This is a genomic window from Streptomyces sp. NPDC099050 (assembly GCF_044759865.1).
In the GTDB taxonomy this organism is placed as follows: domain Bacteria; phylum Actinomycetota; class Actinomycetes; order Streptomycetales; family Streptomycetaceae; genus Streptomyces.
This window is the reverse complement of the sequence record NZ_JBIWAE010000024.1, coordinates 56241-111171: the sequence shown is the minus strand read 5'-3', so window position 1 is coordinate 111171 and position 54931 is coordinate 56241. Positions and strand designations below refer to the sequence as shown.

Here is a 54931-nt window from a genome sequence, read left to right as displayed (position 1 = left end):
CCCGCGGTCGCGTCATAGCCGTGGGCCGCCGCGAACTCCGCGTCGGCCGCACCGAAGAGCGCCCGGTGCCGGCCCTCGGGCCCCTGGGCGCCGGCCGAACCGGCCGCACCGGAGGGCCTGACCTCCTCGTACGGGAATCCGTACCGGGCCATGCACCGGGAGAGCAGCCTCTGTTGCACCTGCCCCATGCGGGCCGTCTCGGCGTCGGTGTCCGTGTACGCGTCCAGGGGCAGCGAGATCGAGGCGGTGGCCGGGGCGACCGCCACCTCTCCGAGCTTCGGCTCCCCCTGCGCGCTGCCGCCGCTGGCGTCGGGATCAGAACAGCCGGCCAGGACGAGCGCCAGCAGGACGGCGGCCGGGAGGGCGGGGCGGGGGGCGGCGCGGAACGCGGGGCGGGGCGCGGTGCGGCCGAGCGGACGCGGGCGTATGCCGGAAGACCTGTTCACTCTGGGGAATTGAACAGTCCGGCCGGTACCGGGGACAAGGCCTTCTCACCTGCTGGTCAGCCAAACTTCTTGCCTGGAAACCGACTTGCCGCTCCGCCCCGTCCGGCGGGCATCCGGTGCCGAACCGGCCGGCCCTGCGAAGATGGCCGGGGCGAGCACGCGCGAGTCGCCCCAGGAAGTGGTGATCCGTGACGACCAGCCCATCTGGCGAAGCCCCCGGTTCCGGTCCGGGCAGCACCCCGGCCGCCGCCGGGCTCGGCATGCTGTCCCTCGGCGGCTGGCTGCTGACCACCACCCGCCCCTGGCAGAAGCCCGGCTCCCCCCTCGCCCTCACCCTCGAGTGGACGGCCTCGGGAACCCTGATGCTCTGCGGCCTGCTCCTGCTGGCCCGCTGCGTCCGCCAGATCCACGGCGCGCCCGGGCCCGAGCGGGAGGCCCCGCGCGAAGGTCCGTACGAGGCCCCGTACGAGGTCCCGTACGAGGCCCCGTACGAGGTCCCGCGCCAGGCGCGCCCGGTCGGGCTCAGGGACAGGGTCAGGCCTTGGGTGCGACCTTGGTTTCGCTGAGGTATCCATCGGGCGGGAAAATTCCTACCGGCGGTGTTACGTTCTAGGTATGAGCAGTCACGTGGCACCCCAGGCCGTCGAGCGGGCGGGCAAGAGATCCGTGTCGCTCGCCCAGTCATTGATCAAGGAAGTCGAGGAACGCGCCGGCAAGAGCGGGTTCTCCTCCGTCGTGGCGGAAGCTCTGGAGGAATGGCTTGCCGCGCAGAAGCTCCGCGAGGTCGTGACCGCCGACCGCAAGGAGTTCGGCCCCGTCTCCGCCGAAGCGCGGCGGCAGGCGGAGCAGGAGTGGTAAGCAAGCGCCTCAAGATCAAGGCGAAGAACGAGGGCACGCTCGTCCTGGACGCCCAAGGGCTTTCCCTGCACGTCGACGGCGACGAGGGGATGCGCGCGCGCATCGAGGTCGCTCAGCAGAACGGCCGGCGCGTGGCGCTGTCCGCGCTGACGCCCTTGGAGGTGCGCCGAACCGGCGAGGCCGCCAAGCGCCTCCAGTTCCTGCTCTCCCGGTTCGATGTGAAACCGGTCAACGCCGCGGTGACAGAAACCGCGGCGAAGCTGCTGGACGCCTCGGGCCTTGACGGGCACGAATGCCTCGTGGACGCACTCGTGGTGGCCACGGCCGCACTCTGCACTCCCCCGGTACTGCTCGCCACCTCTGACAAGTCGCACATCCCGGCGCTGTGCAAGGCAGCCGAGGAACTTCCGGGCTCGCCGAAGGTGAAGATCGTGAACGTCTGAAGGCCGAATGCGGAGAGCCTGGCCGCTCAGCTCTCCACCGAGCGGCCGGGCCTTGAACGATCAGGCTTTTGGAGCGACCTTCGAAAGGCCGTTGATGACGCGGTCCATCGCGTCGCCGCCCGTCGGGTCGGTCAGGTTGGCCAGCATCTTCAGGGTGAACTTCATCAGCACCGGGTGGCTCAGCCCGCGCTGGGCGGCGATCTTCATGATCTTCGGGTTGCCGATGAGCTTCACGAAGGCGCGGCCCAGGGTGTAATAGCCGCCGTAGGTCTCCTTCAGGACCTTCGGGTAGCTGTGCAGGGTGAGTTCGCGCAGGGCCGGGGTGGCGCGGGAGTGGGCCTGGACGATGACGTCGGCGGCGATCTGGCCCGACTCCATCGCGTAGGCGATGCCCTCGCCGTTGAACGGGTTGACGAGCCCGCCCGCGTCACCGACGAGCAGCAGCCCCTTGGTGTAGTGCGGCTGGCGGTTGAAGGCCATTGGCAGGGCCGCGCCCCGGATGGGCTGCGTCATGTTCTCGGGGGTGTAGCCCCAGTCCTCCGGCATCGAGGCGCACCAGGCCTTGAGGACCTCGCGCCAGTCCAGCTCCTTGAAGGCGGAGGAGGAGTTGAGGATGCCGAGGCCGACGTTGGAGGTGCCGTCGCCCATGCCGAAGATCCAGCCGTAGCCGGGCAGCAGCCGGTCCTCGGCACCGCGCCGGTCCCAGAGCTCCAGCCAGGACTCCAGGTAGTCGTCGTCGTGGCGCGGCGAGGTGAAGTACGTCCGCACGGCCACGCCCATCGGACGGTCCTCGCGCCGGTGCAGGCCCATGGCCAGGGAGAGCCGGGAGGAGTTGCCGTCGGCCGCGACCACCAGCGGGGCGCTGAAGGTGACCGGGGTCTTCTCCTCGCCGAGCTTCGCCGTCACGCCGGTGATGTGGCCGGTCCGGGGATCGCGTACGGGCTCGCCCACGTTGCAGCGCTCGTACAGCCGGGCGCCGGCCTTCTGCGCCTGGCGGGCCAGGGTCTCGTCGAAGTCGTCGCGCTTGCGGACGAGCCCGTAATCGGGGAAGGAGGCCAGCTCCGGCCAGTCCAGCTGGAGCCGCTGGCCGCCGCCGATGATGCGCAGGCCCTTGTTGCGCAGCCAGCCGGCCTCTTCGGAGATGTCGATGCCCATCGACACGAGCTGCTTCGTGGCGCGCGGCGTCAGGCCGTCGCCGCAGACCTTCTCGCGCGGGAACGCGGTCTTCTCCAGGAGCAGGACGTCGAGTCCGGCCTTGGCCAGGTAATAAGCAGTGGTCGAGCCGGCGGGCCCGGCCCCGACGACGATCACGTCCGCGGAGTGCTCGGAGAGGGGCTCGGTCACGGCGGGTCTCCCGAAGGCTCGATAAAGGGTGCCCATTGGCACAAGACCTGTGCAGTCTATGCAGCGAGAGAGATCGCGATCCGAAGGGCTGCCCTGTGACCACCTCGCCGACCCGGCCGCTCCCCGCCGTCCAGCTCCGTGTGCCCACGGACGAGGACGCGCACGCCTGGCACCGAATCTTCCGCGACCCCGACGTCATGGAGTTCCTCGGCGGCCCCGCCGAGCTCTCCTTCTACGAGGAGTTCACCGCCCGGCAGCGGCTGCACGACGCCCGGCTCGGCTTCTGCCTGTGGACCCTGCTCGACGGGGACGGGGAGGTCATCGGATTCACCGGGGCGCAGCCGTGGCCGGAGTCGAAGGGGTGGGGGCCCGTCGGGGAGATCGAGATCGGGTGGCGGCTCGGGCGGTCCGCGTGGGGGCGGGGGTACGCGTACGCGGCTGCGCTGGCGACGCTCGAGCGGGTGCGGGGGGCCGGGGTGCCGGAGGTGGTGGCGATGATCGACGATGTCAACGTCCGCTCGATCGCGGTGGCGGAGCGGCTGGGCATGACCCTGGCGGACCGCTCCCCGGTCCCGGGCGGCGCCCGCGTCGCCCGCCGCTACGCGCTCACCCTCCAGCCCACCTGACCCCGCTGCGCGGAGCCGCCCCCTCCGCCGTTGCCCGGCCGCGGGTGGTCCGCTGCGCGGGGCGAGGCCCGCGTCAAAAAACGCTCAGGCCCGTCAGGGTCGTGAAGCGGTCCAGGGCGGCGACCGCGGCAACGGAGTTGCCCTGGGTGTCCAGGCCGGGGCTCCACGCGGCCAGCGTGCACGCGCCGGGCACGACCGCGACGATGCCGCCGCCGACACCGCTCTTGCCGGGCAGGCCGACCCGGTAGGCGAACTCCCCCGCCGCGTCGTAGGTCCCACAGGTCAGCATCACCGCGTTGACCTGCTTCGCCTCGCTGCGCGTGAGGAGCCGCGAGCCGTCCGCGCGCAGCCCGTGCCGGGCCAGGAAGCGGCCGGCCCGGGCCAGGTCGGCGCAGCTCATCGTGATGGAGCACTGCCAGAAGTAGTGCTCCAGCAGCATCGGCACCGGGTTGTCGATGTTCCCGTAGGCGGCCATGAAGTGGGCGAGGGCGGCGTTGCGGTCCCCGTGTGCCTGTTCGGAGGCGGCGACCTCCGCGTCGAAGGTGACGTCCGGGTTCTGGCTCTCCTCCCGGAGGAAGCGCAGCAGTTCGCTGCTCGCGTCGCCCGTCAGCGTCTGGAGCCGGTCGGTGACGACGAGCGCGCCCGCGTTGATGAAGGGGTTGCGCGGGATGCCGTTCTCGTACTCCAGCTGCACCAGGGAGTTGAAGGGGTTGCCGGAGGGTTCCCGGCCGACCCGCTCCCAGAGGCTGTCGCCGCCTTCGGCGAGCGCGAGGGCCAGCGCGAAGACCTTGGTGATGGACTGTGCGGAGAAGGGGGTCTCGCAGTCCCCCACTCCGAACACGTTGCCGTCGAGGTCGGCGATGGCCATCCCGAACTGCCGGGGGTCCACGGACGCCAGCGCCGGGATGTACTCGGCGGTGGTGCCGCTGCCGATCAGCGGGGCGATGTCGGTGGCGACCTGCTCCAGCAGGGCCTGATAGTCCATCTCCGGTGCCTCGTACTACGCGTGCTTGGTGCCGCGGTGCAGGGCCACGATGCCGCCGCTCAGGTTGCGCCAGGCCACCTTGGACCAGCCGGCCTTCTGCAGCAGGCCGGCCAGCGCCGGCTGGTCGGGCCAGGCGCGGATGGAGTCGGCGAGGTAGACGTACGCGTCGGGGTTGGAGGAGACCGCGCGGGCCACGGGCGGCATCGCGCGCATCAGGTACTCGGTGTACACGGTCCGGAAGGGCGCCCAGGTGGGCTGCGAGAACTCGCAGATCACGACCTGGCCGCCGGGCTTCGTGACCCGGTACAGCTCGCGCAGGGCGGCATCGGTGTCCTGGACGTTGCGCAGGCCGAAGGAGATGGTGACGGTGTCGAAGACGTCGTCCTTGAAGGGGAGCTTCGTCGCGTCGCCGGCCGTCAGCGGGAGCCAGGGGTTGCGCTTCTTGCCCTCGCGGAGCATGCCGAGGGAGAAGTCGCAGGGCACGACGTACGCGCCGGTCGCCGCGAAGGGGAGCGAGGAGGTGGCCGTGCCGGCGGCCAGGTCGAGGACCAGCTGCCCGGGGCGCGCGCCGACCGCCTTGGCGACCTCCTTGCGCCACAGGCGGGCCTGCCCGAGGGAGAGGACGTCGTTGGTGAGGTCGTAGTTCGCCGCCACGCCGTCGAACATGGAGGCGACTTCGTGCGGCTGCTTGTCCAGGGAAGCGGATGTCACTGGCGTGGGCCCCTCGGGTGCGGTGCGGATGGTGCCTGCGAATGGTGCCTGCGAATGGTGCGTGCGCATGGTCCGGCAGCGGTTCGGCAGGGTCCTGCGGACCGCCCCGCCATTCTCGCAGGCCCCTCGTCCCCCGCATCCGGTCGTCCCCCGCGTCCGGCGGCTCAGCGGCGGCGGTGGAGCAGCCTGCCGCCGATGACCGTGGCCACACAGCTCGTCGGGCCCTCCACCAGCAGCTCCGTCGGACCGGGCACCGCGAAGACCGCGAACCGCGCGGGAGCGCCCGGCTCCAGGACCCCGTGGAAGGCCTCCTCGGCGGCGGTCCGGCCGGCCAGCGGGTCCAGGGAGGCGGGCCCCTCGTAGGGGGCGGGCGGGACGACGGTGAGTCCGGAGCGGACCACGGCCGTCCGGACGGCCGGGCTGGTGAACCGGCCGGCCACCGCGACCACCCCGCGGGCGAGGAGCTTCTGCGTGCCGCGCCGCGCGCTGTTGCCGCGGCGCGGCTCGGTCATCTTCAGGTCCGCCAACGCCTCGGCGCCGCTGATCGGTTCGGTCCCGAGCTCGGTGATCTCGTAGGGGTCGTCCGGGTAGTACGTGCGCTCCAGCAGCTCGTCGCCGCCGCGCACCAGCAGCCCCGGGGTCAGCACCCCGGGCCAGCTGCGGGCGCGCGCGTGCGGATAGGCCGCGGCGAGCTGCTCGTACGGGCCCACCCGGGCGATGCGGTCGCCCTCGACCAGGACCGCGCCGCCGGGCATCGGGGCGGGTCCCTGGCCGGAGGGCCCGGTCACGAGGAGTTCGGCGGTGTGGATCGTCAGCACGGGCGCGTCAGTTCGTGCTGATGAGCTTCAGCTCGGGGTGGGCCGTGCCGCCCTCGATGGCGGTGGAGGAGATGTGCGAGACGACGCGGTCGTCGACCGGGTCGTTGGCCGGGTCGTCGTGCACGAGGAGGTGCTCGTACGTCGTGGCGCGCTGCGCCGGGACGCGGCCCGCCTTGCGGATCAGGTCGATGATCTCCATGCGGTTGGAGCGGTGCTTGGCACCGGCCGAGGAGACGACGTTCTCCTCCAGCATGATCGAACCGAGGTCGTCGGCGCCGTAGTGCAGGGAGAGCTGGCCCGCCTCCTTGCCCACGGTGAGCCAGGAGCCCTGGATGTGGGCGACGTTGTCGAGGAAGAGCCGCGCGATGGCGATCATGCGCAGGTACTCGAAGACGGTCGCCTGGGTCCGGCCCTTGAGGTGGTTGTTCTCGGGCTGGTAGGTGTACGGGATGAAGGCGCGGAAGCCGCCCGTACGGTCCTGCGTGTCCCGGATCATCGCGATGTGCTCGATGCGCTCGGCGTTGGTCTCGCCGGTGCCCATCAGCATGGTGGAGGTGGATTCCACGCCCAGCCCGTGAGCGATCTCCATGATCTCCAGCCAGCGCTCGCCGGACTCCTTGAGCGGGGCGATCGCCTTGCGCGGCCGCGCCGGGAGCAGCTCGGCGCCGGCGCCCGCGAAGGAGTCGAGACCGGCGGCGTGGATGCGCTGGATCGCTTCCTCGGCCGACACCTTGGAGATCCGGGCCATGTGCTCGACCTCGGACGCGCCGAGGGAGTGGATGACCAGCTGCGGGTAGGCCTGCTTGATGGCGGAGAAGTGGTGCTCGTAGTACTCGACGCCGTAGTCCGGGTGGTGGCCGCCCTGGAACATGATCTGCGTGCCGCCCAGCTCGACGGTCTCCGCGCAGCGGCGCAGGATGTCCTCGAGGTCGCGGGACCAGCCCTTCTTGGTGTCCTTGGGGGCCGCGTAGAAGGCGCAGAACTTGCACGCCGTGACGCACACGTTGGTGTAGTTGATGTTGCGCTCGATGATGTACGTCGCGATGTGCTCGGTACCGGCGTAGCGCAGCCGGCGGGCCGCGTCGGCGGCCTGGCCCAGTGCGTGCAGGGGCGCGTGGCGGTAGAGGTCGAGCGCCTCTTCCTGGGTGATCCGGCCCCCAGTGGCGGCTCGGTCGAGGACTGACTGGAGAGCGGCCTGGTCGGTCACCGGTGCGTCACCTTTCGGCTGTGTCGTTCGGCTGGCGCCCGGCTGCGGTCGAGATTCCCGGACCGATCCAGCCTACGCCAGCACCCGCGGCTCCCGGCCTGGCCCCCTGCGGGATGTCCCGAAGGGCCCGGATCGCGGAGCGGGATCGCGGCCCGCCTCACGGCACCGGATCGCGGCCCCGCCTCACGGCGCCGGGTCGCGGCCCCGCCTCACGGCGCCGGGTCGCGGCCCCGCCTCACGGCACCGGTCCCGCGCCCAGGACGGGGCCGGACCCGAGGTCGAGCCCTAGTCCCAGGCCCAGGCCCGCGTAGATCACGCCCGCGAGGGCGCCGCCGGCCATGAACGGCCCGAAGGCGAGCGAGGCCCCGCGCTCCACCCGGCGCAGGGCGACCAGGGCGTACCCGTGCACGGCCGCCGCGACGAAGGCGGCGAGGCTACCCGCGAACAGCACGAACCACCCGTACCAGCCCAGGACCTGCCCCACGGTCAGGGCCAGGGTGACGTCGCCGAAGCCCATGCCGGGCGGGTGGATCAGGTGGAGGACGAGGTACACGGACCCGAGGGTGAGCCCCCCGAGCAGCGCGCGGGTCCAGGATCCGCCGGTACCGGTGAACAGGGCGGCCACGCCGAGTGCGACCGCGGTGGTGGCGGCCAGCGGCAGGGTCAGTACGTCGGGCAGCCGGTGCACGGCCCGGTCGACGAAGCAGAGCAGGACGGTGAACGGCGCCAGCAGCAGCCAGGCGACCAGCTCGGGCCGCGCCCCGACCCCGGCCCCGAGCGCGAGACACACCAGGACGGTCGCGAGAGCGGCCCCTCCGACGGGCGCGTAGCCACCCCGCCGGCGGGGCCGGTGGCGTGGTTCGCCGTCCGGTGCCGGTGGCGGTGCCGGGACCAGTGCCGGGACCGGTGCTGGTGCCGGGACCGGTGCCGGGTCCGAAGCCGGGGCAGCGTCTGAAGCAACGTCCGGGGCCGCGCCCGGGGCCGCGTCCGAAGCCCGATCGCACCGGGGGCAGACCGGCAGGCCCAGCCAGCCTCCGGCCGGGCCGGTCAGCGGGTGGCCGGCCGGGCAGGCCGAGCGCCAGGGCAGGCCCACCTCGACGGAGAGCCGGTAGGCGGCCCGGGGCAGGAGGAGGCCTGCCAGCGCGCCCCAGAGCATGACCCCGACCACGAATCCTGCGATGCCCATGTCAGCTCTCGCCCCCGCCCCGCCCCACCGCATCTTGGCGATGGACGGTAGCAGGGGCGGTCGTCCCCCACAGGGCCCGTCGGGCCTCCGCACTCGCGGGCAGCGACGGCGGCAGCGGCGGCAGCGCTCGGTCCGAAGCCGGCCGGCATCTGCTCCGGGGCCTGCTGGGCCGGGCCCACGAGGGGGTCGAGGACCGGGGCGGTGGGGCGGGGTGGTGAAAGGGGAACGCATTCGCGGTAAACGGCGGCGGGGCCGGCATTCACCTTTTGCTCCATTCCACTCCGCGGAATGGAGCAAAAGGTGAATGCCCTCATAAGCCGCGCTAATGGCCCGGAACGCCCACCGGGAGGAGCTCCACCTTCACATCGGGCGCATAGCCCGTCGTGAGTCCCGTCCGCCGCGCGAATTCACGTACGCCCGCCAGTTGGTCGGCGCCGAAGCGGAAGTCGAGCGTCGTGAAGTAACGCTCCAGGAGTTCCGCGTCGAAGGCCTCCCAGCGGGCCGCCTGCTCGGCGACCTTGGCGACCTCCTCCAGAGATACGTCCCGGGAGGCGAGGAAGGCCTCGTGGACCTTCCGCACGACCTCCGGCTCCCGCTCCAGGTAGTCCTTGCGGGCGGCCCAGACGGCGAAGACGAACGGCAGGCCCGTCCACTCCTTCCACATCGCCCCCAGGTCGTGGACGGCGAGCCCGAGCCGGGGCGCGTCGTGCAGCGAGGCCCGCAGCGCGGCGTCGCCGATCAGCACCGCCGCGTCCGCCTCCTGCATCATCACGCCCAGGTCGGGCGGGCAGGTGTAGTAGTCGGGCCGCACCTCGTACTTCTCCGCGAGCAGCAGCTGTGCCAGGCGTACGGACGTTCGCGAGGTGGATCCCAGAGCGACGCGGGCGCCGTCCAGCTGGTCCAAGGGGACCTGCGAGACGATCACGCAGGACATGACGGGACCGTCGCAGCCGACCGCGAGGTCGGGGAAGGCGACGAGGTCGTCCGCGTTGCGGAGGAACTCCACGAGGGTGATGGGACCGATGTCCAGGCCGCCCTGGACGAGGCTCGCGCTGAGCTTCTCCGGGGTGTCCTTGGTCAGCTCCAGGTCCAGCAGCGTGCCGGTTCTGGCCAGCCCCCAGTAGAGGGGCAGGCAGTTCAGGAACTGAATGTGGCCGACACGGGGCCGGCTGCGATAGACGTCCACATCGCGAGACTAGCCCCCGCGTCTCCGTCAGCCGTCTGGCGGGTCTCAAACGTCCGAGTGACGTGATCTTTCCCTCTGGTCTCGGCCGGGAGGTGCGTGCTAGGCTCGACGCAAGTTGCAGTTTGGTTTCCCTTGCAGTACGAGGCCTGCGGAGAATGTGACCCGCGGGCTTTTGTAGTTTTCAGACTTCTTAGCAGGTTCTGGAGCAGGGCGACCCTTTGGCCCATAGGAGGGCTCATGGCTACCGGAACCGTCAAGTGGTTCAACGCTGAAAAGGGCTTCGGCTTCATCGCCCAGGACGGCGGCGGCCCGGATGTCTTCGTCCACTACTCCGCGATCAACGCCGCCGGCTTCCGCTCCCTTGAGGAGAACCAGCTGGTGAACTTCGACGTCACCCAGGGTCCGAAGGGCCCGCAGGCGGAGAACGTCACCCCGGCCTAGTCGCCTGGGCCAACCAATCGCGGTTGGATATGCAGTACCCAAGGAGCCCTGTCTTCTCTGCGCGAGCAGAGTCGACGGGGCTCCTGCCTTTTCCCGTGCGCACGCACGGGCACGCGCCCTAAGACGGGCTCACGCCCGCTCCCCGGTGGTGAAGAAGCCGGACAGGACCGGGGCGAGGAGTTCGGGGGCGATGGTGTGCTCCTCTCCGGGGAAGACGTGGAGGGCGAAGTTCCCGCCCAGGGCCGCCAGCTCGCGCGCGCCCGCCAGCATGTGCGGTGCGCCCGCGTCCCCGCTGCCGACCAGGACGGGTACGGTCACGGACTTCCAGCGGTCGGCGGGCAGCGGCCGGCCGGACATGGTGTCGCCCATGACCTGTCCGTCGTAGGCCAGGGTGCCGGCGCCGGCCTCCATGCCGGCCCAGAAGGGCGCCTGGCGCATGCCGGCGACGACTTCGGCGGGCATGCCCACGGCCGCGGTCATGAAGTAGGCCGCGGCATCGCCGTACGCCCCGCGCTCCACGAGTTCCGTCAGGTGGGCGACGTAGTCGGCGGGCAGCGGCGGGCGGCTGTCGTCGGTGATGAAGGGCGGCTCGTACAGGGCCAGCCGGGAGACGGCGCTGCCCCGGGCCACGGCCTCCAGGGCCAGTACGGCGCCGGAGGACATTCCGAACAGCATGGCCTCGCCGCCCGCGCGCCCGATCAGCGCGTCCAGGTCCTCGACCTCGCGCTGGACCTCGTACGCCGCGCCGTCCCCGCTGTCTCCGCGGCCCCGGCGGTCGTAGGTGATCACGGTGCAGTGCTCGGCGAGCAGGGCGGCGAGGGCCGCGGAATCACCGCGCGCCATGAAGGCACCGCCGACGAGCACCACGACGGGGCCCGAGCCCTGCTGCTCGTAGGCGATGGCCGTGCCGTCTGCGGAGAACACCTTGTCCATGGGAAGCCACTCCAGAAGTCTGCGCGGTACGCCGGACCGGGAAGCCCTGCGCTTCGGAACTAGACCGTACAGTACTCACATGAGTACTGGTCAGTCCAGTACTGTTTCCGGAACGGACGAACGAGACGGATGGAGAGGTGTCGGTGATGGACAGCCGTTCAGCGCGCAAGCACGAGGCGATCCTGGAGGCCGCGACCGGCGCCTTCCTGGACAAGGGGTACTCGGGGGCGAGCATGGACGACATCGCGAAGCTGGCCGCGGTGTCCAAGCAGACCGTCTACAAGCACTTCGCAGACAAGGAGAAGCTCTTCGCCGAGATCGTGCTCGCGACCACCGACCGGCTCGACACCACGATCGACCTGCTGGCCGACATCCCGACCGACGCGGCCAACCTGGAGGAGAGCCTGACCCGGCTCGCCCGCCAGTTCCTGACCACCCTCACCCACCCCCGGGTCATCCAGCTGCGGCGCCTGATCATCGCCAACGCCGACGTCTTCCCCGACCTGGGCACCGAGTGGTATGAACGTGGCTTCGAACGCGGGCTCGCCACGCTGGCGGCGACCTTCCGGCGCCTGGCGGACGAGGGGTTGCTCCGCGTCGACGACCCCGTGCTGGCCGCCAACCACTTCTCCGGCCTGCTGCTGTGGATCCCGGTGAACAAGGCCATGTTCACCGGCCGGTCCCAGTACACCGATGCCGACCTCGACCGGCACGCCGCCGCCGGCACCCGCGTCTTCCTCGCCGCCTATCGCGATCGAGGCCGGAACTAGGGCTCCTAGGCTTGCGCCTAATGATCCGAGTTGTAGCCTAGGGGCCTTAGGGACAACGGGGAGGATGGCATCGTGGGCGTACGAATGGGGCTGACGGCCGAGAAGGTGACCGCCGTGGGGGCCGAGGTGGCGGACGACGTCGGGCTGCACCGGTTGACCATGGCGCAGGTCGCGCGACGGCTCGGGGTGCAGGACGCGAGCCTCTACGCGCACGTCCGCGGCCTGGAGGACCTCCGCGGGCGGATCGCGCTGCTGGCGACGGACGAGAAGACGCTGCTCATCGCGGAGGCGACGGCGGGGCTCGCCGGAAAGGACGCGCTCCTCGCGTACGCCAACGCCTGGCGGGAGTACGCCCACAAGTTCCCCGGCCGGTACGCGGCGACCCAGGCCCAGGCCCCGGCCAAGATCGATCCCGAGCTGGCCGCGAAGGCCGCCGGGCCGCGCCGCGCGATCGCGCTGACGTACGGCATGCTGCGCGGCTACGGACTCGCGGAGCCCGATCTGACCGACGCGGCCCGGCTGCTGCGCAGCACGATCCACGGGTTCGTGGCCCTGGAGTCCTCGGGCGGTTTCGCCCACGCGCGGGAACCGCAGGCCTCCTGGCTCTGGTCCCTCAACGCCCTTGACCACCTGCTGAGGCAGCGCAGCGCCGTCCGCAGGGCGAACTGCGCGTGAGGCCACGCACCCCGCCGAGTTCGGCGGGGTGCTCCGGCAGGCCTCCCGGGACCGGACCTTCGGGTCCTAGGCCTTGCGGGTCCTAGGCCTTGCGGGTCCGCTGCTCGGTCGCCGGCGGGTCGGTCGGGTCGGTCGGGTCGGTCGGGTCGGTCGGGTCGGTCGGGTCGGTGACCGGGGGCTCCGGCGCGGTGACGGTGATCTCCAGGAAGAGCACCACCTGGTCCGAGATCCGCACGCGGAGCGTGTACGGGCCCGCGGCGACACCCGTGGTGGACAGCTCCGGCAGGGCGATCCTGCCGTCCGCGCCGGTCGCCGGGAGCGCCAGCTCCGTCAGCTTCTTGCCGTCCTTGTCCAGGAAGTACGGGGTCTCCCCCGCCGTGGCCGGGTCCGCCGGGACCCACTTCCCGTCCTTGTCCCTGGTGCCGATCACGGCCGTGGCCTTGGCCCCGGCGACCGGCTTGTCCTTCGCCGTCGCCAGGAACTGCACGCCCTTGATCCCGGTGCCGGCCACCGCGGTCAGCGGCTTGCCCGCGTTCTCGTCGCTGCGGATCAGCTGGTCCGCCTCGGGGACGGGGACCGGCTTGGCCGGGGTGACCTTGCCCTCGATCTTCACGGAGACCTCGGCCGAAGCCGCGTAGCCCGAGGCGCGCAGGGTGAACTCGCCCGCCTTGCGGCCCGCCTTCAGCTTCGGGACCCGGACCAGGCCCTTTTCGTTGGTGCGCAGGACCGCGAAGTCCTTGCCGTCGGCCGCGAACACGGTGTGGCCGGTGCTGTCTTCGTCGACCGAGACCACGATCACCTGGTCGACGGCCGGCATGCCGTCGGTCAGCACCGCCTTGATGAGCGGGGTGCGCGGGAACTCGGTCCCGGCCTCGGCCGTGAGCTCCCGCGTGCCGATCCTGACCAGCTTGTCCAGGATCGGGGTGGGCTTCGGGGGCTTCGGCGGCGTGGGGGTCGGCGTCGGCGTCGGGGTCGGCGTGGGAGTCGGCGTGGGGGTGGGAGTCGGCGTGGGCGTCGGCGTGGGGGTCGGCGTCGGGTTGTTGCCGGCCGGCGGGTTCGCGACCGGGGTCGTGCCCTGGCCCGCCTGGTACTGCCGCATGTAGCCCAGCACGGAGTTCACGTACGCGCGCGACCTGTTGTAGCTGAGGATCGCCTCGTCGAGGTCGCCCGCCTTGGTGAGGTTGCGCTGACCCGCGCAGAGGTAGAGGCCGGCGCCCAGCGCCGCGTCGTAGATGTTGTTCGGGTCGCGCTTGCCGTCGGCGTTGCCGTCGGCGCCCCAGGTGGACCAGGTGGAGGGGATGAACTGCATCGGGCCGACCGCGCGGTCGTACTCCGAGTCCGCGTCCCACTCGCCCTTGTCGGTGTCCCTGATCTCGGCGAAGCCGTTGCCGTCCAGGCGCGGCCCGCGGATCGGCTTCTCGGTGTACCCGTCCGCCTTGAGCCCGTAGCCGGAGGCGTGCACGGACTCCACCCGGCCTATGCCCGCGAGCAGTTGCCAGGGCAGGTGGCAGCCGGGGAGGGCCGCGGCCACCGAGATCCCGGCACGCTTGTAGGCGTCGAGGGCGGTCGCGGGTATGCCCGCGGTGGCCCCGTCGGGGCTGGCGGCGCCGGGAATCGCCGGCGGCGGGTCGGCGACCAGGTCCGGGAGCTCCAGCCGGGCGTCACCGCGATCGGTCGCCTGGGGGCTGTCGGGGGTCGGCTCGGCCTCCCCCGCGCCCGCGATCGGCGTGTTGGTCACGACGGCGGCGGTGGTCAGGGTGGCCGCGAGGGCGGCCGTGCACACGACTTTGCGCGAGGTGTTGACGAGGTGACGGTGAAGCGGCTTCACAGTGCGGCGATCCCCCCAGATCGGTGGCCGGTCCGGGCCCCCGTAAAACGTAAATAACTCACATGTCGCTCCGCGCGCCCCGTACTGCTCGGCGCGGACGGCCGCGATCAGGCCGTGGAGGTTAACTGTCTATCAGTTCTTCGCCCGAGACTCACCGGCGCCCCGGGAGATGTGGCCCACCATTCGCCTTCCCTTCACAGGACCTTGCCCGGATGCCGACGAGGGACTTAGGCCCCTGCCCGATTCGCACCAATGGCACCTACTTGAGCGCTCTACGATCTTTATCCTTGGGGAATGGCAACCAGCAAGAAGGACCAGCGGCCCGAGGCCCGGACACGGATGCGCGAGGAGCGCGAGGCCCGGGCCCGGCGCGAGAAGCTGCGCGGGCGCGTGCTGATCGGCGGCGCGCTGGTCGCCGTACTGGCCCTGGCCGTCGGCATCGGCCTGTACGCGGCGAACTCCTCGGACTCCGGCGACGAGGCGGCCGGCAAGCCCTTCGTCCAGCCGGCCAACACCACCGGCAAGGACGGGATCGTGATCCCGTACGGCAAGGCGGACGCGAAGAACGTCCTCTCCGTGTGGCTCGACCCGCGCTGCCCCTACTGCGCGGGCGTCGAGATCGGCCTCGGCAAGACCATCAAGGAGCAGGCCGACGCGGGCACCTACCGCGTCGAGTACCACTTCGCCACGTTCCTGGACAAGGCGCTGGGCGGCGGCAAGGGCTCCAAGCGGGCGGTGAACGCGCTGGGCGCGGCGGCGAACGAGAGCCCGGAGAAGTTCATGGCGTACCTCCAGGTGCTCTACAAGAACCACCCGGAGAAGGAAGCGGACGACAAGTTCGGCTCCACGGCCACCCTGCTGGAGCTCGCGGACCAGGTCCCGGGGCTGCGCACGCCCGCCTTCAACAAGGCGGTCAAGGAACTCACCTACATGCCGTGGGTGGAGAAGGTCGGCCAGGCCTTCTACGACCAGGACATGCAGGGCACGCCGGACGTCTCCATCAACGGCAAGAAGCTCACCGTGAACTCGGGCCAGGGCATCGACTCGATCACCCCGGACGCGTTCGAGAAGCTGATCACCGAGAACCTGAGGTAGCACCGCGCATCCGGTAAGACAGCCTGGAACCAACGGCCTTGGCCCGGCGTTTCCCTGGACGTACGGGATCCGGGAACCGGGGGTGGTGCGAGGTGCTGGCCGAATCACTGGCGGCGTTGGCCGCGGCGGGAGGCGCCGCGGTCGTGCAGGCCGCGACGACGGACGCCTGGACGGAGCTGCGCGACCGGGTCGCGCGGTGGTTCGGGCGGGGCGACGGCGAGCTGGAGCGGGTCCAGCTGGAACGGCTGGACCGCAGCGCGGCGGAACTCGTGGCGGGGGCCGGGTCGGAGCAGGAACGGGCCCTCCAGGCGACGGTGTGGCGGACCCGCATCGAAGACCTCCTGGAAAGCCTGCCCGACGACGCGGAGCGGGAGCGCGCGGCCGCAGGGCTACGGGCCCTGCTGGAGGACACCGCGGCGGCCGGCGCGATCTCGGCCGGAGCCGGCGGCGTGGCCGCCGGGCGGGACGTCAGCGTGAAGGCCGAGGGCGGATCGATCGCGGCGGCCGTGCTGCACGGGGGCGCGCACATCGGCCCCCCTCCGGTGCCGGATCCGGCCCAGGGCTGACCGGACCGGCGTTCCCAGGCCTCCCCACCACAGCGCCACCGGCCGGTGGCGTACACGTCCACGCCGGTCAGGGCAGCCTGGCGGCGCACCACATCGGCCAGGTCACCTACCAGGCCGCTCCCCGGCATGCCGTCTCCTGGCCGCACCAGGTCGGGGTGATCCCCCGCCGGGCCGGTTCGTTCCAGGACCGGGCCGAGGTCCGGCAGCTGCGCTCCGCCGCCGAGGGTGGCGGAACGACGGTCCCGTGCCAGGTCCTGGCCGGCATGGGCGGGGTGGGCAAGACCCAGCTCGCGGCCGACCACGCCCGCCGCGCCTGGGCCGACGGGCAGGTCGACCTGCTCGTCTGGATCACCGCCGCCACCCGCCAGGCCGTCATCGACGCCTACTCCCGGGCCGCCGCCGACATCCTCCACACGGACCCCGCCGACCCGGAGCGGGCCGCGCAGGCGTTCCTCGCCTGGCTCGAGCCCGCGCCCGGCCGTCCCCGCTGGCTGATCGTCCTGGACGACGTGGCCGACCCGGGCGACCTGCGCGACCTGTGGCCACCGGCCCATCCACGGGGCCGGACCCTGGTCACCACCCGCCGCCGCGACGCCGCCCTCGCCACCCACGGCCGGCTGGTCCCGGTGGGCCTGTTCACTCCCGCCGAGGCCACGGCCCACCTCCACCAGGCCCTGGCCGCCCAGGGGCGCGACGAACCCGAACCGAACCTCGCCGCCCTCGCCGAGGACCTCGGCCACCTCCCCCTCGCCCTGTCCCAGGCCGCCGCCTACCTCATCGACACCCACATCACGGTCGCCCGCTACCGTGCCCGCCTCGCCGACCGCGCACGCCACCTGGCCGACCTGCTCCCCGAGCCCGGCGCCCTGCCCGACGACCAGGCGACCGCCGCGGCCGTCGCCTGGTCCCTGTCCGTGGACCGCGCGGACGAACTCCGCCCGGCCGGCCTGGCCCGCCCCCTGCTCCAGCTCGCCGCGATGCTCGACCCGAACGGGATCCCCGACGAGGTGCTGACCGGTGAACCGGCCCTCATGTACCTCACAGCCCTCCGAGCCTTCCCATACAGAGACAGCCCCACCGCAGCACCCCCCAAGGTCACCGAGGAGGAGGCAACCGGCGCGCTGCGGGCACTCCAGCGGCTGAGCCTGATCGACCACTCCCCCGCAGAAGCCCACCAAGCCGTACGCGTCCACCAGATCGTCCAACGGGCCATCCTCGACCCTTTCTCCCCCGCCCGTCGAGACCTGCTAACACGCATTGCAGCCAACGCTCTGACGGCCGCGTGGCCCGACACCGAACGTGACACCGGCCTGGCTAGCGCCCTGCGCGCCAACACCACCGCTCTGATTGCCCACGCCGAAGGCGCGCTGTACCGGCCCGATGCCCACGCGGTGTTGCACCGCCTCGGCCAGAGCCTCGGGTACGCGGGCCAAGTAGCAGCCGCGGTCCAGCACCTCCAGCAGGTCACGAACACCGCCAACCACTGCTTGGGCCCGGACCACCCCGATACGCTCGCCAGCCGGTCCAACCTCGCTCTCTGGCGTGGGGAGGCGGGGGACACGGCCGGGGCAGCAGACGAGGGAGCCGCTCTGCTGGCGGACCGGCTGAAGGTGTTGGGGCCCGACCACCCCGACACACTCACCACCCGGTCCTTCCTCGCCCGATTGCGAGCGCGGGCAGGAGATCCGGCCGGGGCCGCAGAGGAGGGCGTCGCCCTGCTGGAGGACTACCTGCGCGTGCTGGGCCGCGACCACCCTCACACCCTTACCACCCGGAACAACCTCGCCATCTGGCTCGGCGAGGCGGGGGACCCCGCTGGCGCCGCTGCCGCTCTCGCTGCCCTGGTGGAGGATCACCTACGGGTGCTGGGCCCCGACCACCCCAACACCCTCAGCACACGGAACAACCTGGCGGGCTGGCGCGGGAGCTCAGGCGATCCGGCCGGGGCCGCCGCAGAGTTCACCGCCCTGCTGAAGGACCACCTGCGGGTACTGGGCCCCGACCACCCGATCACCCTCGCCACCCGGTTCAACCTCTCCCACTTGCGCGGCAAGACAGGAGATCCCGCCGGAGCGGCAGATGAGACCGCCGACCTGCTGGAAGACCGACTGCGCGTGCTCGGAGCGGACCATCCCGACACTCTCGACACCCGGGCCGTCCTCGCCCGCTGGCAGGGAGAGGCAGGCAACCCCGCGAAGGCCGCGTCCGCACTTGCCGCGCTGCTGGATGATCAGTTGCGGGTACTGGGACCGCACCACCCGGCCACCCTCGTCAGCCGGTCCAACCTCGCCTTCTGGCGCGGGGCATCGGGGAACGCGACCGGAGCTGCTGCCGAACTGACCGTCCTGCTGCAGGACTACCTGCGGGCGTTGGGACCGCACCACCGCGCCACCCTCACCACCCGGGCCAACCTCGCCCACTGGCGCCGAGAGGCGGGGGAGCGATGACGCCCGCCGCTCCCCACACTCACAGGCAGGCCCACACCGTCTTCCCCGGCCCGCCCGACGCCCTCGGCGCGACCCCCCACTCCCGCGCCAGGGCCCGTACGAGCACCAGCCCGCGCCCGCCCTCCGCCGACCAGGGGTCCACGGCCGCCTCCGCCTCGGGCGGCAGCCGGTCCCCCCGGGCATCGCTCACCTCGATCCGGACCCGCAGCCCGTCGTAGCCGAGCCGCACCTCGAAGTCCCGTCCGGGCACCCGCCCGTGCAGCACGGCGTTCGCGGCCAGCTCCCCCACCACCAGCTCGACGTCGTCCGCGAGGGCGCAGCCGTGCGGAATCCCCCAGGCGGCGAGCTGCACCCCGGCCAGCCGCCGGGCCAGCCGGGCCCCGCGCGGGGTGGCGGAGAGGCGCTGCCGGAACTCCACCGGTGCCATGTCACTCAAATCGGTCGTCACCTCACCGAGCGTGGCCGGTCCGCCGTACGCTTTCCAGGAACGGCGGCGCTACGGGGAACCCCCGTAGGACCGGCGGCGGTTGCGTGTACGGGTAGTACGGGCGAGGGCGGTTCAGCGTATGAACGACCTGTCGGAGCGCGAGGAAGAGCCGGAACGGCCGGTGGAGGTCGACGGCACCGCGTACCTCTTCAAGGCACTCGGCAAAATGATCAAGGTGCTACGGGAACGGGCGGGCCTCCAGCAGAAGGAGCTCGCGGCGCTCGTGCACGTGGGAGAGGACCTGGTGTCCTCGATCGAGCGGGGCGTACGGACACCCCAGCCCGACTTCCTGGAGAACGTCGACAAGGCGCTTGGCGCCGGGGGCGTCCTGAACGCGGCCATCCCGGACGTGAAGGAGGCGCTGAAGCGGGCACGGACCCGGCACCCGGATTGGTTCCGGGACTACGCGAAGGCGGAGGCCGCCTCCAACGCCATCCACGACTACAGCCACCAGGGCGTGATGGGCATCCTTCAGACGGAGGGGCACGCGCGGGCCGTCTTCGAGAAGCGGCGCCCGCTGCTGAACGAGGCGACTATCGAGAAGCGGCTCGCCGACCGACTGGACCGCCAGCAGATCTTCGAACGGTGGCCGTCACCCACCTTCAGCTTCGTCCTCGACGAAAGCCTTCTGCTGCGCCCGGTGGGCGGCCAGGTCGTCCACGAGGGCCAGCTCCGCCGGTTCCTGGAAATCGGACGGCTGCGCACCGTGGAGCTTCAGGTGATGCCGTTCAGCAGGGGTGAACACGCAGCTATGGGAGGCTCGTTCAGCCTTCTCCACCCCAAGGGGCGTCAACAGATCGCCTACACAGAGAACTACGGCCGCCCCAACCTGGTCACCGATCCCGAACAGGTCCGGATCTACAGCGAGCGCTATGGGATCATCCGGGCACAGGCACTCACGCCCCACGAGTCACTGGCCCTGATCGAGAAGTTGCTGGGAGAACTATGAACACCACACACCTGGCCTGGTTCAAGAGCAGCTACAGCGACGGCGAAGGCGGCCAGTGCCTCGAAGTCGCCTTCGACTGGCGGAAGTCGAGCTACAGCAGCGGTGAAGGCGGCCAGTGCGTAGAGGTCGCCAACTGTGCGCACTCCGTCCACATCCGGGACTCCAAGGTGACCGCCGGCCCCCAGCTGGCCATCGCCCCCGGGGCCTGGGCCGCGTTCCTCGGCGGGGTCACGGAAGAGGCGTAGGGCAAAGGGGGCCACTCCCCGTGGCCCCCTCGCCTTCCGTTCGCCTTCCGTTCGCCTTCCGCTTCGGCCTTCCGCTTCCTCCTTCAGCCCATCAGGGCCTTGACCGCCGCGATCACCGGAACTCCGGCCTCTCCCACGAGCGTGGCAATTCCGGAGAAGGTCGCGAGGATTCTGCGAAATCTCCCCTCGGGGGGATTCCCCTGGAGTTCCTCCACCGCCGCGTCGATTTCCGCGCGATCGCTCTCGTCCAGGTGCTGCCTCATCGCCTGGACTTCTTGGAGGAGCTTTTCGAGCGCCGAGGCCTCCGGCGGAGTTCCGCCGACGTATTTGCCTCCGGCCACGATGTCTCCGGAACCGCTGTGCGTGGCGCGTCCGATGCTTCCGTCGCCGGACTGCGTGTAGCTGTCGCCGGCCGTCACCGGCCACCTCCCCGGATGTCTCCGGAGCCGCTGTGTTCGGCCCGGCCGATGCTGCCGGCGCCGTACTGCTTGATCTGGTCGCCCATGACGGCTTCCTTGATGTTGATGGTCACCGGAGGGGCGTTGGGCCGCCCGATGGCCTTGGTGATCTCGAAGACCAGGTTCTCGATCTCGGCGCGGTCCAGGGACCACACCGCCTCCCGCTGGATGCCGGAGGTGTTGAGGACCAGGCCGTAGACCGGGGGCCTGCTGATGACCTTCACGAGCTGCCAGACCAGCAGCCCGAAGACGGCGACCGCGATGACTCCGGCGACGTTGCCGAAGATGGCCACCGCGATTCCGCCGATGACGAGGCAGAGGAAGGCCCGGCCGATGAACCGGCGCCAGGCCGCCCCCTTGTCCACCTCCAATACGCGCTGCCCCACGTGGGAGATGTTGTGCAACGGATACGCCTCACCGTCGACCCACAGCACGCCCTCTTGCACACGGACTTGGACCGTCGAATTACTAACCGCCATTTCGCGCCCCCCTGGCTCTTTTGGCGTTGACGGCTCGAAGTGTAGGGCGGTGCCGACCGGCCAAGTAGGGATTGGACCATTTCGACTTAGTCATGATCCATGCCACATTCCACTTGACACGCGGCACGGCGGAATACCGGGTTCCCCTGCGGCCGGACTCTGGCCGCACGACGCCCTCCGGCTCAGCCTGAGCCCACACGGATAGGGGTGGGCCTGTTCGTGACGTACGTCGGGCTGCCGGCCGCAGGCCTACGGGTGCGGTGGCCGCGGCCGCGGCGCCGGCGGCGGCCTGACGGCGGGACCCCGGCCCAGGGGGAAAGTCACCCCCGGGCCGGCTTCCCCGGGCTTGTGCCAAGTGCCGGGCGCGCCCAGCGCGTGCGTGAGCGGCATCTGCCTGAGCGGCACCTGCCTGTGCGGCACCTGCCTGTGCGGCTGTCTGACGCGCCCACCGCCCCTGAGGCCCTTCCCCTCCGCGTGTGCGAATGACCGCCGCCCGGAGGGGGCTGCGCATCTCAGACGGGCCCGCTCCTCCCGCTCCTCCCTCCCGGCCGTTCCCCGGGGGGATCCCGGAAGTCTTGTGGCGTTTCGGGGTGGGTCGGTCGGTCAAGGGTGGCCGAAGGCCATCGCGGAGCGACGCGACCGCAGGGAGCGCCCTTGAGGGACCGGCCCGCACCGAAAGGACACTGGACTGCCGGGCTCCCCCCCGGACCCCACGCAGCCAAGGAACGACCCCCACCTACCCACCCCCACCCCCTACCCGTACAGCTCCTCGATCTCCCTCGCGTACCGCTCCGCCACGGCCCTCCGGCGCAGTTTCAGCGTCGGGGTGAGGGTGCCCGCCTCTACGGTGAACTCCCCCGGCAGGACCCGGAAGGCGCGGACGCGGGCCGGGCGGGAGACCGTGGCGTTGGCCGCCTCGACCGCTTCCGCGACGAGGGCCCGTACGGCAGGGTGGTCGCCCGGGGCGGCCGGGTCCAGGGCCACCGACTCGCGTACGGCCCAGGCGGCGATCTCCTCCGCGTCCAGGGTGATCAGGGCCACCGGGTGCGGGCGGCGGTCGCCGATCATGACGGCGCGGGAGACGTAGCGGGAGCGCTGTACGGCGAACTCCAGCTCGGTGGGGGTGATGTTCTTGCCCGCCGAGGTGATGATCAGCTCCTTCTTGCGACCGGTGATGTGGAGGTAGCCCTCGGCGTCCACCTCCCCCAGGTCGCCCGTGTGCAGCCAGCCCTCCCCGTCCAGCGCCTCCGCCGTCGCGGTGTCGTTGGCGTGGTACCCGGGGAAGATCATCGGCCCCCGGGCCAGGACCTCCCCGTCCCGCGCGATGCGGACCTCGCACCCGGCGATCGGGCGGCCCACCGATCCGTAGCGGACCCCGTCCGGGTGGTTGAGGCTGATGACCCCGCCCGACTCCGTCATGCCGTAGCCCTCGAAAACCGCGATCCCGCAGGCCCGCAGGAAGTCCAGGGTGGCCGGGGCGATCGGGGCGCCGCCCGTCAGCGCCCATTTCAGGCGGCCCCCGAAGGCACCCCTGACCAGGGAGTACAGGGATTTCTCGGCAGCCTCGTACGCGGCCATGACCTCGCGGTCCTCCGCCGGCAGGCGGCCCTCCGCGGCCAGCAGCCCCAGCCGGACCGCCTCCGCGAAGCGGGCGCCGCCGCCCTCCTGGGACTCCGCGAGGGACAGGACCACCGAGTGCAGCTTCTCGAACAGGCGGGGCACGGAGGGCAGATGGGTCGGCCGGGCCTCGGCGAGCTCTCCGATGACGTCCTCGATCCGGCCGCCGAAGTAGCAGAGCTCCCCGCCCTCCAGGAGGGTGGTGAACTGGATCAGCTGAGCCAGCAGGTGCGCGAGCGGGAGGTAGAGGTACGTGGAGCTCCCCGGCCCGCCCTTGACCAGCGGGAGGGTGGCGTCCTGGATCGCGCCGAGGTTGGCGTGCGTGAGGCGGCAGCCCTTGGGCAGGCCGGTGGTGCCCGAGGTGTAGACGATGGAGGCGTCGGCCGCGGGGTCCACCGCGGCGGCCCGGGCCAGGAGTTCGGCTTCGGGCGCCGGGCCGGGGAGGGCGCGCAGCCCGTCCATCTCCACCACCGCGCGCAGCGCCGGGAGCTTCGGACGCAGCGCCTCCACCCGGGCCGCCTGCGCGGGGTCGTCGCAGACGACGACCACGGCGGCGGAGTCCGACAGCACCCAGGCGAGCTCCTCCTCCCCGGCCGTCGGGTACACCGGCACGAGGACGGCTCCGGCGGCCAGGACTCCGAAGTGGGTGTACGTCCACTCCGGCCGGGTCTCCGCGAGGACCGCGACGCGCTCGCCGGGGGCGACCCCCAGGCCGAGCAGGGCGCGGCCGGACTCCCGCACCCTGGAGCGGAGTTGACCGTAGGAAACGGCCTCCCAGCGGCCCTCCCCACCCTTGTACCGCAGCGCGGTCTCGGCGGCGTACCGCTCGCCCGTCCACTCCGCGAACAGCCCCAGCGTGCGCGGCCGCACGGCTCCGTCCACTTCGCACTCCGGGTCGATCGGGTCCACCAGGTCCATCGGGCTCATCGGGCTCGCCTCCCCCTCGGGTCGTACCGATGACGCTAGGCACCGGGAGGGCGTCCGCGGCATGACCGGAAGCGTCACCCCCGCTGACCTCAGCGCTCATTGCGGCTACCGTCGGACCCATGGGGAGGCGGACGGTCACCGTGCACCACGTGCGTGCCGTGCTCGCGGGGGCGCGCGGCCGCGGGCTCGACATCGTGCCGCTGCTCCAGGAGGCGCAGATTCCGCCGCTGCTGCTGGGCGACGACCGGGCGCGCGTCACGCCCGCGCAGTTCGCGCGGCTGTTCCGGGCGCTGTACCGGGTCACGCAGGACGAGTTCCTGGGCCTGTCCACGGTCCCCAGCCGGCCCGGAACCTTCGCGATGATGTGCAGGGCCTCGCTCGGCTGCCGCGACCTCGGCGCCGCGGTGGAACGCTCCGCCACCTTCTACGGACTGTTCCCGGGCGGGCCGGAGCTGTCGCTCGAAGTCGCGGGCGGGCAGGCGTGGTTCGCGGTGCGCAACGACTTCGCGCGGGACGAGGAGCGCTTCCTCACCGAGTGCGTGCTCGCCATCTGGCACCGGCTGAGCAGCTGGCTGATCGGCCGGCGCATCCCCCTGGCCCGCGCCTCCTTCGCGTACCCGGAGCCGCCGCACGCGCAGGAGTACGAGCTGCTCTTCGACTGCCCGGTCCGCTTCGGCGAGGCGCGCACGGGCGCGGCCGTGGCCTTCGACGCACACTGGCTGACGGCCCCGCTGGTACGGGACGAGCCCGCGCTCGACGCGATGCTGCGGCGGGCCCCCTTCGACCTCCTCTCCCGGCCGGCGTACGGGACCACGGTCGCGGAGCAGGTCCGCCGGAGCCTGACCCAGGCCCTGCGCGGCTCACCGCGCCTGCCGGAGCTGGGTGAGGTGGCGGCCCGCCTGGCGGTGTCCCCGGCGACGCTGCGGCGGCGGCTCCAGCAGGAGGGCACGTCCTTCCAGCAGCTGAAGGACCACGTACGGCGCGATGCGGCGATCGCCGGGCTGGCGGAGAGCCGCGAACCCATCGCGGAGCTGGCGGCCCGCCTCGGCTTCTCGGAGGACACGGCCTTCCACCGCGCCTTCCGCCGCTGGACGGGCACCACGCCGGGGGCGTACCGGATCGCTTCGGGGGGCTAGGAGCGCGCGCGTACGAACAGACCCGCCCGCGTACGAACGTACCCGCGTACAACCATCGGACGGGGTGGGCGGTCCTATCAGCGATCTGTCCGCTGATAGGACCGATCGCTGCTGAGCGGATCCCTGGGGGACACATGAAGAAGCGCATCCTTGCCCTGCTGTGCACGGCGACAGCCGTGGGGGCCGTCATGGCGGTGCCCACGGCGGCCCACGCCGCGGACCCCCACCAGTGGCTGAAGACCGTGATGGAGGACGAGAGGGTCGTCCTGGACTTCGGCACCATGGAGCAGCCGGCGGGCCTCAAGGTGCACGTGCGCAAGAAGGGCAAGACCGAACGGGTCGCCACCGTCGCGAGCTTCGACTCGAGGGACGAGTGCTATATCGAATGCCATATCGGCGGCGTAGAGTCACGGCTCTTCCTGACCGACCCGCTGAAGCTCCCCGAGCTCGGGGAGTACACCGTCGACGTGGAGTACGACGGCACCGGGGGCGAGCCCGTCCTCCGCCAGGACCAGGCTGCCGTCAACTACCGGCTCCGGCCGGTCTTCGAGAACGTGGACGTCTCGAACGAGGTGTCGCTCGCGCGACCGAAGACGGTGGTCTCGGGCGACATCAAGATCCACGACCCCCGCGACGACTCACGGAAACCGATCGCGGGCGGCACGATCACACCCCGGTTCTGGTACGACCCCGCCACCACCTCGTTCACCGCCGACGCGAAGGGGCACTTCGAGTACAAGGTCGCTTACACGGGCACCGAGGAACTTCACACGTCCGAAGCCGAGCTCGAATACGGGTTCCTCTTCTCGCCCATCTTCCTCGAGACCACGCTGAACGGCCTCAAGGCAGAGGAGTTCGTACGGGTCGCCGCCAACCGCACGTCGGCGCGCATCGCCCTGGACTCCTCGAAGGCGACCGGCGCCTACGCGACGCGGGGCAAGGTCAGCGGCACGGTCACTTGGAAGGCCGCCGACGGCACGTGGAAGCCGGCACCGGCCGGCACCCGAGTCTCGGGTAGCGGGTCGAGCCCGGCCACGACGGACATCGCCGGCCGGTTCACCCTGTCCCCCACCTTCCACAAGGACGGCACGTGGAAGATCAATGAATCCTCGGACTGGCTGACCGCACCCGAGCAGTCCGTGACGGTCGACACGACGGCGGGGACCCACTTCCGGAACCACAGGGCCTCGGTGGACGCGAAGAAGACCGTGTCCGTGTACTCCGCCTTCGAGCGCAGGCAGATCCCGGCCGGCACCACCTCCCTGAAGGTGGAGATCCAGCACTCGGTGGACGGCAAGACCGGTTGGACCACCCGCAAGAGCGTCGACGTCCCCACCAAGCCCGGCACCAACCCGCTGGCTTACGTCGACACGACCCTGCCCTACCCGGGCGCCGGCCACATCCGCCTGCGGTACGCGGGCACGAAAGCCATCCACGGCTGGACCACCGCGGCGATGAAGGTCGCCCGGACCATGACCGCGATCCCCCAGTTCAACGCCTCTCCCGAGCCGGTCAAGAAGGGGCAGCCGCTCACTGTCACCGGCAAGCTCAACCACTCCGACCCGACCTGGAAGCCCCTCGCCGGACAGACCGTCCACTACTACTTCCGCCCGTCCGGAAGCACCACCTGGAAGCTCATGGGCGACTCCAAGACCGCCGCCGACGGCACCTTCACCAAGGCATTCACCGCCGACCGGACCGGCTCCTGGACCGCCCGCTACGAGCAGACCGACGAGACCCACTTCTACGCGGAAAGCCGCATCGACGAGGTCATCGTCAACCCATAGCCGATCGACGGCCACCGGGTGCCGCTCGGCACCTGGAGCGTGAACAGGCCGCATTCACAGCCGCCTTTGCCGCCGCGGCGGAGCAGTCCGTCGCGGCGGCTGCGGCGCAGGTGTTGCCCGCGCAGGAGCGGCAGGCGTTCATCTCACAGCTGCGGCAGGCGGAGGCGGCGCGGGCGCTCCGGGTGCCCGTCGCGGGACGGCCGTCGCGCCGGACGGTGCGCTACAGGGGGGTATGGGGTGGGGCGTGGGCCGTCCGGGCTGTCAGGGCCGCCTGCGCGCCGGCGCCGGCACCAGCCCCAGCGCGGCGAAGAGCACGACGGCCACGCCGACCACGGCCGCGCCCACCGCCGCCAGGTGGAGCACGACGATCCACCGGTCCGGCCTGCCGTACGCCCGGCCGCCCAGGACGCGGGCCTCGCCCTTGAACACCGGCCCGGTGCTGTCGCGGTAGACCACCTTGTTCGAGTGCAGCGTGCCGGTCCGGACCTGCCCATCGGAGGTCCACCGGGTGCCCTCGCACGTCATGAGGTCGCGCTTCCCACGGCCGCGACCGTGCATCTCACAGCTTCCCGGGAGCCGGACATCGACGACCCGGTCGCCGAAGGTGAAGGCCACACCCCAGCCGGTGGGCAGCTGGGGGGCCATTCCGAAGAAGAAGAGCGCGCCGATGCCGATCCCCGTGAGGGCCAGCCCCGAGGCCACCCGCTTCCCGAACTTCCGCATGCGGGTCACGACCGCCACAACTCCCCCAAATGGTGCGTCCGCGCCATGTCCGTTGGTCCGCATGGCTGAATTCCACCCCGAGTATCGCTCGTCCGTGCCGCCCCCGCGGCCCCGCCGACAAGGTGGGCGGGGCGGACCGGCGGCTGCGGACCGGGCGGCGGACCGGGCGGCTGCGCACCGGGCGGCTGCGGTCCCGGGCCAGGAAAGCTGAGCTGTGCGGTCAGCGACGTTCCTACCGGTCGGTCACTACCTTCTCCTCACCCACCACCCCCACCGGACCCTTGGGAGAGCCGCCCCATGCGCATCCGAAGCTCAGCACTCGCCGCAGTGGCCGCCCTGGCCCTCTCGGCCGCGACCCCCACCGCCGCCACCGCCACCACCGCCCAGGCGGAGGAGGCCGCCGCCGCCCGCCCCGGCGACATCGTCAGCAGCGCGCCGTCCGCCTTCCACCCGCTGCCCGGCCAGCCCACCAACACCAGGGCCTGGAAGATCCACTACAACTCGACGACCGCCGACGGAGCCCCGAACGTCGTCTCCGGCACCGTCATCGTCCCGCAGGACGGCCGCACCGGCCCGCGCCCCCTGATCACCTACGCCGTCGGCACCGTCGGCATGGGCGACTCCTGCGCGCCGAGCAACAACCTCCCGTACGGCACCGCCATGGAGGCCAACCTCATCCAGCAGCTCACCCTGCGCGGCTGGGCCGTCGTCGTCACCGACTACGAGGGGCTCGGCACCCCCGGCACGCACACCTACACCGTCGGCCCCTCCGCCGGCCACGCCGTGCTCGACGCCGCCCGCGCCGCCACCCGCCTCCCCGAGGCCGGGCTGTCCGCCCAGACGCCGGTCGGCATCATGGGGTACTCCCAGGGCGGCCAGGCCAGCAGCTGGGCCGCCGAGCTACAGGGCTCGTACGCACCGGAGTTGCAGGTCAAGGGCACCGCGACGGGCGGGGTCCCGGCCGACCTGCTGAAGGTGGCCGACTTCAACAACGGCTCCTACGGTTCCGGCCTCATCTTCATGGCCGCCGCCGGCCAGGACGCGGCCTTCCCGGAACTGAAGCTCGACTCCTACCTCAACCCCGCCGGGAAGCTCCTGGTCGGCGCCATGAAGACCAACTGCGTCGCGATCGACGCCATCGCCGGCTCCTTCAAGCGGATCTCCGACCTGACCACCCGCAACCCGCTCGCGCAGCCCGACTGGCAGGCCCGCCTGAACCAGAGCAGGCTCGGGCGCACCGCCCCGGCCGCGCCGGTGTTCCAGTACCACGCGCTCGCCGACGAGCTCATCCCGTACGCCGTCGGCAGCCGGCTGCGCTCCGACTGGTGCGCGCGGGGCACGAACCTCGAGTTCGACACCATCTGGATCGGCGAGCACGTCAGCGGGGTCATCACGCAGTCCCTGGCCGCGGGCAACTGGCTCGCGGACCGGTTCGCGGGCCGCTCGACGCACCCGAACTGCTGACCTGGCAAAGGCCGTTGCCGCTGCCCCGCCCGGAAGGGAGCCGCTTCGCGCGGTCTCACTCCCCGGCGGGGCAGGAGCGCGTTCCTGAGGGCAGCCGGCCGTCGATCAGGAAGTGGTCCACGTACCCCTGCACACAGCGCGAGGCGACGTACCCGGTGTGCCCGTCGCCCTTGTAGTCCACGACCACGGTGTTGCCGAGCCGCTTCGCCGTCTCCTCCGTCCACTCGTACGGGGTGGCCGGGTCTCCGCGCGTACCGACGAGCAGGATCCGCGGCATGCCCGCGGGGCGGTCGATCCCGCGGATGAAACCGGTGCCGGCGGGGCGCCCGTAGCAGGCCAGGACCGTCATCAGCTGGCGCGGCCCGAAGATCGGCGAGGCGGCGAGGAACACCGGCTGGAGCGCCTCCAGTTCCCGTGCGACGTCCATCGGGGAGGCCTTGGCGTCTCCGCGGTCCGGGTCGTCGGCGCAGTTCACGGCGACGAGCGCGGCGGCGGCGTTGTCGGCGGGCACGGCGGCGGCGCCGGCGACGGGCTCTTCGTCGGGCGGCGGCGCCCCGTCCGGACCGCCGAGCTGCATCAGCCCCACGGGGTCACCACGCTCGACCAGGGCGAGCGCGTCCGCGAGGGCGGGCCAGGCCTTCCGCGAGTACAGGGCGATCCCGATGGCGTCGGCCACGTCCTGACCGGTGAAGCGCAGTCCGCCCTCGCCGGTCAGCGGCGTCGCGTCCAGACGGGTGACGAGGGCCTGGACCTTCTCCCTGGCGGTACGGGTGTTCGTGCCGTACACGCAGCCCTGCCGGTGGGCGCACCAGACGAGGAAGCCGTCCAGCGCCCGCTGCTGGCCGACCGCCGACAGCAGGGCCTGCTCGCCGAGCGGCTCGGTGAGGGTGTCGACCCCGTCGAGGACCATGCGGCCGGTGCGGCGCGGGAACAGCGCGGCATAGACCGCGCCGAGGCGCGTCCCGTAGGAGAAGCCGAGGAAGTCGAGCTTGTCCTCCCCGAGGGCCTGGCGCAGCAGGTCCATGTCGCGGGCCACGCTGACGGTACCGACGTACGGGAGCACCGGGCCCGAGTCGAGCGCGCAGCGCTTGGCTTCGGCCCGCAGGGCGGCGAGCTCGGCGGCGGGCCCGGTGGGGGCCGTGCCGCCGCCGCCCTGCGTCATCCCTCCGCAGGTGACGGGGGCGCTGTGGCCGACGCCCCGGGGGTCGAAGGTGACGAGGTCGTAGCGCTTGTTGAGCTCCGCGAAGGCGTTGGGGTCGGCGGCGAGGGTGGAGACGCCGGGGGCGCCGGGGCCGCCGAAGTTCAGCACGAGGGAGCCGATCCGCCGGCCGGCGGGCCCGGTGGCGGGAAGCCGCGCTACGGCGAGCCGTACGGTGCCCTTGGCTTTGCCCTTGCCTGTGCCCGTGCCGGTGCCCTCGTGGTCGATCGGCACGGTGAGGGTGCCGCAGCGCATGCCGTCGGGCACGGGCTTCACGGGGCACGTGCCCCACTGGATCCCCGGGGGCGCGGGGGTGCGGGCAGCGGCCGGACCGGGACCGGGCACGGCCGCGAGCAGGGCGCCGGCCAGGGCAGCGCCGACGACTCCGGCGGCTATTCGGGTACGAGCCCGCGAGACCGAGCGGGCTGCGGAACGGGAACGGTGCACTGCACCCTCCTGGAGCGGCCCCCCGGACCAGTGGGCCCACCCTATGCGCGCCCTGCGCACCCCGCCCCGCGAGACCATCACCCGTCCGGCCTCTTGACGGGCCCGGCCGGCAACCCCTGCGCGGCGAGGAGTCCCCTACCCGCCCTTCCACCGTTCCCCGGGCTGCGCCCGGACCCCTGGGGCTCCGCCCCAGACCCCGCTCCTCAAACGCCGGAGGGGGCTGGAATAGCCCTACGGGCAATCCAGCCCCGGCGAAAGGCACGGCGTGCACGTGCAGGCTGGCCCCAGCCAAAATCCAGCCCCTCCGGCGTTTGAGGAGCGGGGGCCCGGGGGCTGGCCCCCGGCAACGGCGCCGCACGCGGGCAGGGACCGGTCCAGGGCCATGGCCATGGCCGGGCCGGGCCGGGCCACCCGTCAGGAGGGCCGGTAAAGCGCCTCGATCTCCCGTTCGAAGTCCCGCGCGACCGCGCCCCGCTTCAGCTTCAGCGAAGGCGTCAGGTGCCCCCGCTCCTCCGTGAAGTCCCCTTCCAGCACCGCGAAGCGCCGTATCGACTCCGCCCGCGACACCAGCCGGTTCGCCTCGTCGACGGCCCGCTGGAGGTCCGCCCGCAGTTCCTCGTCGGCCACCAGCTGCCTGATCGGCACGCCCACCTTCTTGCGCATCTGGCGCCAGTGCTGGAGCCCCTCCGGTTCCAGGGTGATCAGCGCGGTGACGTAGGGCCGGTTGTCGCCGACCACCATGCACTGGCCCACCAGCGGGTGGGCCCGTAGCCAGTCCTCCAGGGGTGCGGGGGCCACGTTCTTGCCGCCGGAGGTGATGATCAGGTCCTTCTTCCGCCCGGTGATCGTCAGGTACCCGTCCGCGTCGAGCTCCCCGATGTCCCCCGTGGACAGCCACTGCTCCCCACCCACCGCCACGCCACTGTTCCAGTACCCCGCGAACACGTGCGGCCCCCGCAACAGCACCTCCCCGTCGTCGGCGATCCGTACCGCCGTCCCCGGCAGCGGCCACCCCACCGTGCCCAGCCGGGGCCGCAGCGGCGGGGTGACGGTCGCGGCCGCGGTCGTCTCCGTGAGCCCGTAGCCCTCGAAGACCTCGACGCCCGCGCCCGTGTAGAAGGCGGCGAGGCGCCGGCCGAGCGGGGAGCCGCCGCTCAGGATGTACCGCACGCGCCCGCCCAGCGCCGCCCGGATCCGCCGGTAGACGAGCGGTTCGTACAGCGCCCGGCCCAGCCGCAGGCCCAGCCCCGGCCGCTCGCCCTCCGCGACCGACGCCTCCCCGAAGCTGCGCGCGATCCGCGCCGCCCGGTCGAAGGAGGAGGCCCGGCCCATCTTCTCGGCCGTCGCCCGCGCGGTGTTGTAGACCTTCTCCAGGACGTACGGGATCGCCAGCAGGAACGTCGGCCGGAAGCCGGCCAGGTCGGACAGCAGGTCCTCGCCGCGGATGCTGGGCGCGTGGCCGAGCTTCACCCGCGCCCGCATGCAGCCGACGGCCACCATCCGTCCGAAGACGTGCGACAGCGGCAGGAACAGCAGCGTGGAGGCGGGGTCCTTGCTGACCGACTTGAAGACGGGGTGCAGCAGTTCCACCGCGTTGTCCACCTCGGCGAAGAAGTTGGCGTGCGTCAGCACGCACCCCTTGGGCTGCCCCGTCGTCCCGGAGGTGTAGATCAGCGTCGCGACGGACTCCGGCGCGCACCCGGCCCGGCGGGCCGCGACCGCCTCGTCGGGCACGTGCTCACCGGCCTTGACCAGCCGGTCCACGGCCCCCGTGTCGAACTCCCAGAGGTGGCGCAGCCAGGGCAGATTGGCCCGCTCCGCGCTGATGATCCGCGCCTGCGCCGTGTCCTCCACCGCGCAGGCCACGGCGCCCGAGTCCTGGATGATCCAGCGCGCCTGGAGGGCGGAGGAGGTCGGGTAGACCGGTACGGTGATCAGCCCGGCCGCCCAGCCCGCGAAGTCCAGCAGGGTCCACTCGTAGGTGGTCCGCGCCATGATGGCCAGCCGGTCACCGGGGCGCAGGCCCTCGGCGATCAGCCCCTTCGCGACGGCGAGCACCTCGGCGGCGAACTCGGCGGCCGTGACGTCCCGCCAGGTCCCGTCCCGCTCCTTGCGGGCGAGTACGGCTTCCCGCGGAGCCTCCCGGGCATTGTCGAAGGGGATGTCCCCGAGGGACCCGCTGGCCGGCACCGGGGCCAGCGGGGGCACCCACACCTGGCGCACCCGCCCCTCGACGACGGTCTTGACGGGTTCGACGGGCTTCGGGGAACTGGCGACCCTCACCAGGCTCGATTCGGCGGTCACGGCGTGCCTCTCTGGCCGGACGGAGTGTTACCGCCGGTAATTTACTTAGCGGTAACCACCCCTGAACACCCCTGTGCCCGGCTTTTCACCGATGCTCCACGCCATGCCGCCCACACCCCCACCACACGCCCACGCCTGCGCTCCGCACCATCAGGGCCGAGGGCTCGGATCCGCCGCGCCCCTGTCGTCAGCCGGTGTCCCAGACGGTCACCGCGACTTCGAACTCGGCGGGCCCGGCCACATCGGTGACGGTGAAGTACCCGAGGCGGCCGCTGTGCGTCTTCAAGCAGGCCATGTCTCCCGGCTGGACCGCGAGCGAGCGCCATGCCAGCAGTCCCTTCATCGCGGAGCAGTCCCGGTAGCCCGGCGGCGTCGCGCCGTCCCACGCCGCGATCGCGCGGCCCTCCACCTCACCGGGGTGGCAGTCGCACTCCAGGCCGAGATCGCCGAGCACCGCCCCGGAGGGCGGTACGCCGTCCAGCCACCAGCCCACCGGTCCCCCGTTGCTATAGAGCAGCAGGGTGCCCTGCCAGCGCACCTTCGGAGTTCGGGCCGGCTTCGGCGACGCCGGCGGCACGGAGGAGCTCGACGGGGCCGACGAGGCTGACGGGGCCGACGGGGCTGACGGGACGGAAGGCGAGGCCGGCGGGTCCGGAGGCGATGACTGTGGCGGCGTCGAAGGGGTGGGCGGGGGCGCGGCACCGCCGTCGCCGGTGGTCTTGCCCTGATCGGCCCCGTTGACGTCGTGACCGGCGCAGTCGGCGCCGGTGCTGCAGTTGTTCTGCGTGCCGATCTCCGTCCCAGCGCACGACGACAGGGCCAGAACAGCGCTCACCGCCAGCGCGGCACCTCTGACGGCCCCCGATCGCCGCGCCCTCATCATCCCTTCTCGTTGATGTCGCGGCCCGCACACTGGGATGAGTTGCTGCAGTCGTTCCTGACGTCACCCTTGTCGGAGTTCGTCACCAACATCGCCGCCGCGGTGATCAGCGCGGCGACGACCGTGCCGACCACGGACCATACGGCGATCCACTGATTCCTGGTCAAACTGGCCACTATCCATCCTCCCCCTCAGCGACTCCCAACGAGAAGAGCACTGTTCGAAACGCCTCCGCCGCACGGATGGTTCCGCAAACCCCTTACGCGCAGGGCCAGTTCGAGGATGATCCGCACCGGAGCGGAGATTCCTGCCCTCAGGCGGCCACCGTCGCCCCGACGGGCGGACAAGTGCGGCAGCGGCCCGGCTCCGAGGCTCTGAAGGCCCGGTCGCAGCCGTCGCAGTTCTGGAGCGGATCCGGCCGCCGCCGGTCACCCGCCACCCCCGCAGCCGCCAGCCGTACCGGGAGCAACGGCGGCGGGAGCAGGGCCCGGAGCCGGTAGCCCAGCACGGAAGCCGCGTTGCGCAGCGGCTCGGGGAGCCCGGCGGACAGCGCCCGCTCGATTCCGTCGGACCCCACCCCCCGCTCCAGCCAGACCGATACGGCGGGAGCCAGCCGCGCGATGTCGCGCTCGGAGAGCAGCAGCCGGGGATCACGGCGCCGCAGCCCGGCGAGCACGGCGACCGCCTCGGGTTCGAGCTCCGACTCCGGTACGGGTACGGGTACGGGTACGGGCTCCCGCTCCGGCTCCGGCTCCGGCTCCGCAGCGGGTACGGGCGCGGGCTCGAAGGCCGGATCCGACATCGACTCCGACACCGGCTCGGGCTCGGGCTCGGGCTCATCGACGGGCTCCGGCTCGGGTTCCTCGTCCGGCGGCGGCGGAGGTGACGGCGTCGGGGGCGGGGGGCCGCCGGAGGGTGCGCCGGGCTTGTTGTACGAGTAGGTCCGCGTCACGACCCGCCCGTCCTCAAGCCGTTCGCGGCGCCGCTCCAGATAGCCGTGCCGCTCCAGCTCCCGCAGGGCGGATCCGAGCCGGATCTCCCCCTCCGGGAACCGCTCGGCGAGCGCCTTCACGCCGACGGGCGCGCCGTCGGGCAGCGACTGGATGTGCGCCGCGACCCCGATCGCCGTCGCCGACAGCTGGCGGTGCTGGAGGAGGTGGTTGCCGATCACGGTGTAGTGAGTCGTGTGCCACGTGTTGACGTGGATGACACCGGATCGGAGGGTCCCGGCACGAACTCGGGACGATGCGCGCGAGGGCGCGCTAGGGTGCTCAAGAGCCATAGGGAAGGGCTAACTTCCTGCTTGGTCAGGCCCTCGACCGGGATGCCAGTCCCGCCGGGGGCCGTCTCATGTCTGGTGTTGATGTCGGGGCGAGCATATGCCCGGCAACCGGTCCAAAATCCAGCCCAGTTGACACAGTTCACCCGACCGAGCGACGGGGCCCGCGAGCCGGCCGGACGCGGACCGGTTGGGTTGGGTCGGTTGGTTTTTTCCACCGGTTCTTTGGTCTTTATGCGTCGGGCGCCACCGGACCACGGAGCCCCGCGACCCGGGTGTCGACGCGGACCTCCGCCCACACCACCTTGAGCGGAACGGGCCCCTCCCTCACGCCCCACCGCTCCGCGAACGCCTCGACCACCACGAGCCCGAGCCCCGCGTCGCGGATCTCCGGGAGCCGGTCGCTCCGCGCGTCCGCCACCTCGATGAGCAGCCGGCCGGGGGTGACGGTGAGAGACAGCCGGAAGTCCCGCCCCGGCACCCGCCCGTGGGTCACGGCATTCGCACCGAGCTCGGCGACGATCTGCGCGGGACCCTCCAGGCGACTCCTGCGTCGAGGTGGCCACCACCCCCGTCACCGTCCACATCCGCGACTCCAAGGACCTCGATCAGCCGCACCTCACCCTCGCCCCCCACGCCTGGGCCGACTTCGTCGGGTCGTACGCGTCCACCAGCTGACGGAACGGACGAACGAACCGAGGGAGCCCTTCCGCCGCTGACCCACGTATCAGGCGAGCTCGATGCCGAGCTGAGTGCCCAGTTGTCGGAGCCCAACCCGGCAGCGACCCGCCGGGAGGCAGGCGGGTGGGCGCGCCCCTGCGGCAGCAGCCCGGCGGCGGGGGCACGGGCGACCGCGGCCGAGCCCGTCACCGGCCGTGCCCGTCGCGTACGGCGAACACGGGTGAGGTGATCTCGTCGAGGGCGGCCTCACCCGCCCCTGCCCACGAGGGGACCCGCCCGCCGGGAATTCGCTTGGTCCGGCCGCCACGGCCCGCGCATGATCTCCGCATGGACGACACCCCGTACCAACTCCCCTCCACCCTGCCCACGTTGCGCGCCAAGGCCGCAGAGGCGGGCTTCACCCTTTCCTGCGAGGACCGCACCGGCGGCCTCCTCTCGGCGCTCGCCGCCACGCGGCCCGCGGGCCGGATCCTGGAGCTCGGCACCGGGGCGGGCGAGGGCGCGGCCTGGCTGCTCAGCGGGATGGACGGCGGCTCCCGCCTGACCACCGTCGAACTCGATGCCGCCCTCCAGTCCATCGCCCGCGAACAGCTCGGCTCCGACCCCCGGGTGACCTTCGTGGCCGGGGACGGCGGCACGTGGCTGGAGGACTTCGACGGCCCGCCCTTCGACCTCGTCTTCGCGGACACCTGGCCGGGCAAGTTCACCCACCTCGACCGGGCCCTGGAACTCGTGGCTCCCGGCGGGACCTACCTGATCGACGACCTCCTCCCCCAGCCCGGCTGGCCGCAGGACCACCAGGCCTCCGTCACACGCCTCCTGGCCGAACTGGACGCGCGCGAGGACTTCCGATGCGTCCGCCTGGCGTGGGCGAGCGGCCTGCTGATGGCGGTACGCACGGCCTGACGCGGTCGGCCCCACCGATAAGCCGCAGCCCCGCCCGGACGGGGCGGGGCTGCGGTGGTTGGGTTCTCGGAGGTCAGGCGGTCATGAGGGGCTCTGCTTCGGCACGTCATCACCACCCGAGTTGCTCCTCACCCAGGACCTCGCCGCCGATGCGCGCGGCGAGCTTCTCGGCCCGAGGCAGGTCGCCCCACTTGTCCACATGGACGAAGACGGTGTGATGTTCGGTCCATCGGCCCCACTGGGCGTCATCGCCGTGGAACACGACCTGGACCCCGTCGTACTTCGCGCTCCCGTACTGGTCCGCCTCTGGATCATCCGGCCACAGGCCGTGCCAGCCGATGGCGGCCGTGCCCTGGCCGAGAGCCGCTACGAAGCGTTCCTCCGCGCTCCCCCTCGCAACGTCCTCCAGCGTGTACAGCGGCAGGTGCGCTTCCAGTACGACGTCCTCCGTCATGGTCACATCGAGGTCGAACCATCCGGAGTGACCGTTCGACCCAGTTCGGATGTCGACGTAGTTGAAGGTCGCCCCGGGCAAGACCGCAGCCGTCTTCCGCAGATCCTCGACCGTCTCGAGCTCGGCCATGAGCTCGACCTCGTCCTCGCACTCCGCCAGCAGCGCGCACAGGCGCATGGCCTGCGTGTACGCCTCGGTCGCGTCGGTGGTCCGGAAGACGGGATATGCCCTGGAGTTGCCCATGGACCGAACCGTCACACGCTCTCGCAGGCCTCCGCCAGCGCATTTCGCTGGTCCCGTCGCAGCTCTGCGTACGCCCCCCCCAGTCCGGGGCACACCGCAGCCCCCGCCCGGACGGGGGCGAGGGCTGCGGCAGTCGAGCGGCGGGGCTCAGGCGGTAACGAGGGCCTTCGCCGGGTCGGCGTCCGAGGAGTCCGAAGCGTCCGAGGCGTCGGAGGCGTCGGACTGCGCAGGGATCTCGGCCTGGGCCGGCTCGTCCAGGAGGGACGAGGAGGCGGTGGCGTAGGCCGCCTTGTCCAGGATCCCCTCGCGGGCCGCGACGATGACCGGGACCAGCGCCTGCCCGGCCACGTTCGTGGCGGTGCGGATCATGTCCAGGATCGGGTCGATCGCCATCAGCAGGCCCACGCCCTCCAGCGGGAGGCCCAGCGTGGAGAGGGTCAGGGTCAGCATGACCGTGGCGCCCGTCAGACCGGCCGTGGCGGCGGAGCCGACGACCGAGACGAAGGCGATGAGGAGGTAGTCGGTGATGCCGAGCTGCACGCCGAAGATCTGCGCGATGAAGATGGCGGCGAGCGCCGGGTAGATCGCGGCGCAGCCGTCCATCTTCGTCGTCGCGCCGAACGGGACGGCGAAGGAGGCGTACTCCTTCGGAACGCCGAGGCGCTCGGTGACCTTCTGGGTGACCGGCATGGTGCCGACCGAGGAGCGGGAGACGAAGGCCAGCTGGATGGCCGGCCAGGCGCCCTTGTAGAACTGGAGCGGGTTGACCTTGGCGACGGTCCACAGGAGCAGCGGGTAGACGCCGAACATCACGAGCGCGGAGCCGACGTACACGTCCACCGTGAAGGTGGCGTACTTGCCGAGCAGGTCCCAGCCGTACGTGGCGATCGCGGTGCCGATCAGGCCGACGGTGCCGATCGGCGCGAGGCGGATGACCCACCACAGGGCCTTCTGGAGGAGCTCCAGCACCGACTCGGCGAGGTTCAGCACCGGCTGGGCCTTGGCGCCGAGCTGGAGGGCGGCGATGCCGGCGACGGCGGCGAGGAAGACGATCTGCAGGACGTTCAGTTCGGTGAACGGCGTGATGATGTCGGTCGGCACGATGCCGGTCAGGAAGTCCAGCCAGGACCCCTCGCGCTTCGGCAGCTGGCCGTCCTGCGGGGTGAGGCCGGTGCCGGCGCCCGGGTTGGTGAGCAGGCCGATGGCGAGGCCGATGGCCACCGCGATCAGCGAGGTGATCATGAACCAGAGCAGCGTGCGGGAGGCGAGCCGCGCGGCGTTGTTCACCTTCCGGAGGTTGGTGATCGACACCAGGATGGCGAAGAAGACGAGCGGGGCGACGGCCAGCTTCAGGAGCTGGACGAATATGTCGCCTATCTGCTCCAGGGTCGTACCGAGCCAGCTGATCTCCTGGCTGCGGGAGACCCAGCCGAGCAGAACGCCGAGCACGAGGCCGGTGACGATCTGGGCCCAGAAGGGGAATTTGAACGAGGACGACTTCTTCGCCGGTGCGGGGGCCTCGGCGGCAGGGGTCTGCGGTGACGCGGACACGGACACTCTCCGGGTGGATCTGCGGTTTCGGGGGGGTGGTGATGCGGTGCGGCAGCACCCGGAAAAGCGAAGAGCCGGGCGGGCGGACCGCTGCTGGGTCAGGGCCGGTCGCGAGGACTCAGCGACAACAGCAACAGGCCGCGGACGCGCGGCGGCAGAGGTCGACGTGCAGGCGCGCCACGAGCGGGACGCTCGGGGTCATCTGGTGCGCGGCTGTCGTCAACATGTTGAACACGCTAACACTTCACCTTTGAGAACCTCAAAGCCTCCCTTTGAGTCAGCCCGAATCAGCACGGGTCGACACGGCTCGACACGGGTCAGCACGGCCTGGAAACCGCGGCGAACTCCCGCCCGATCCCCGCCAATCCCCCGCCGAACCCCCGGAAGACGCCGAAAGCCCCGGCGTCACGGGCGGCGAGCCCGGTGCCGAGGCATTTCGGTGTGTGATGAAGCTAACTGGTCCCCCGCCGGCCCTACTGGCTGGCGCGCGCGGCCTCGTCGACCGAGTCGTCCTCCTGGCTGCGGTTAGCGGCGAGCTTGTCCTTCGCGCCCGCGACGCGCCCGGCGATGACCGCGGACATCTCGTCGCGCTGCTTGCGCAGCAGTACGAAGGAGAGCGGCGCGGAGAGCACGAGGGCGAGCAGCACGACCCAGGCGGGGTTGGCGTCACCCAGACCGGAGGGCACCCAGCCCAGCCGGACCAGACCGGCGACGAGGACGAGGCACCCGACGAAGATCCCCAGACGCATCGCGGTGTAACGGATCGTCGCGCTCGGCTTGAGGGACACGGTGACCCCTTCTCTCTTCGTCGTGGTCGTACGTCGGCGCGTACGTCGGCTCGTGCCCGTCCAGTGAAGCACGCCGGACCCCGCCCTCGGCCCGCCGGGGTCGCGCCCCGCGGGGTCCCGCAGGTCACCCCAGCGGCAGCAGCATCGTGATGTCGTCACGGTCGTCGCCCGGGGCCGCCCGGATCGCGCCGGGGACGCGGCCGACCTCCTTGTAGCCGCAGGCGGCGTAGAAGTGCTCCAGGCCCAGCCCGCCCCGGCAGCCGAGGCGGATCGCCTCGATGCCCTCCATCGTGCGGGCGGCGTCCGCGACGGCCTCCATCAGCGCGCGGCCGGCGCCGCCGCCCTGGAGGGCGGGGTCGACCATGACCGTGTAGACCCAGACCCAGTGCGTCTGGAGCCGGTGCCGGTTGAGCGCGATGACGGCGGTGGCGCGCACCCGGCCGGCGGCGTCGCGGCCGACGAGCAGGCGGCTGCGGCCCTCGGCGGCCGCGGCGAGGTGCCCGTCCAGTTCGGGGCGGACGTCCTCGACGGTGACGGGCGGTACGAAGCCCACCGCGCCTCCGGCGTTGGACACGTTGGTCCAGAGTGCGGCGAACTCCTCGACCAGGGCGGGGTCGACGACCGGATCGAGGATGAAAGTAAGGGTCATGGTGTTAGTTTAGCTATTACTGGAGGCGGTGCACAAAGGGCCCCGGCCCCCCGCCAGGGGGAACCGGGGCCACAGCACACCAGACGTCAGGTGTCAGGTGTCAGGCGTTAGGCACCAGACGTCAGGCGTCAGGCGTCAGACCCGCATCGCCTGCGGCGTCTCGCGGAGTTCCGCGTCCGGGCCGGGGTACTCGCGGATGATCTCGTAGCGCGTGTTGCGCTCGACCGGGCGGAAGCCCGCCTCGCGGATCAGTTCCAGCAGGTCCTCGCGGCCCAGCTTGTTCGGGGTGCCGTAGTTGTCCGCGTCGTGCGTGATCTTGTACTCGACGACCGAGCCGTCCATGTCGTCCGCGCCGTGCTGGAGGGCGAGCTGCGCCGTCTGCACGCCGTGCATCACCCAGAAGACCTTCACGTGCGGGACGTTGTCGAAGAGCAGGCGGGAGACCGCGAAGGTCTTCAGCGCCTCGGCGCCCGTCGCCATCGTCGTGCGCGCCTGGAGCTTGTTGCGCACCTTGCCGTCCTTCATGTCCACGAAGTCGTGCTGGTAGCGCAGCGGGATGAAGACCTGGAAACCGCCGGTCTCGTCCTGCAGTTCGCGCAGCCGCAGCACGTGGTCCACGCGGTGGCGCGGCTCCTCGATGTGCCCGTAGAGCATCGTCGCCGGGGTCTTGAGGCCCTTGGAGTGCGCCAGGCGGTGGATGCGCGACCAGTCTTCCCAGTGGGTGTTGTGGTCGACGATGTGCTGGCGGACCTCCCAGTCGAAGATCTCGGCGCCGCCGCCGGTGAGGGACTCCAGACCGGCCTCGATCAGCTCGTCCAGGATGTCGGAGGCCGACATCCCGGAGATCGTCTCGAAGTGGTGGATCTCGGTCGCCGTGAACGCCTTCAGCGAGACGCTCGGCAGCGCCTCCTTCAGCGCGGAGAGCGAGCGCGGGTAGTACCGCCACGGCAGGCTGGGGTGCAGGCCGTTGACGATGTGCAGCTCGGTGAGGTTCTCGCCCTCCATGGTCTTGGCCAGCCGGACGGCCTCCTCGATGCGCATCGTGTACGCGTCCTTCTCGCCCGGCTTGCGCTGGAACGAGCAGTACGCGCACGAGGCCGTGCACACGTTCGTCATGTTGAGGTGACGGTTGACGTTGAAGTGGACGACGTCGCCGTTCTTGCGCATGCGCACCTCGTGGGCGAGGCCGCCGAGCCAGGCCAGGTCGTCCGACTCGTAGAGGGCGATGCCGTCCTCACGGGTCAGCCGCTCGCCGGAGCGAACCTTGTCCTCCAGCTCACGCTTGAGCCCAGCGTCCATGCCGGTCCTCTCCATCTGTCCTCGAATCGGCGCGGTACGTGTGCCCCACAACCGCGCCCCAACCGTACTCTCAGCGCCCTCAGGCTTCCTCCGGCAGGCCCCCGACCCGGTTCTCCCACTTGGTGGAGAGCACGATCGTCGTGCGGGTGCGCGAGACGCCCTTGGTGCTGGAGAGCTTGCGGATGATCCGCTCCAGCCCGTCCACGTCGCCGGCCCGGACCTTGAGCATGTACGAGTCGTCGCCGGCGATGAACCAGCAGTCCTCGATCTCGGAGAGGTCGCGCAGCCGGCGGGCCACGTCCTCGTGGTCCGCCGCGTCGGAGAGCGAGATCCCGATCAGCGCCGTGACGCCGAGGCCGAGCGAGGCCGCGTCCACGGTCGCGCGGTACCCGGTGATGACTCCGGCCGTCTCCAGCCGGTTGATCCGGTCGGTGACGCTGGGGCCGGAGAGGCCCACGAGCCGGCCCAGCTCGGCGTACGAGGCGCGTCCGTTCTCACGAAGTGCCTGGATGAGCTGCTTGTCCACCGCGTCCATGTACCTGGAACCTTCCATTATTCGGCATTCCCTCAAGTTTACGTATAGAATCAAAGGCACACAGGGTCGACACCCTGTGAATCTTTCAACAGATCAACGACGATCTGACAATCTTCAGGAGTGGTTCACCGTGTACACGATCGAGATGGCCTACGCGCACATGCGACAGCTCCAGGAGCTGGCCAACCGATCCCGCACCGACCAGCCCGCCGCAGCCCGCCGCGTCGACAAGATGCGCAAGCCGGGGCGCGCGAAGAAGCGCTAAGCGCCACCGCTCGCCCCCCGGGCCTGCCCGGGAGCGGGCAGCCGGGAGCCTCCGAGCTCCCCTTCCCACCGGCGGTACAGACCGTGCGGCACCCCTGCCGCGTCGAGCACCCGCCCCGCGACGAAGTCCACCAGATCCTGGATGTGCGTCGCACCCGCGTAGAACGCCGGAGAGGCGGGCAGCACCACTGCGCCCGCCTCGTCCAGGCTCACCAGATGCTTCAGCGTCTGCCCGCTCAGCGGGGTCTCCCGTACCGTCACCACCAGCCGGCGCCGCTCCTTGAGCGTCACGCTCGCGACCCGCTGGAGCAGGTCCTTCGACAGCCCGAGCGCCACCCCGGCCACGCAGGCCGTGGACGCGGGCACGATCAGCATCCCCTTCACCGGGTACGAGCCGCTGCTCGGTCCGGCCGCCAGGTCCCCCGCCGCCCAGTGGCGTACGCCGTCCAGGTCCGGGCGCGCGAAGGTGCCGGGCTTGCCGTCGGCCCCCCGCTCCAGCCACTCCCCCAGATCGTCCCGCCAGTGCGCGTCGCGGAAGGCGATCCCCGTCTCGTCCAGCAGCGTCAGGCGCGAGGCCCGGCTCACCACCAGGTCCACGCTCTCGCCCGCCGCCAGCAGCCCGCGGATCACGGCGGCCGCGTACGGCGTCCCGGACGCCCCGGAAACCCCGACCACCCATGGGGTGCGCTTGCCCTCAGTCATACCTCCGAGACTATCCGGCCAGCGCCGGGGGGCACTGGCTAAGGTGGCCGCACGTTCAAGGGGTGGACACGGCGGAGGGGCAGGGGTCGTCATGAGCGGAAGCGGAAGCAGCACACACCCGGGCGGTACAGGTCGTACGGGTCGTACGGGCTCCTTCGCCTGGAGCAGGACCGGCCGCACCGGCCGGGCCGTGGCCGCCGCGAAGCTGATGCTGGGCTGGGTGGCGCTGCTCTGGCTGATCGAGGCCGTCGACTACGCCACGGGCCACGCGCTGGACTCGTACGGGATCACCGCGCGGGAGGCCGACGGCCTGAGCGCGATCCCCCTGGCGCCCTTCCTGCACTTCGGCTTCGACCACGTGGCCTCCAACAGCGTCCCGCTGCTGGTCCTCGGCTTCGTCACCGCGCTGAGCGGCATCGGCCGCTTCCTGGCCGTCTGCGCGGCCATCGTCCTGGCCGACGGCTTCGCCGTCTGGCTGATCTCCCCGCCCCACAGCATCACGGCGGGCGCCTCGGGCCTGATCTTCGGCCTCTTCGGCTACCTGCTGGTCCGCGGCTTCGTGGAACGCAGCCCCCTCGGCGTGGCGGTCGCCGTCGTCATCGCCGCCGTCTGGGGCACGACCTTCCTGGCCGGAGCCCTCCCGACGGACTCGGTGGTCAGCTGGCAGGCCCACCTCTTCGGCCTCCTGGCCGGCGCGGCGGTGGCCGCGATGGCGCGGCCCCGGCCGGAGGTGGCGGCGGTCTAGGCTCCCGCTCCCGGGTCAACGGGGAGCTCGGAGGTGTCGACCATCAGCTTGCCGATCCCGGTCAGAACGGTGACCGTCCCTCCGTACGGAAAGGTGTCCCGGCCCCGATAACCTTCGAGCCCCGGGTTCCAGAGCTTCACGCATTCCGCCCGATACGGGTCGAAGATCAGGTAGTGGGGGATGCCAGCGCGCGCGTAGGCCCGGTTCTTGACCTCGTAGTCGTTGCGCACGCTGCTCGGGGAGACCACCTCGATGGCGAGCTCGATCAGGTCCGGCGGGTAGGCAGAGAGGTTCTTACGCCATTCCACCTTCGGGATCACAGCAAGGTCTGGGCAGAACTCGTTGTCGCTGTCCATGGGCACTGCCACATCGCTGATGAACGCCCACTCCGCCGAGAGCTGGAGCTTCAGGTCGTCCCGTACACCCCAGATCGTCTCGTTGTGGTACGGCTTGACCGGACTCATCACGATGGCGCCCTCGACAATCTCCATCCGGTAACCGGGGAACATGTCCTCGAACCGGCTGAGCTGTGAGTGCAGGCGCTCGGTCTCCGAAACGGTCACGTCGGCCTCCCTGTCCATGCACTCGATGGTATGCCGCACGCTAGCCACCGGGGCAGGGCGCGAACCGCCGAATCCGGCAGGGCACACACGATCGAGTTACAGCGACAGCCCCCGCACCACCAGGTCCGCCAGCGCGCACACGAACAGGGCCATCCCGATGAAACCGTTCACCGTGAAGAAGGCGCGGTTCAGGCGGGACAGGTCGTGGGGCGTGACGATGGTGTGCTCGTAGACGAAGGCCGCCACGACGATCAGCAGGCCCAGCCAGAACAGCCAGCCCGCGCCGGTCGCCACCGCGTACCAGGCCAGCAGGCCCGTGGTCACGACGTGCGCGCCGCGCGCGCCCCACAGGGCGGCCGGGATGCCGAAGCGGGCCGGGACGGACTTCACGCCCTCCGCGCGGTCCGCGGCCACGTCCTGGCAGGCGAAGATCAGGTCGAAGCCGCCGATCCACACGCCCACCGCGAGGCCGAGGATCACCGCGTCCCAGGACCACTCGCCGGTGATCGCGATCCAGGCCCCGACCGGGCCCATCGCCTGGGCGATGCCGAGGATGGCGTGCGGGAAGTTCGTGAACCGCTTCCCGTACGGGTACACCACCATCGGCACGACGGCGATCGGCGCCAGCATCAGGCAGAGCGGGTTCAGCAGCGCCGCCGAGCCGAGGAACACGGCCAGGGCGATGCCGGCCCCGGTCCAGGCGGAGCGGACCGAGACGGCGCCGGTCACCAGCTCGCGACCGGCGGTCCGCGGGTTCCGCGCGTCGATCTCCCGGTCGATGATCCGGTTGGCGGCCATCGCGAAGGTCCGCAGGCCCACCATGCAGACGGTGACGAGCAGCAGCTCGGTCCAGTGCATCCGCTCGTCGAGCGTGTACATGGCGGTGAGCGCGGCGATGTAGGCGAAGGGCAGCGCGAAGACCGAGTGCTCGATCATCACGAGCCGCAGGAACGCCTTGACCTTGCCGGTGGCCTGCGGCGCGGGCCCGGATCCGAGGACCCCTTCGGCTGCGGATGTCATACGAGGCTTCTCCGGAAGTCTTCGAGGTCGGCCAGCAGGTCGGCCGTGGGGAGCGTGCCGAGCTCCAGGGTCCACGGGCCCGCGTCGTGGCCCTCGGGCGGGGTGACGCGGGCGGTCAGCTGCCAGGTGGTGGGGGTCGGGCTCGCCTCCAGGCGCAGGAAGTTCCCGGCCTCCGCGGTGAACGGCTCGCCCGCGACCAGGGCGCGCTGGAGCTGCTCCGCGAAGTCGTCCGCCTCGATGTCCCGCGCGCCGGGCAGCTCGAAGCCGTCGCCCTCGCCGTCCTCGTCGAGCATCAGCGCCCAGACGTTGCCGGGGCCCGCGAACTCCTCCGGCGAGACGCCCGCCTCCTCGGCGGCGAGCCGGACACCCGGGTCCGCCGGGTCGAGCTCCGGACGGACCAAGGCCACGTAGACCTCGTCGGTACCGATGAAGAGGGCGGGGCCCCCCATGGCTACAGGGCTCACAATCCGTACTCCTTCCAGCGGCTGTCGACCAGGGCCGCGGTCGCGGGGTCGGACTCGACCATGTCAGGCCAGCCGCCGTCCCGGGTGTACCCCTCCGTCGGCAGCTTCTTCGTGGCGTCGATGCCCGCCTTGCCGCCCCAGAACTGCTGGTACGAGGCGTGGTCCAGGTGGTCCACCGGGCCCTCCACGACGGTGAGGTCGCGGGAGTAGTCCGTGTTGCCGAGCGCGCGCCAGGAGACCTCGTGGAGGTCGTGGACGTCGCAGTCCTTGTCCACCACGATGATCAGCTTGGTCAGCGACATCATGTGCGCGCCCCAGATGGCGTGCATGACCTTCTGCGCGTGCTTCGGGTACTTCTTGTCGATCGAGACGATCGCGCAGTTGTGGAAGCCGCCCGACTCGGGGAGGTGGTAGTCCACGATGTCCGGGACGATGATCTTGAGGAGCGGGAGGAAGAAGCGCTCCGTCGCACGGCCCAGCGGACCGTCCTCCGTCGGCGGCCGGCCGACCACGATCGACTGGATCAGCGGACGCTTGCGCATCGTCACGCAGTCGATCGTCAGCGCGGGGAAGGGCTCCTGCGGGGTGTAGAAGCCGGTGTGGTCGCCGAAGGGGCCCTCGGGGAGGGTCTCCCCGGGCTCCAGCCAGCCTTCGATGACCACCTCGGCGTGGGCCGGGACCTGGAGCGGGACCGTCTTGCAGTCCACCATCTCGATCCGCTTGCCCGCCACGAACCCGGCGAAGAGGTACTCGTCGATGTCGCCCGGCAGCGGCGCGGTCGACGCGTACGTCACGGCCGGCGGGCAGCCGAAGGCGATCGCGACCGGCAGCCGCTCGCCGCGCGCCGCGGCCACCGCGTAGTGGTTGCGGCTGTCCTTGTGGATCTGCCAGTGCATGCCGATGGTGCGCTTGTCGTGGCGCTGGAGGCGGTACAGGCCGAGGTTGCGCACGCCCGTCTCCGGGTGCTTGGTGTGCGTCAGGCCGAGGTTGAAGAAGGACCCGCCGTCCTTGGGCCAGGTGAAGAGGGCCGGGAGCTGGTCCAGGTCCACGTCGTCACCGGTGAGGACGACCTCCTGGACGGGCGCGGACTCGCCCTTCACCTTCTTCGGCGGCACGTGCACCATCGAGCCGAGCTTGCCGAAGGCCTCGCGGACGCCGACGAAGCCCTGGGGCAGCTCGGGCTTGAGCAGGCCGCCGATCTTCTCGCTGATCTCGGCGTACGACTTCAGCCCGAGGGCCTTCAGCAGTCGCCGGTCGGTCCCGAAGACGTTCATGGCCAGCGGCATCGCCGAGCCCTTGACGTTCTCGAAGAGCAGCGCGGGTCCGCCCGCCTTGTTCACTCTGTCGACGATCTCCCCGACCTCCAGGTACGGGTCCACTTCGGCCTTGATGCGCTTCAGGTCGCCCTCCCGCTCGAGGGCCCGGAGCAGGGAGCGGAGATCGTCGTAAGCCATGCGGCAATTGTGGCATCCCCGCTCCGGGCCCGAACCGCGGCGGGCCCTCTACCCTGGAAGAGTCCACCGCGGGCCTGCCCGGTCCGTGCCTCGTCCCTCTGGGGGTCGGTCCCACACCGTGCTGCGCTATCTGCCGTTCCTGCTGATCATCGCGCTGACCATCTACACCTTCATCGACTGCCTGAACACGCCGGAGGACGAGGTCAAGCACCTCCCGAAGGTCGTCTGGGTCCTGATCATCCTGCTCTTCTCGATCGTCGGTCCGGTGGTGTGGCTGTTCGCGGGCAAGAAGCGGGTGCCCGGCGGCGGCGCCACCCGGCCGCGGCAGGGCCGCCGCCAGTGGGTGGCGCCCGACGACAACCCGGACTTCCTGAAGTCCCTGCGCGAGGAGCAGGACGAGAAGGACAAGGACAAGGACTAGGACTGGTGACGGGAACGCGGGAGGGGCCGGGCGCCTCTCGGCTGCCCGGCCCCTCCGGTGTTCCGTCCGACCGGGTCAGACGCCCGCGTACGAGTGCTTGCCGCTCAGCAGGATGTTCACGCCGTAGTAGTTCCAGATCCAGCAGGCGAACGCGAAGAGCGCGAGGTACGCGGCCTTGCGGCCCTTCCAGCCGGCCGTGGCGCGGGCGTGCAGGTAGCAGGCGTACGCCACCCAGGTCACGAAGGACCAGACCTCCTTGGGGTCCCAGCCCCAGTAGCGGCCCCACGCGTCGCCGGCCCAGATCGCGCCCGCGATGATCGTGAAGGTCCACAGCGGGAAGACGGCCGCGTTGACGCGGTACGAGAACTTGTCGAGCGAGGCCGCCGACGGGAAGCGCTCCATGACCGAGGTGGCGAACCTGCCGGGCTGACCGCCCCGCACGAGCTTCGCCTCGTAGGAGTCGCGGAACAGGTACAGGACCGCGCCGGCCGCGCCGATGTAGAAGACCGCACCGCAGATGATCGCGGTCGAGACGTGGATCAGCAGCCAGTACGACTTCAGGGCGGGGACCAGCTGGTCGCTGTCGGTGTAGAGCACCGTGGTGGCGATGCCCAGGTCGAGCAGGACCGTGGTGACCAGGAACAGGCCGAGCCAGCGGACGTTCTTCTTCAGCACGAGGAGCAGCAGGTACGCGCCGACGGCCACCGTGGAGAAGGTGATCGAGAACTCGTACATGTTGCCCCAGGGGGCCCGCTCCACCGACAGCGCGCGGGCACCGACCCCGCCCGCCGCGAGGAGGAACCCGAGGGTGGTCAGGGAGACCGCGATGCGCCCGTACAGGTCGCCCTGGACGGTGCCGCCGGCCGCGCCGGGGCCGTCCGGGACGTCACGGGTGCCGGCCGCGCTGCGCGTGACCACCTTGGGCTTGTCCAGGACGGCGGTGGCCCCGGCCTTGCCCCGCACCTGGACGGCGGGGGCGGCGGCCTTGGCGGCGGCCTTGGCGGCGGCCTTGTCACCGGCCCCGGACTGGGTGAGCGCGGCGGCCGTACGGGCCACCTTGCTGCGGCTGCCGAAGATCCACTCGGCGATGTGGGCGAAGAAGGCGAGGGTGTAGACCGCCATGGACGCGTAGATCAGGTTGTTGCTGAGGTGAGCCAGGTTCTCGTTGGCTGCGGCCGCGAGCTGCATCACGCGCGCTCCCCTTCGACTTCTTCGGCAGGTACTGCGGGTTCGGGTTCGGGTTCGGTATCGCTATCGGCGGCGGGTGCCGCGGGCGCCGCGCTCGGCGCCTGCTCGTGGAGCGCGCCGGCCAGGACCGCCAGCTCCTCCGGGAGGTTGGCGGACTCGCTGCGGCCCAGCCCCGCCATCTCGACGACGGTCACGCCGTCCTTGCCGCGGGTCGCGCGCACCCAGATCCGGCGGCGCCGGATGAAGAGGGAGCCCGCGAGGCCCGCGATGGCGGCGACGGCGCCCGCGAGGGCGAGACCGCTGCCGGGCTGGTGGGTGATCGAGAAGGTCGCCCAGCGCTCGATGCCCTCGAACTTCACGGTGCCCTGGCCGCCGGGCAGTTCCATGGACTCGCCGGGTTTGAGCAGCTTCTTGAAGAGCTCGCCCTTCTCGTCCTTGAACATCTCCATCTTCGCCGTGTCGAGCTGGTAGACGTTCTGCGGCAGGCCGGAGTCCACGCCGAGGCTGCCGTGGTACGCGTTGAGCGTCATCGCCGGATTGTCCAGTTCCGGGAACTGGGAGAGCATCGTGCCCTGACCCTGGCCGGCGTAGGTCGGGATGAACCAGGTCTGGAAGCCGAGCTGCTCGGACTTCCCCTCCTTGCTCTTGTACCCGTCGGTGACCTTGACGGCTCCGGAGGACGTGAGGTTGCCGTCCTGGGGCAGCATCGGCACGGCGTCCTTGTAGACCACCTTGCCGGTGGGGTCGGTCACCGAGATGACCGGCGCGTAGCCGTGGCCGAGCAGGTAGACCTTGGAGCCGTCCACCACCAGCGGCTTGTTGACCTGGATCTCGCGCTTCTCCGGCTTGCCGTGCGCGCCGTCGCTGAAGGTGACGTACGCCTTGAAGTCGCGCGGGGTGCCCTTCTGCGGGCCCGTGCGCTCGAAGGACGCGTCGAACTTGTCCAGGGTGAAGGAGAAGGGCGGCAGGTCGTCCGTGTCGAAGAGACCGCCGGACTTGAAGTCGTCGTACTGGGTGAGCGTGTTCGAGAAGCCCTTGCCGCGCAGGACGAGCTTGCCGCCCTCTGACTTGAAGTACTGGCCCCAGGCGAAGGCGATCAGCATGACGATCAGCGCCACGTGGAAGATCAGGTTCCCGGCCTCGCGCAGGTAGCCCTTCTCCGCCGAGACCGATCCCGACCTCGACCTCGACCTCGACCTCGACCTCGGCCTCGATCCCTTGTCCACCTCCGTACGGAAGCGGCGGCGGCGGAGCAGGTCGCGCGCGGCCGAGAGCACCTCGTCCGGGGAGCTGTCCGTGCGCCACGTCGTGTACGCGGGCATCCGGGCGAGCCCCTTGGGCGCGGCCGGCGGCCGGCCGGTGAGCTGGCCGACGAACTGCCAGGAGCGCGGCAGGATGCAGCCGATCAGCGAGATGAACAGCAGCAGGTAGATCGCGGAGAACCACACCGAGCTGTAGACGTCGAAGAGCTGGAGCTTCTCGGCGACGCCCACCCAGGAGGCGTGCTCCTTCTTCCAGACGGCGACCTTCATCAGGTCGACCTGGTTCTGCGGGACCAGCGAGCCGGGGATGGACGCCAGCGACAGCAGGAAGAGCAGGATCAGCGCGACCCGCATGGAGGTGAGCTGCCGCCAGAACCAGCGGGCCCAGCCGAGCACGCCGATGCCCACGGGGCCGCCGGGGGCGTCCTCCAGGGGTGCGGTGGACAGCTGCGCGCCGGCGGCGGCCTCGGTGGAGGCCTCGGCTTCGGCCTCGGCGGAGGCCTCGGCTTCGGCCGCGGCGGAGTCGTGCGGCGCCTCGGGGGACGCCTTGTCGGTCGTACTCATGTCCTCGTAGTCCTCAGATCCCCACCGTGAAGCCGTTGGTCCAGCTCTGCATGTCGCTGACGATGCTGCTCCACATTCCTGTGACGAGCAGCAGACCGGTCAGGATGAGCATGCCGCCGCCGATCCGCATCACCCACGCGTAGTGCTTCTTCACCCAGCCGAACGCGCCGAGCGCCTTGCGGAAGGCGAGCGCGGTGGCGATGAACGGCAGCCCCAGGCCCAGACAGAAGACCACGGTCAGCAGCGCACCGCGGCCCGCGGTGGCCTGATCGATGGAGAGGGTGCCCACGGCGGCGAGGGTCGGGCCCATGCAGGGGGTCCAGCCGAGGCCGAAGAGCACGCCGAGCAGGGGTGCGCCGAGCAGGCCGATGGTCGGCTTCCGGTGGAAGCGGAACTCGCGCATCGTCAGGCCGGGGATGGCGCCCATGAAGAACAGGCCGAGCAGGATCACCAGGCCGCCCAGCACCCGGGAGATGACTTCCTTGTTCGCGTCGAGGGTCTGCCCGAAGTAGCCGAACAGCGCGCCGGTCGAGACGAACACGGAGGTGAAGCCGAGGACGAACAGGCTCGCGCCGCCCAGCATCCGGCCGCGCCGGGCCTCGGCGAGGTCGGCTCCGCCGACGCCGGTCACGTAGGACAGGTAACCGGGGACCAGGGGGAGGACGCAGGGCGAGAAGAACGAGACCAGCCCGGCGAGCAGGGCGATCGGCAGGGCGAGCAGCAGGGCGCCGTTGAGGACGGTCGTGTTCACGCCGGTCTGTTCGGCGGCGAGGACGACATCGGAGAGGCCGGAGAGTGCGGTGACCACGAGGTCACTTCTCCGCGAGGAGCGGGTCGATCATCGAGCGCAGCTTCTCCTCGTTGACCGCGGCCAGGGTGCGGGCGGCGATCTTCCCGTCCTTGTCGAGGATGAGCGTGGAGGGGATGGCGTTCGGGTTGAGCGTGCCCTTGGGGAACCGGAGCATCAGCTTGCCGTTCGGGTCGAAGAGGCTCGGATAGGTGATCCCGTAGGTCTCTTCGAAGGAGGTCGCGCTCTGCTTGGTGTTGTCGCGGGTGTTGATGCCGACGAAGGCGACGGGCTGTCCGGCCGCCTCCATCTCCTTGGCGACCTTCGCGAAGTACGGGGCTTCGGCCCGGCACGGCGGGCACCAGGAGCCCCAGACGTTGAGGACGACGACCTTGCCCTTGAGGGTGGTGGTGTCCAGCGTCTTGCCGTCGACCGTCTCCCCGTCGAGCTTGGGGGCGTCGGTGCGGTCGGCCTTGGCGACGGTGGCGATGCCGCTGGAGCCCACCACGTAGTTGCCTCCGGCGGAACCGGAGGATTTGCTGCCGCCGTCCGCATCGCCGCACGCCGTGAGGGTGAGTGCGCCGGCGAGGGTCACCGCGGTCAGCAGGATGGCGCGGCCGCTGGTCGAGCGGCTGCGGCGGGGGGCGCGGCTAAGGCTCATGTGAAAAGTTTCGCATGTGCGCTTTGCGGATCTTCCGCGCCCCCCGGGGGGTCTGCCAATCCGCTGGTCAGGTGCTGACCCGGGCCGGATCAGACCGCCGCGAGATACGTGCCCCAGCCACCGGTCGGGGTCTGGCCGGGGCCGAGCGTGCGCAGCTTCTCCAGCACCTTGGGGTCCTGGACGTCCAGCCAGTCGGTGAACTGCCGGAAGGATACGAGCCGTACGTCCTTTTTGTCCGCCATGCCCTTGAGGGACTCCTCGACGGCGTCCATGTAGATGCCGCCGTTCCACTCCTCGAAGTGGTTGCCGATGAAGAGGGGCGCGCGGTTGGTCTCGTAGGCCCGCTTGAAACCGCCCAGGTAGGTGGCGGTGGCCTGGGTGCGCCAGGCCGGGTAGTGGGAGGGGACGCCCTTGGTGGTGTTCTTGGACTGGTTCGCGAGGATGTTGTAGTCCATCGACAGCACCTCGAAGGAGTGCCCCGGGAAGGGGAGCGACTGCAGCGGCAGGTCCCACAGGCCGCCGCGCTTGACCGGCCACTGCTGGAGGCCGCCGGGCGAGCTGGAGTCGTAGCGCCAGCCCAGCTTCCGCGCGGTCGGCAGCAGGTTGTCCTGCCCGAGCAGGCAGGGGGTGCGGGCGCCGACCAGCTCCTTGCGGTAGTCGAAGGGCAGCGGATCGAGGTCGGTCCAGCCGGTGTTGGTGCGCCAGTTGGTGACGAAGGACACGGCCTGGTCGATCTCGCTCCGCCAGTCCTCGGGGGTCCACCTGCCGACCGAGCCGGAGCCGCCGCAGAAGTGCCCGTTGAAGTGGGTGCCTATTTCGTGGCCGTCGAGCCAGGCCTCGCGCACGTACTTGAGGGTGCTGCGGACGTTCTCGTCCTTGAGGTACCCGATGTCGGAGGCGCCGACGGGGTTCTTCGGCGGCCGGTAGAGGCCCTTCTTCGACTCGGGCAGGAGGTAGATCCCGGAGAGGAAGAAGGTCATCGCCGCGCCGTGATCCTTGGCGAGCTTGAGGAAGCGGGGGAAGAGGCCGTTGCCGACCTCCCCCGCGCCGTCCCAGCTGAACACCACGAACTGGGGCGGGGTCTCGCCCGGCTGAAGGGGTACGGGGGCGGCCGGCTGGTGCGGCTGCGGCCCGGTGTCGGCGGTGGATCCGTCGCCGATGGGCTTGACCACCGGGCCGGTGGGCGGGGCGGCGCCCGTCGGGTTGGCCGGGCCCGGGTTGCCCGTACCGGACGGACCGCCGACGTTGCAGCCGGCGATGCCGGCCGCCGCGGCGGCTCCAAGTCCGAGTCCGAGTACTCCCCTTCGGCTGAAGCCGCGCATATCGCTCATGCAATGCATACAAACGGACAATTTGGCGATGTCTAGAGGTGACACGGCCACGTCCGGCAACTTGTATGAAATTAGGCAGAGTCTTGGCCAAACGGGCACCGCCCGAGGGGTTGCGCCCCGGGCCGGGCTGCGCTTCCAGCAGGGCTGCGGCCCTGCGCTCATGACTCCGGGCCCGACCCCCCCCTGGGGGGCCGGGCCCGGCAATCCCTGCCGCGCGGCCGGGGCTTACGCCCCGAACGCCTTGGACTTGCCCTTCACCGGCTTCGCCCCCGCGAGGAGGTGCGCCGGGACCAGGTCGCGGGCCGGCTCGCTGTAGCCCACCGACACCAGCGTGTCCCCCTGGTACGTGAACGAGGTCAGCGAGGCCAGCGTGCACTGGCGGCGGCGCGGGTCGTGCCACAGCCGCCGCTTCTCCGCGAAGCTCCGTACGATCCAGATCGGGAGCTGGTGGCTGACCGCCACCGCCTCGTGGCCGCGGGCCGCGTCACGGGCGGTCTCGATCGCGCTCGTCATCCGCACGACCTGCTCGACGTACGGCTCGCCCCAGGACGGCTTGAACGGGTTCGTCAGGTGCTTCCAGTTCCCGGGCCTGCGCAGCGCGCCGTCGCCGACGCCGAAGGTCTTGCCCTCGAACACGTTGCCCGCCTCCAGGAGGCGGGCGTCGGTCGCCAGGTCCAGACCGTGCGACTTCGCGATCGGCGCGGCCGTCTCCTGGGCCCGCTCCAGCGGGGAGGCCACGACGTAGGTCACGTCGCGGTTCTCCAAGTGCTCCGCGACCCGGTCCGCCATCTTCCGGCCCAGCTCGGAGAGGTGGTAGCCCGCGCGACGGCCGTAGAGGACCCCGTCCGGGTTGTGCACCTCGCCGTGGCGCACCACGTGGACGACGGTGATCTCGTTGCCACCGGCTACGGCGCTCACGCGGTGGCCTCCGCGGCGGCCCGGGCGGCGGCCGGCAGGGCGGCCGCGATGCGCTCGATCGCCTTGTCGTCGTGGGAGGTGGACACGAACCACGACTCGAACGCCGACGGCGGCAGGTAGACGCCCTGCGCCAGCATCGAGTGGAAGAAGCCGTTGAAGCGGAAGGCCTCCTGCTTCTTCGCGTCGTCGTAGTTGCGGACCTCGTCCTCGGTGAAGAACACCGAGAACATGTTCGAGGCGGTCTGCAGCCGGTGCGCGACGCCCTCCTTGGTGAGCGCCTCGGTGACCAGCCCCTGGATCTGGAGCGACACGGCGTCGACCTTCTCGTACGCCGCCTCGTCCAGCAGCCGCAGCTGCGCCAGACCGGCGGCCGTGGCGATCGGGTTACCGGACAGCGTGCCCGCCTGGTAGACGGGACCCGCCGGCGCAAGGTGGCCCATGACGTCCGCGCGGCCGCCGAACGCCGCGGCCGGGAAGCCGCCGCCCATGACCTTGCCGAAGGTCATCAGGTCGGGCGTGACCCCGTCCACTCCGTA

Annotated in this window: 59 protein-coding genes and 1 pseudogene (2 of these 60 only partly in view); 20 read left to right on the top strand and 40 right to left on the bottom strand. The window is 71.3% G+C overall.

The window, feature by feature from the left end:
- A protein-coding gene (locus ACIQV3_RS32395; protein ID WP_403718481.1) for a hypothetical protein crosses the window boundary here: on the bottom strand, positions 1-446 show its start. The gene continues 595 nt to the left of window position 1, outside the view; the window shows 446 of its 1041 coding nt (coding positions 1-446); it begins with the start codon at positions 444-446; its stop codon lies off the left edge, out of view.
- Between the two features lie 188 nt (positions 447-634).
- Between ACIQV3_RS32395 and ACIQV3_RS32390 the strand changes: the two genes are divergently transcribed.
- The 3 genes from ACIQV3_RS32390 to ACIQV3_RS32380 are packed head-to-tail and all read left to right on the top strand — an operon-like array spanning position 635 to position 1747.
- On the top strand, positions 635-1012 hold the full coding sequence (locus ACIQV3_RS32390; protein WP_403718479.1) for a hypothetical protein: 378 nt from the start codon (positions 635-637) through the stop codon (positions 1010-1012).
- A 49-nt stretch (positions 1013-1061) separates the two neighbouring features.
- Positions 1062-1304, top strand: coding sequence for a hypothetical protein (locus ACIQV3_RS32385; protein ID WP_383907120.1), 243 nt, complete (start codon positions 1062-1064; stop codon positions 1302-1304).
- On the top strand, positions 1298-1747 hold the full coding sequence (locus tag ACIQV3_RS32380; RefSeq protein WP_403718474.1) for a DNA-binding protein: 450 nt from the start codon (positions 1298-1300) through the stop codon (positions 1745-1747). Before ACIQV3_RS32385 ends, ACIQV3_RS32380 begins: the two co-directional genes overlap by 7 nt.
- Before the next feature lie 60 nt (positions 1748-1807).
- On the opposite strand, the gene ACIQV3_RS32375 is transcribed toward ACIQV3_RS32380, so the two are convergent.
- Positions 1808-3091 (bottom strand): geranylgeranyl reductase family protein, encoded by a 1284-nt coding sequence (locus ACIQV3_RS32375; protein WP_243339952.1) that lies wholly within the window; start codon positions 3089-3091, stop codon positions 1808-1810.
- 95 nt (positions 3092-3186) lie between these two features.
- On the opposite strand from ACIQV3_RS32375, the gene ACIQV3_RS32370 reads away from it, so the two are divergent.
- Positions 3187-3717, top strand: a complete 531-nt coding sequence (locus tag ACIQV3_RS32370; protein WP_403718469.1) for a GNAT family N-acetyltransferase — start codon at positions 3187-3189, stop codon at positions 3715-3717.
- Positions 3718-3790: 73 nt separating this feature from the next.
- Here ACIQV3_RS32370 and ACIQV3_RS32365 read toward each other — a convergent pair whose 3' ends face one another.
- The 6 genes from ACIQV3_RS32365 to ACIQV3_RS32340 form a co-directional block, all read right to left on the bottom strand.
- Positions 3791-4702, bottom strand: a complete 912-nt coding sequence (locus ACIQV3_RS32365; RefSeq protein WP_403718466.1) for a glutaminase — start codon at positions 4700-4702, stop codon at positions 3791-3793.
- Between the two features lie 15 nt (positions 4703-4717).
- Positions 4718-5413, bottom strand: coding sequence for a demethylmenaquinone methyltransferase (locus tag ACIQV3_RS32360; RefSeq protein ID WP_389436047.1), 696 nt, complete (start codon positions 5411-5413; stop codon positions 4718-4720).
- A 164-nt stretch (positions 5414-5577) separates the two neighbouring features.
- Complete coding sequence (locus ACIQV3_RS32355) at positions 5578-6231, bottom strand: imidazolonepropionase-like domain-containing protein (protein ID WP_403718463.1); 654 nt, start codon at positions 6229-6231, stop codon at positions 5578-5580.
- A 7-nt stretch (positions 6232-6238) separates the two neighbouring features.
- Positions 6239-7438, bottom strand: a complete 1200-nt coding sequence (gene mqnC, locus ACIQV3_RS32350) for a cyclic dehypoxanthinyl futalosine synthase (RefSeq protein ID WP_403718460.1) — start codon at positions 7436-7438, stop codon at positions 6239-6241.
- Between the two features lie 235 nt (positions 7439-7673).
- Positions 7674-8624: a prepilin peptidase gene (locus ACIQV3_RS32345; protein WP_403718457.1), complete on the bottom strand. Its 951-nt coding sequence runs from the start codon at positions 8622-8624 to the stop codon at positions 7674-7676.
- A 322-nt stretch (positions 8625-8946) separates the two neighbouring features.
- The gene (locus ACIQV3_RS32340; protein ID WP_403718454.1) at positions 8947-9810 is read right to left on the bottom strand and encodes a menaquinone biosynthetic enzyme MqnA/MqnD family protein; all 864 of its coding nucleotides are present in this window, start codon (positions 9808-9810) and stop codon (positions 8947-8949) included.
- A 237-nt stretch (positions 9811-10047) separates the two neighbouring features.
- Between ACIQV3_RS32340 and ACIQV3_RS32335 the strand changes: the two genes are divergently transcribed.
- Positions 10048-10251 (top strand): cold-shock protein, encoded by a 204-nt coding sequence (locus ACIQV3_RS32335; RefSeq protein ID WP_112451444.1) that lies wholly within the window; start codon positions 10048-10050, stop codon positions 10249-10251.
- Between the two features lie 129 nt (positions 10252-10380).
- On the opposite strand, the gene ACIQV3_RS32330 is transcribed toward ACIQV3_RS32335, so the two are convergent.
- On the bottom strand, positions 10381-11184 hold the full coding sequence (locus tag ACIQV3_RS32330; protein WP_403718448.1) for an alpha/beta fold hydrolase: 804 nt from the start codon (positions 11182-11184) through the stop codon (positions 10381-10383).
- 146 nt (positions 11185-11330) lie between these two features.
- Between ACIQV3_RS32330 and ACIQV3_RS32325 the strand changes: the two genes are divergently transcribed.
- Both ACIQV3_RS32325 and ACIQV3_RS32320 read left to right on the top strand, forming a co-directional pair.
- Positions 11331-11954, top strand: a complete 624-nt coding sequence (locus ACIQV3_RS32325) for a TetR/AcrR family transcriptional regulator (RefSeq protein ID WP_403718445.1) — start codon at positions 11331-11333, stop codon at positions 11952-11954.
- 84 nt (positions 11955-12038) lie between these two features.
- Positions 12039-12629: a TetR-like C-terminal domain-containing protein gene (locus ACIQV3_RS32320; protein ID WP_403718556.1), complete on the top strand. Its 591-nt coding sequence runs from the start codon at positions 12039-12041 to the stop codon at positions 12627-12629.
- An 82-nt stretch (positions 12630-12711) separates the two neighbouring features.
- Here the strand turns inward: ACIQV3_RS32320 and ACIQV3_RS32315 are convergent, their stop codons facing one another.
- Positions 12712-14457 (bottom strand): lytic transglycosylase domain-containing protein, encoded by a 1746-nt coding sequence (locus tag ACIQV3_RS32315; RefSeq protein ID WP_403718443.1) that lies wholly within the window; start codon positions 14455-14457, stop codon positions 12712-12714.
- A gap of 294 nt (positions 14458-14751) precedes the next feature.
- On the opposite strand from ACIQV3_RS32315, the gene ACIQV3_RS32310 reads away from it, so the two are divergent.
- From ACIQV3_RS32310 to ACIQV3_RS32300, 3 genes are all read left to right on the top strand, one after another.
- The gene (locus ACIQV3_RS32310) at positions 14752-15552 is read left to right on the top strand and encodes a thioredoxin domain-containing protein (protein ID WP_403718439.1); all 801 of its coding nucleotides are present in this window, start codon (positions 14752-14754) and stop codon (positions 15550-15552) included.
- A gap of 92 nt (positions 15553-15644) precedes the next feature.
- Positions 15645-16118, top strand: coding sequence for a hypothetical protein (locus ACIQV3_RS32305; RefSeq protein ID WP_403718436.1), 474 nt, complete (start codon positions 15645-15647; stop codon positions 16116-16118).
- A gap of 155 nt (positions 16119-16273) precedes the next feature.
- Positions 16274-18565, top strand: coding sequence for a tetratricopeptide repeat protein (locus tag ACIQV3_RS32300; RefSeq protein WP_403718433.1), 2292 nt, complete (start codon positions 16274-16276; stop codon positions 18563-18565).
- 19 nt (positions 18566-18584) lie between these two features.
- On the opposite strand, the gene ACIQV3_RS32295 is transcribed toward ACIQV3_RS32300, so the two are convergent.
- Positions 18585-18992, bottom strand: a complete 408-nt coding sequence (locus ACIQV3_RS32295; RefSeq protein ID WP_403718552.1) for an ATP-binding protein — start codon at positions 18990-18992, stop codon at positions 18585-18587.
- A 139-nt stretch (positions 18993-19131) separates the two neighbouring features.
- Here ACIQV3_RS32295 and ACIQV3_RS32290 point away from each other — a divergent pair, with 139 nt between their 5' ends.
- On the top strand, positions 19132-20001 hold the full coding sequence (locus tag ACIQV3_RS32290; protein ID WP_403718430.1) for a Scr1 family TA system antitoxin-like transcriptional regulator: 870 nt from the start codon (positions 19132-19134) through the stop codon (positions 19999-20001).
- Positions 19998-20246 (top strand): DUF397 domain-containing protein, encoded by a 249-nt coding sequence (locus tag ACIQV3_RS32285; RefSeq protein ID WP_403718428.1) that lies wholly within the window; start codon positions 19998-20000, stop codon positions 20244-20246. Before ACIQV3_RS32290 ends, ACIQV3_RS32285 begins: the two co-directional genes overlap by 4 nt.
- 83 nt (positions 20247-20329) lie before the next feature.
- Here ACIQV3_RS32285 and ACIQV3_RS32280 read toward each other — a convergent pair whose 3' ends face one another.
- The 3 genes from ACIQV3_RS32280 to ACIQV3_RS32270 all read right to left on the bottom strand — a co-directional run bounded on the left by ACIQV3_RS32280 (position 20330) and on the right by ACIQV3_RS32270 (position 23727).
- Positions 20330-20665: a hypothetical protein gene (locus ACIQV3_RS32280; RefSeq protein ID WP_403718425.1), complete on the bottom strand. Its 336-nt coding sequence runs from the start codon at positions 20663-20665 to the stop codon at positions 20330-20332.
- Positions 20662-21183: a DUF6232 family protein gene (locus ACIQV3_RS32275; protein WP_403718421.1), complete on the bottom strand. Its 522-nt coding sequence runs from the start codon at positions 21181-21183 to the stop codon at positions 20662-20664. The genes ACIQV3_RS32280 and ACIQV3_RS32275 overlap by 4 nt, the downstream gene beginning before the upstream one ends.
- Positions 21184-21936: 753 nt before the next feature.
- Positions 21937-23727, bottom strand: a complete 1791-nt coding sequence (locus ACIQV3_RS32270) for an AMP-dependent synthetase/ligase (protein ID WP_403718419.1) — start codon at positions 23725-23727, stop codon at positions 21937-21939.
- 119 nt (positions 23728-23846) lie between these two features.
- Here ACIQV3_RS32270 and ACIQV3_RS32265 point away from each other — a divergent pair, with 119 nt between their 5' ends.
- Positions 23847-24863: an AraC family transcriptional regulator gene (locus ACIQV3_RS32265; RefSeq protein WP_403718417.1), complete on the top strand. Its 1017-nt coding sequence runs from the start codon at positions 23847-23849 to the stop codon at positions 24861-24863.
- Positions 24864-24997: 134 nt separating this feature from the next.
- Complete coding sequence (locus tag ACIQV3_RS32260) at positions 24998-26650, top strand: hypothetical protein (RefSeq protein WP_403718415.1); 1653 nt, start codon at positions 24998-25000, stop codon at positions 26648-26650.
- Between the two features lie 261 nt (positions 26651-26911).
- Here the strand turns inward: ACIQV3_RS32260 and ACIQV3_RS32255 are convergent, their stop codons facing one another.
- A complete protein-coding gene (locus tag ACIQV3_RS32255) occupies positions 26912-27382 on the bottom strand; it encodes a hypothetical protein (RefSeq protein ID WP_403718413.1) in 471 nt (156 codons plus the stop codon).
- 288 nt (positions 27383-27670) lie between these two features.
- On the opposite strand from ACIQV3_RS32255, the gene ACIQV3_RS32250 reads away from it, so the two are divergent.
- The gene (locus ACIQV3_RS32250; protein WP_403718410.1) at positions 27671-28837 is read left to right on the top strand and encodes a lipase family protein; all 1167 of its coding nucleotides are present in this window, start codon (positions 27671-27673) and stop codon (positions 28835-28837) included.
- A gap of 55 nt (positions 28838-28892) precedes the next feature.
- On the opposite strand, the gene ACIQV3_RS32245 is transcribed toward ACIQV3_RS32250, so the two are convergent.
- From ACIQV3_RS32245 to ACIQV3_RS32220, 6 genes are all read right to left on the bottom strand, one after another.
- Positions 28893-30482 carry an alpha/beta hydrolase gene (locus ACIQV3_RS32245; RefSeq protein ID WP_403718408.1) on the bottom strand — a complete coding sequence of 530 codons (1590 nt, stop codon included), beginning with the start codon at positions 30480-30482 and terminating at the stop codon, positions 28893-28895.
- Between the two features lie 414 nt (positions 30483-30896).
- Positions 30897-32786 carry an AMP-dependent synthetase/ligase gene (locus ACIQV3_RS32240; protein WP_403718405.1) on the bottom strand — a complete coding sequence of 630 codons (1890 nt, stop codon included), beginning with the start codon at positions 32784-32786 and terminating at the stop codon, positions 30897-30899.
- A gap of 187 nt (positions 32787-32973) precedes the next feature.
- Positions 32974-33324, bottom strand: a complete 351-nt coding sequence (locus ACIQV3_RS32235; RefSeq protein ID WP_403718403.1) for a hypothetical protein — start codon at positions 33322-33324, stop codon at positions 32974-32976.
- Between the two features lie 341 nt (positions 33325-33665).
- On the bottom strand, positions 33666-33833 hold the full coding sequence (locus ACIQV3_RS32230) for a hypothetical protein (RefSeq protein WP_403718401.1): 168 nt from the start codon (positions 33831-33833) through the stop codon (positions 33666-33668).
- A gap of 146 nt (positions 33834-33979) precedes the next feature.
- Complete coding sequence (locus tag ACIQV3_RS32225) at positions 33980-34837, bottom strand: helix-turn-helix domain-containing protein (RefSeq protein ID WP_403718399.1); 858 nt, start codon at positions 34835-34837, stop codon at positions 33980-33982.
- A 340-nt stretch (positions 34838-35177) separates the two neighbouring features.
- The gene (locus ACIQV3_RS32220) at positions 35178-35441 is read right to left on the bottom strand and encodes an ATP-binding protein (protein ID WP_403718396.1); all 264 of its coding nucleotides are present in this window, start codon (positions 35439-35441) and stop codon (positions 35178-35180) included.
- A gap of 44 nt (positions 35442-35485) precedes the next feature.
- Between ACIQV3_RS32220 and ACIQV3_RS32215 the strand changes: the two are divergent.
- Both ACIQV3_RS32215 and ACIQV3_RS32210 read left to right on the top strand, forming a co-directional pair.
- Positions 35486-35623, top strand: a pseudogene (locus ACIQV3_RS32215) (DUF397 domain-containing protein); the annotation flags it as partial.
- Between the two features lie 330 nt (positions 35624-35953).
- On the top strand, positions 35954-36532 hold the full coding sequence (locus tag ACIQV3_RS32210) for an O-methyltransferase (protein ID WP_403718394.1): 579 nt from the start codon (positions 35954-35956) through the stop codon (positions 36530-36532).
- Positions 36533-36641: 109 nt separating this feature from the next.
- On the opposite strand, the gene ACIQV3_RS32205 is transcribed toward ACIQV3_RS32210, so the two are convergent.
- The 7 genes from ACIQV3_RS32205 to ACIQV3_RS32175 all read right to left on the bottom strand — a co-directional run bounded on the left by ACIQV3_RS32205 (position 36642) and on the right by ACIQV3_RS32175 (position 42051).
- On the bottom strand, positions 36642-37229 hold the full coding sequence (locus ACIQV3_RS32205; protein ID WP_403718391.1) for a hypothetical protein: 588 nt from the start codon (positions 37227-37229) through the stop codon (positions 36642-36644).
- 147 nt (positions 37230-37376) lie between these two features.
- Complete coding sequence (locus ACIQV3_RS32200; protein WP_403718388.1) at positions 37377-38780, bottom strand: dicarboxylate/amino acid:cation symporter; 1404 nt, start codon at positions 38778-38780, stop codon at positions 37377-37379.
- Positions 38781-38898: 118 nt separating this feature from the next.
- Entirely contained in the window at positions 38899-39006 is a 108-nt protein-coding gene (locus ACIQV3_RS32195; RefSeq protein ID WP_323182336.1) for a putative leader peptide, read from the bottom strand.
- A gap of 247 nt (positions 39007-39253) precedes the next feature.
- The gene (locus ACIQV3_RS32190) at positions 39254-39568 is read right to left on the bottom strand and encodes a DUF4229 domain-containing protein (protein ID WP_403718385.1); all 315 of its coding nucleotides are present in this window, start codon (positions 39566-39568) and stop codon (positions 39254-39256) included.
- Between the two features lie 124 nt (positions 39569-39692).
- Positions 39693-40217 carry a GNAT family N-acetyltransferase gene (locus tag ACIQV3_RS32185; RefSeq protein WP_403718382.1) on the bottom strand — a complete coding sequence of 175 codons (525 nt, stop codon included), beginning with the start codon at positions 40215-40217 and terminating at the stop codon, positions 39693-39695.
- A gap of 135 nt (positions 40218-40352) precedes the next feature.
- On the bottom strand, positions 40353-41516 hold the full coding sequence (gene mqnE / locus ACIQV3_RS32180) for an aminofutalosine synthase MqnE (protein WP_403718379.1): 1164 nt from the start codon (positions 41514-41516) through the stop codon (positions 40353-40355).
- Between the two features lie 79 nt (positions 41517-41595).
- Entirely contained in the window at positions 41596-42051 is a 456-nt protein-coding gene (locus tag ACIQV3_RS32175; RefSeq protein ID WP_243340137.1) for an Lrp/AsnC family transcriptional regulator, read from the bottom strand.
- Between the two features lie 130 nt (positions 42052-42181).
- Here ACIQV3_RS32175 and ACIQV3_RS32170 point away from each other — a divergent pair, with 130 nt between their 5' ends.
- Positions 42182-42316 (top strand): hypothetical protein, encoded by a 135-nt coding sequence (locus ACIQV3_RS32170; RefSeq protein ID WP_403718376.1) that lies wholly within the window; start codon positions 42182-42184, stop codon positions 42314-42316.
- On the opposite strand, the gene ACIQV3_RS32165 is transcribed toward ACIQV3_RS32170, so the two are convergent.
- A complete protein-coding gene (locus ACIQV3_RS32165; protein WP_403718373.1) occupies positions 42313-43017 on the bottom strand; it encodes a UbiX family flavin prenyltransferase in 705 nt (234 codons plus the stop codon). The genes ACIQV3_RS32170 and ACIQV3_RS32165 overlap by 4 nt on opposite strands.
- 91 nt (positions 43018-43108) lie before the next feature.
- Between ACIQV3_RS32165 and ACIQV3_RS32160 the strand changes: the two genes are divergently transcribed.
- Positions 43109-43762 (top strand): rhomboid family intramembrane serine protease, encoded by a 654-nt coding sequence (locus tag ACIQV3_RS32160; protein WP_403718370.1) that lies wholly within the window; start codon positions 43109-43111, stop codon positions 43760-43762.
- Here the strand turns inward: ACIQV3_RS32160 and ACIQV3_RS32155 are convergent.
- The 4 genes from ACIQV3_RS32155 to ACIQV3_RS32140 all read right to left on the bottom strand — a co-directional run bounded on the left by ACIQV3_RS32155 (position 43759) and on the right by ACIQV3_RS32140 (position 47263).
- Positions 43759-44343, bottom strand: a complete 585-nt coding sequence (locus tag ACIQV3_RS32155; protein WP_403718367.1) for a Uma2 family endonuclease — start codon at positions 44341-44343, stop codon at positions 43759-43761. The genes ACIQV3_RS32160 and ACIQV3_RS32155 overlap by 4 nt on opposite strands.
- A gap of 78 nt (positions 44344-44421) precedes the next feature.
- Positions 44422-45345 (bottom strand): menaquinone biosynthesis prenyltransferase MqnP, encoded by a 924-nt coding sequence (gene mqnP, locus ACIQV3_RS32150; RefSeq protein WP_403718364.1) that lies wholly within the window; start codon positions 45343-45345, stop codon positions 44422-44424.
- The gene (locus tag ACIQV3_RS32145) at positions 45342-45809 is read right to left on the bottom strand and encodes a hypothetical protein (RefSeq protein ID WP_403718361.1); all 468 of its coding nucleotides are present in this window, start codon (positions 45807-45809) and stop codon (positions 45342-45344) included. Before ACIQV3_RS32145 ends, mqnP begins: the two co-directional genes overlap by 4 nt.
- Positions 45806-47263, bottom strand: coding sequence for a menaquinone biosynthesis decarboxylase (locus ACIQV3_RS32140; RefSeq protein ID WP_403718358.1), 1458 nt, complete (start codon positions 47261-47263; stop codon positions 45806-45808). The genes ACIQV3_RS32145 and ACIQV3_RS32140 overlap by 4 nt, the downstream gene beginning before the upstream one ends.
- Positions 47264-47381: 118 nt before the next feature.
- On the opposite strand from ACIQV3_RS32140, the gene ACIQV3_RS32135 reads away from it, so the two are divergent.
- Entirely contained in the window at positions 47382-47684 is a 303-nt protein-coding gene (locus ACIQV3_RS32135; RefSeq protein ID WP_403718355.1) for a PLD nuclease N-terminal domain-containing protein, read from the top strand.
- 75 nt (positions 47685-47759) lie between these two features.
- Here ACIQV3_RS32135 and ccsB read toward each other — a convergent pair whose 3' ends face one another.
- From ccsB to hemL, 7 genes are all read right to left on the bottom strand, one after another.
- Entirely contained in the window at positions 47760-48872 is a 1113-nt protein-coding gene (gene ccsB, locus ACIQV3_RS32130; protein WP_403718551.1) for a c-type cytochrome biogenesis protein CcsB, read from the bottom strand.
- Positions 48872-50698 carry a cytochrome c biogenesis protein ResB gene (locus ACIQV3_RS32125; RefSeq protein WP_403718350.1) on the bottom strand — a complete coding sequence of 609 codons (1827 nt, stop codon included), beginning with the start codon at positions 50696-50698 and terminating at the stop codon, positions 48872-48874. The genes ccsB and ACIQV3_RS32125 overlap by 1 nt, the downstream gene beginning before the upstream one ends.
- 13 nt (positions 50699-50711) lie before the next feature.
- Positions 50712-51506: a cytochrome c biogenesis CcdA family protein gene (locus tag ACIQV3_RS32120; protein WP_403718348.1), complete on the bottom strand. Its 795-nt coding sequence runs from the start codon at positions 51504-51506 to the stop codon at positions 50712-50714.
- A gap of 4 nt (positions 51507-51510) precedes the next feature.
- On the bottom strand, positions 51511-52146 hold the full coding sequence (locus ACIQV3_RS32115) for a TlpA family protein disulfide reductase (RefSeq protein WP_403718345.1): 636 nt from the start codon (positions 52144-52146) through the stop codon (positions 51511-51513).
- 89 nt (positions 52147-52235) lie between these two features.
- Entirely contained in the window at positions 52236-53468 is a 1233-nt protein-coding gene (locus tag ACIQV3_RS32110; protein WP_403718550.1) for a hypothetical protein, read from the bottom strand.
- A 234-nt stretch (positions 53469-53702) separates the two neighbouring features.
- On the bottom strand, positions 53703-54395 hold the full coding sequence (locus ACIQV3_RS32105; RefSeq protein ID WP_403718342.1) for a histidine phosphatase family protein: 693 nt from the start codon (positions 54393-54395) through the stop codon (positions 53703-53705).
- On the bottom strand, positions 54392-54931 hold the end of the coding sequence (hemL, locus tag ACIQV3_RS32100) for a glutamate-1-semialdehyde 2,1-aminomutase (RefSeq protein WP_403718340.1). It continues 783 nt past the right edge of the window; the window shows 540 of its 1323 coding nt (coding positions 784-1323); the start codon falls outside the window, past its right edge; it ends in the stop codon at positions 54392-54394. The genes ACIQV3_RS32105 and hemL overlap by 4 nt, the downstream gene beginning before the upstream one ends.

What these genes read in the sequence shown, in the direction of transcription:
- ACIQV3_RS32290 (WP_403718430.1), top strand. Translation starts at nt 19,132, where the DNA reads ATGAACGACCTGTCGGAGCGCGAGGAAGAGCCGGAACGGCCGGTGGAG.
- ACIQV3_RS32275 (WP_403718421.1), bottom strand. Translation starts at nt 21,183, where the DNA reads ATGGCGGTTAGTAATTCGACGGTCCAAGTCCGTGTGCAAGAGGGCGTG.
- ccsB (WP_403718551.1), bottom strand. Translation starts at nt 48,872, where the DNA reads ATGCAGCTCGCGGCCGCAGCCAACGAGAACCTGGCTCACCTCAGCAAC.
- ACIQV3_RS32165 (WP_403718373.1), bottom strand. Translation starts at nt 43,017, where the DNA reads ATGACTGAGGGCAAGCGCACCCCATGGGTGGTCGGGGTTTCCGGGGCG.
- ACIQV3_RS32125 (WP_403718350.1), bottom strand. Translation starts at nt 50,698, where the DNA reads ATGAGTACGACCGACAAGGCGTCCCCCGAGGCGCCGCACGACTCCGCC.
- ACIQV3_RS32115 (WP_403718345.1), bottom strand. Translation starts at nt 52,146, where the DNA reads ATGAGCCTTAGCCGCGCCCCCCGCCGCAGCCGCTCGACCAGCGGCCGC.
- ACIQV3_RS32175 (WP_243340137.1), bottom strand. Translation starts at nt 42,051, where the DNA reads ATGGACGCGGTGGACAAGCAGCTCATCCAGGCACTTCGTGAGAACGGA.
- ACIQV3_RS32250 (WP_403718410.1), top strand. Translation starts at nt 27,671, where the DNA reads ATGCGCATCCGAAGCTCAGCACTCGCCGCAGTGGCCGCCCTGGCCCTC.
- ACIQV3_RS32155 (WP_403718367.1), bottom strand. Translation starts at nt 44,343, where the DNA reads ATGGACAGGGAGGCCGACGTGACCGTTTCGGAGACCGAGCGCCTGCAC.
- ACIQV3_RS32160 (WP_403718370.1), top strand. Translation starts at nt 43,109, where the DNA reads ATGAGCGGAAGCGGAAGCAGCACACACCCGGGCGGTACAGGTCGTACG.
- ACIQV3_RS32365 (WP_403718466.1), bottom strand. Translation starts at nt 4,702, where the DNA reads ATGGACTATCAGGCCCTGCTGGAGCAGGTCGCCACCGACATCGCCCCG.
- ACIQV3_RS32185 (WP_403718382.1), bottom strand. Translation starts at nt 40,217, where the DNA reads ATGACCCTTACTTTCATCCTCGATCCGGTCGTCGACCCCGCCCTGGTC.
- mqnP (WP_403718364.1), bottom strand. Translation starts at nt 45,345, where the DNA reads ATGACATCCGCAGCCGAAGGGGTCCTCGGATCCGGGCCCGCGCCGCAG.
- ACIQV3_RS32310 (WP_403718439.1), top strand. Translation starts at nt 14,752, where the DNA reads ATGGCAACCAGCAAGAAGGACCAGCGGCCCGAGGCCCGGACACGGATG.
- mqnE (WP_403718379.1), bottom strand. Translation starts at nt 41,516, where the DNA reads ATGGACGCTGGGCTCAAGCGTGAGCTGGAGGACAAGGTTCGCTCCGGC.
- ACIQV3_RS32320 (WP_403718556.1), top strand. Translation starts at nt 12,039, where the DNA reads ATGGGGCTGACGGCCGAGAAGGTGACCGCCGTGGGGGCCGAGGTGGCG.
- ACIQV3_RS32270 (WP_403718419.1), bottom strand. Translation starts at nt 23,727, where the DNA reads ATGAGCCCGATGGACCTGGTGGACCCGATCGACCCGGAGTGCGAAGTG.
- ACIQV3_RS32205 (WP_403718391.1), bottom strand. Translation starts at nt 37,229, where the DNA reads ATGGGCAACTCCAGGGCATATCCCGTCTTCCGGACCACCGACGCGACC.
- ACIQV3_RS32345 (WP_403718457.1), bottom strand. Translation starts at nt 8,624, where the DNA reads ATGGGCATCGCAGGATTCGTGGTCGGGGTCATGCTCTGGGGCGCGCTG.
- ACIQV3_RS32195 (WP_323182336.1), bottom strand. Translation starts at nt 39,006, where the DNA reads ATGTTGACGACAGCCGCGCACCAGATGACCCCGAGCGTCCCGCTCGTG.
- ACIQV3_RS32110 (WP_403718550.1), bottom strand. Translation starts at nt 53,468, where the DNA reads ATGCGCGGCTTCAGCCGAAGGGGAGTACTCGGACTCGGACTTGGAGCC.
- ACIQV3_RS32330 (WP_403718448.1), bottom strand. Translation starts at nt 11,184, where the DNA reads ATGGACAAGGTGTTCTCCGCAGACGGCACGGCCATCGCCTACGAGCAG.
- ACIQV3_RS32335 (WP_112451444.1), top strand. Translation starts at nt 10,048, where the DNA reads ATGGCTACCGGAACCGTCAAGTGGTTCAACGCTGAAAAGGGCTTCGGC.
- ACIQV3_RS32210 (WP_403718394.1), top strand. Translation starts at nt 35,954, where the DNA reads ATGGACGACACCCCGTACCAACTCCCCTCCACCCTGCCCACGTTGCGC.
- ACIQV3_RS32295 (WP_403718552.1), bottom strand. Translation starts at nt 18,992, where the DNA reads ATGGCACCGGTGGAGTTCCGGCAGCGCCTCTCCGCCACCCCGCGCGGG.
- ACIQV3_RS32265 (WP_403718417.1), top strand. Translation starts at nt 23,847, where the DNA reads ATGGGGAGGCGGACGGTCACCGTGCACCACGTGCGTGCCGTGCTCGCG.
- ACIQV3_RS32140 (WP_403718358.1), bottom strand. Translation starts at nt 47,263, where the DNA reads ATGGCTTACGACGATCTCCGCTCCCTGCTCCGGGCCCTCGAGCGGGAG.
- ACIQV3_RS32325 (WP_403718445.1), top strand. Translation starts at nt 11,331, where the DNA reads ATGGACAGCCGTTCAGCGCGCAAGCACGAGGCGATCCTGGAGGCCGCG.
- ACIQV3_RS32285 (WP_403718428.1), top strand. Translation starts at nt 19,998, where the DNA reads ATGAACACCACACACCTGGCCTGGTTCAAGAGCAGCTACAGCGACGGC.
- ACIQV3_RS32260 (WP_403718415.1), top strand. Translation starts at nt 24,998, where the DNA reads ATGAAGAAGCGCATCCTTGCCCTGCTGTGCACGGCGACAGCCGTGGGG.
- ACIQV3_RS32385 (WP_383907120.1), top strand. Translation starts at nt 1,062, where the DNA reads ATGAGCAGTCACGTGGCACCCCAGGCCGTCGAGCGGGCGGGCAAGAGA.